Source organism: Aminobacter sp. BE322 (assembly GCF_050433525.1).
Lineage (GTDB): Bacteria > Pseudomonadota > Alphaproteobacteria > Rhizobiales > Rhizobiaceae > Aminobacter.
This window is the reverse complement of sequence record NZ_JBNPXB010000021.1, coordinates 1-56,255: the sequence shown is the minus strand read 5'-3', so window position 1 is coordinate 56,255 and position 56,255 is coordinate 1. Positions and strand designations below refer to the sequence as shown.

The window sequence follows — 56,255 nt, the reverse complement described above, 5'->3', positions numbered from 1 at the left end:
CTCGCGGCCGCCTCGATCACCATCGAGGAGGAGCCGGCCGACAGCGACGACGCGCGGCAGTGCCTCATGAGCTACTTCGAGGAGCTGGCAGCCCGCTTCGAGGAGGGGTTCGATCCCGGCAACGGCGGAACGGCAGGCGTGGAGGAGTACCGCGCGCCGAAGGGCAGCTTCGTCGTCGCCCGCCTCGACGGCGAGGCGGTCGGATGCGGGGCAGTCCGCATGCTCGACGAGAGCACCGCCGAGATCAAGCGCATGTGGGTGGCGCAGTCTGCCCGCGGCTTCGGCCTCGCCAGCCGCATGCTCCACCGTCTGGAAGCGGTCGCCGCCCGGCTCGGGGCGCGCTCGGTCCGTCTCGACACGAACCGGACGCTGAAGGAAGCGCAGGCGCTGTACAGGCGCGAGGGGTACACGGAGATCGCCCGCTTCAACGACAATCCCTATGCTGACCACTGGTTTTCGAAGCAGCTTTGAGCATTTTGCAGCCAGACGAAATCGTCTGGCGTCGCACAAATGCGGCCAAGAAAAACAACCGGAGCGGCGGAATTGCATTCGTCAGAATGCCCGCCGCCCTACCGCCGGGCTCGCCCGGCCGTCGCCGCCTCAGTCGGCGACCTTCCACTCGTCGCGCGAATCGCTCGCTGGATAGACGCCGAGAATGCGGACCTCGCGCGAGAAGAACCTGAGTTCCTCCAGCGCGTGCGCGACGCCCGGATCCTCCGGGTGGCCCTCGATGTCGGCATAGAACAGGGTCGCGGTGAAGGCGCCGAGCTGGTAGCTCTCGAGCTTGGTCATGTTGACGCCGTTGGTGGCGAAACCGCCCATCGCCTTGTAGAGGGCCGCCGGCACGTTGCGGACGCGGAAGATGAAGGTGGTCATCATCTTGGCGTCCGGGCTCGGCCGTTCGACCCATTGCTTGCTCTTGGTCAGCACCACGAAGCGGGTGACGTTGGTGTCGGTGTCCTCGACGTTCTCTTCGAGGATATCGAGGCCGTAGAGCGAGGCGGCGAGCCGCGGCGCAAGTGCCGCCATCGTCCTGTCCTTGACCTCGGACACCAGCTTGGCGGCACCGGCCGTGTCGCCGGCCACCATCGGCTTCCAGCCGTTCTTGCGGATGTATTTGCGGCACTGGCCGAGCGCGTGGATGTGGCTGTGCACGGTCTTGATCTCGGCGCGCTGCACGCCGGGCAGCACCATCAGCTGGAAATGGATCGGCAGGAAATATTCGCCGACGATGTGCAGCTTAGATTCGGGCAGCAGGTGATGGATGTCGGCGACGCGCCCGGCAATCGTGTTCTCGATCGGGATCATGGCGAGGTCCGCCTTGCCGGTCTCCACCGCATTGAAGGCGTCCTCGAAGGTCGCGCAGGGCAGCGGCTCCATGCTCGGGAACATGTTGCGGCAGGCGGTATCGGAATTGGCGCCCGGCTCGCCCTGGAAGGCAATCTTGTTGGTCGTCGTCGGCATGGTCGGCCTGTCTGCTCTATTGGGAAAGGATTTCGCGGGCGCGTTCGAGATCTTCGGGCGTGTCGACGCCGAGCGGCACGGACGAGACGATCTCGGCATCGATGCGCATGCCGGCCTCGAGCGCCCTCAGCTGCTCCAGCCGCTCGCGCTTCTCCAGCGGCGACGGGCCGAGCTTGACGAAGCGCTCGAGCGCTTCGCGCCGGTAGGCGTACAGCCCGATGTGATGGAAGAGCGGCCCGTCGCCCCAGGGCGCCGTCGCGCGGGTGAAATAGAGCGCCCTGAGCCGGCCCGGCGAAAGCGGCGAGCCGACGATCTTGACGACGTTCGGGTTGGTCTTTTCCTCGTCGCGGGTGATCTCGACGCCGAGGGTTGCGATGTCGACCGAGGCATCCTCGAACGGCCGGAAGGCGGCGCGGATAAGCTCGGGATCGATGGTCGGCAGGTCGCCCTGGACGTTGACCACCGTCTCCACCTCGCCCTTCGGGTCGAGCGCCTGCAGCGCCTCGAAGATACGGTCCGAGCCCGACTCATGGTCGGCGCGCGTCATCACCGCCTCGAAGCCGTTGGCCCTGACCGCCGCGGCCACCGCCTCGGTGTCGGTCGCCACCACGACGCGGCCGAGGCCGCTTTCGGCGGCGCGGGCGGCGACATGCACGATCATCGGCCGGCCGGCGATGTCGGCCAGAGGTTTGCCCGGAAGGCGCGTGGAAGCCATGCGGGCGGGGATCAGGACAAGGGTCTGCATGGCTCGGGCTGCTGTCTCAAAATGCTCTGGAAAGTGTCAAAACGTCTCACTGGAAGCGCCCTTATATGTGTTGCAACGGACAAGCAAAAGACCTAGTTTCCGCGCGATTTGACCCGGCCCCGGCCGGGCGCTAGACGATACCGACGAACGGCGACGGTCGCAGAGGACGGCGAACCGGCCGGATAAGGGAGCCAGGGGCGTATGGACTCATTCGAATTCAACAAGGTGCTCGGCGCCCTGCTCGGAACGGCCTTCGTGGCCTTCTCGATCTCGATCGTGTCGGACTCGATCTTCGCCTCTCCGGTCCCGGAGAAGCCGGGCTTCGCCATCGAGGCGGCCGAAGAGGGCGGCGCAGCTGAAGGCGGCGGCGCAGCCGCTCCGGCCGCAGTGCCGATCGCCCAGCTGCTCGCGGCAGCCAATGCCGAGGCGGGTGCGGCCGTGTTCAAGAAGTGCGCCGCCTGCCACTCCATCGAAAAGGGCGGCCCCAACAAGGTTGGCCCCGACCTCTGGGGCGTCGTTAACCGTCCGATCGCCTCGCACGAAGGCTTCGCCTATTCGGGCGGCATGAAGGAGTTCTCGCAGGGCGGCTCGGTGGTCTGGGACTTCGAGCACCTGAACAACTTCCTGACCTCGCCCAAGGCCTACGTCAAGGGCACCGCGATGGGCTTCGCCGGCGTCAAGAAGGACGACGAGCGCGCCAACCTGATCGCCTATCTGAACTCGCAGTCGGACAGCCCGGCGCCGCTGCCCGAGGCCGGCGCTGCCCCGGCCGCTACGCCTGCCGCCGCCCCGGCCGAAGGTGCCGCTCCCGCCGCCCCGGCCGAAGGCGCCGCTCCGGCTGCCCCGGCCGAAGGCGCAGCCCCTGCACCGGCCGCCAAGTAAGCAAATCGTCGCTTCGCATCTTGAAAAAGCCGGGTTTCGCCCGGCTTTTTTGTTGCCTGACAAAAACGTGCGATGACAATCGCACGGCGTGTGGTTTCCATGCGCCCAATTGAATTAGAGTGTTCCGAAACACCGAAGCCAGGGGATCGCAATGAAGGCATGCCTGAACCGGACGATTGCAGCGGCGGGGCTTGCGGTGCTGCTTGTCACGGGCGCACTCCTGCCGGCCTCCGCCGCCGACCCCGGCTGGCACACGAGCTCGTCGCTTAACGGCCCTTCCAAATATGGCGACGACTTCAAGCGCTACGACTACGTCAATCCCGATGCCCCCAAGGGCGGCACGCTGAACTCCACGGTCGGCGGCACATTCGACAGCTTCAATCCCTACATCGTCCAGGGCGCACCGGCTGCGGGCTTTACCGGGTTCGGCGGCGGCCTGCTGTATGAGACGCTGATGGAACAGTCACTCGATGAGCCCAGCATCAGCCACGCGATGGTCGCCGACGCCTACAAGTTTCCCGATGACTTTTCGTCGGCGACCTACCGCCTCGACCCGCGCGCCAAGTGGCACGATGGCAAGCCCATAACGGTCGAGGACGTCATCTGGTCCTTCAAGGTCCTGAAGGCCAACAGCCCGCAATACAGCCAGTATTATGTGAACGTGAAAGAAGCGGTGGCGATCTCCGACCGAGAGGTTGAATTCCGCTTCGATCAGAAAGGCAACCGCGAACTTCCCAAGATCATGGGCGACCTTGTGGTCCTGCCCAAGCATTGGTGGGAAGGCACGGACGCTTCGGGCAAGAAGCGCGACATCACCAGGCCGACGCTTGAAATCCCCTTGGGTTCTGGCTCCTACAAGGTCGAAAGTTTCAAGCCCGGAACCGAGATCGTCTGGCGGCGCGTCCCCGACGCCTGGGCCAGCGACGTCGGCGTCAATGTCGGCCGCAACAATTTCGACAGGCGCCGCTACACCTATTTCCTCGACGAAAACGCCGACTGGCAGGCGTTCACCAAGGGTGGGCTCGAAGACATCAAGGCCGAGAACAGCTCGCGGCGTTGGTCGACGCAGTACAACTTTCCGGCCTTCCAGGCCGGCGATGTCGTCAAGCAGGAGTTCAAGACCACTTCAGGCGAGCCGTTCCAGGGCTATGCGCTCAACCTGCGCCGGCCGCAGTTCCAGGATCGCCGCGTCAGGCAGGCTCTGACCCTTGCCTACAATTTCGAGTACATGAACCGTACGCTGTTCTTCGGCCTGAACACGCGCACAAGCAGCTACTTCCAGGGCCAAGACCTTGCATCGAGCGGAGTGCCCCAGGGCAAGGAACTGGAACTCCTGACGCCGTTCAAGGACAAGTTGCCGCCGGAACTCTTCACCCAGGAATTCAAGCTCCCCGTCTACGACACACCTCAGGCGGAACGGCAATATCTGCGCCAGGCGATCACGCTCTTCGGCGAAGCCGGATGGCGCGCCAGCGGCGGCAAGCTGTTGAACGAGAAGACGGGCGAGCAGTTCAAGATCGAATTCCTGGGCAAAGACGCCACTGACGAAGTCATCGCGACACCCTTCATCGACAGCCTCCGCAGGCTTGGCATCGATGCGACGCTGCGCATGGTCGACACCACCCAATACATAAATCGTATCAATAACTTCGACTTCGATGTCACGACCACGATCCTCAACCAGTCGTCGTCGCCTGGCAACGAGCAGCGCGACTTCTGGAGTTCCAAGGCCGCCGCCAAGCCCGGATCGCGCAACATCATGGGCATCAACGACCCGGTGGTCGACGCCCTGGTCGAGCGCGTCATCTTCGCGACCGATCGCGACGACCTCCTGGCTGCCACCCATGCGCTCGACCGGGTGCTGCTGTGGAACTACTACGTCGTGCCGCAGTACCATCGTGCGGTTCTGTGGCTTGCCTACTGGAACAAGTTCGGCATCCCCGAGAAACAGCCGGGATTCATCGGTGCAGATCTCGACTCCTGGTGGATCGACAAGGACAAGGAGGCCGCGCTCGCCGCCAAGTACAAGGGGGTCAATTGAGCACGCGCCTGCCACGCCGCGACTTCCTGGCGCTGGGCGCCGCGGCGGCCGGCCTGCCCTTCCTGCCGGGCCGATCCTTTGCCGCCAGCGCCACCGGCACCGGCCTGCACGGGCTCTCGGCATTCGGCGACCTGAAATACGGGCCCGACTTCCGCAACTTCGACTACGTCAAAGTCGATGCGCCCAAGGGCGGCACCTTCAACTTCTCGCCGCCCAGCTGGGTGTTCAACCAGAGCCCGCTGACCTTCAACACGCTCAACACCTTCGTCAGCCGGGGCGACAGCCCGCCGCGCATGGACATGTGCTACGATTCGCTGATGGTGCGGGCGCTGGACGAGCCGGACGCGATCTACGGCCTCCTGGCCAAGACCGTCACCATCTCGGACGACCACAACAGCTTCGACTTCGAGCTGCGCCCGGAGGCGCGCTTCCACGACGGCACGCCCGTCACCGCCGAGGACGCGGCCTACGCCTTCAACCTGTTCAAGCAGGACGGACATCCGAGCCTGCTCCTGCCGCTCAGCCGGCTGCAAGAGGCCAAGGCGGTCAACCCGGCAACGCTGCGGCTCACCTTCGACGGCAAGCAGTCGGACCTCAACATCCTGGACGTCGCGACCTACCCCATCCCGGCCAAGGCCTTCTTCGACGCCAATCCCTTCGACGCGTCGCAGCTCAAGGCGCCGCTCGGGTCGGGTCCCTACAAGGTCGGCCGCTTTTCCGCCGGGCAGGTGATCGAATTCGAACGCGTGCCGGACTATTGGGGGCGCGACCTGCCGGTCAACCGCGGCCTCTACAATTTCGACCGCATCCGCATCGAGTTCTACCAGGACAGGCAGGCGGCCTTCGAGGCCTTCAAGAAGGGCGACATCCATTATCGACAGGAGGCCACCTCGCGCATCTGGGCGACGGGCTACGATTTCCCCGCCTTCAAGGCAGGCAAGGTCGTCAAGCGGGAATTTCCGGGCGAGAAGCGGCCCATGATGCAGGCGACGGCGCTCAACCAGCGCCGCGAACGCTTCCGCGATCCGCGCGTGCGCCGGGCGATCGCGCTCTGCTTCGACTTCGAGTGGACCAACCGCAACCTGTTCTACGGCGCCTATCAGCGGTCGCAGTCGACATTCGAGACGTCCGACTACCGCGCCGAAGGCCTGCCCTCGCCCGCCGAACTGGCGCTGCTCGAACCCTTGCGCGGCAAGGTACCGGCGGAGGCCTTCGGCGAGGCGGTGCTGCAGCCGCCGTCCGACGGCTCGGGACGCGACCGCAAGCTGCTCGGGCAGGCGTCGCGGCTGCTTGCCGAGGCGGGCTGGTCGCGCAAGGGCGGAAGCGTAGTGAACGCCAAGGGCGAAAGGCTGACGCTCGAAGTTCTGGTCGACGACGACATCTTCGTCCGCGTCTACTCGCCCTGGATCGAGAACATGCGCGCCATCGGCATCGAAGCCTCGGTCCGCATGGTCGATTCGTCGCAATACCAGGCGCGCCAGACGAGCTTCGACTACGACGCCATATCGACCGCGGCTTCGTTTTCCGCCACGCCCAGCCGCGACGAGCTCGCTGGCCTGTTCCATTCGCGCTCGGCCGGGCTGCAGGGCTCGACCAACCTGCCGGGCACGGCCGACCCTGCCATAGACGCGCTGATCGACGCCGTGGGCGCGGCCAAGGATCGCGCAGCGCTGACGGTCGCCATGCGAGCGCTCGACCGGGTCTTGCGCGCCCGGCAAGACTGGATTCCAAATTGGTTTTCGGCGAATCACCGTGCCGCCTTCTGGGACATGTTCGGCTTCAAGGAGCCGAAGCCGGATTTCGGCTTCCCCGTCGAGGCGATGTGGTGGTTCGACAAGGACAAGGCTGCACGTATTGGCAAGACCTGACATTTCGGCGCGGTGCGCCACCCTCCACCCTGTTCGGAGGGCAATCGCATTCGAAACGACCCCCACCCCTGGCCCCTCCCCACAAGGGGGAGGGAGACCTTGCGGCATGGCGGCCTCGCGCCAATCTGCAACGATCTTGGCGGCAACGGCGGCGAAATCGTCCTCCTCCCCCTTGTGGGGAGGGGCCAGGGGTGGAGGTGCCTGCCTGCGCGACCTATCCGTGCCCCGCTCTCCACGGCGGGAGGATACGCACTGATGGGCGCCTATATCCTCCGCCGCCTGCTGCTGATGATCCCGACCCTGTTCGGCATCATGGCGATATCGTTCGCGGTCGTTCAGTTCGCGCCGGGCGGCCCGGTCGAGCAGGTGATCGCCAAGCTGACCGGCCAGGGCGGCGACGCCGGCGACAGGCTTTCGGGCGGCGGCGGCGACGTCGGCGCGACCAACTTCGACCCAACCGCCGGCGAGGCCACCTCGAAATACCGCGGGGCGCAGGGGCTGGACCCGGAATTCATCGCCAAGCTGGAAAAGCAGTTCGGCTTCGACAAGCCGCCGCTGGAGCGCTTCGGCCTGATGCTGTGGAACTACGCCCGCTTCGATTTCGGCGAGAGCTACTTCCGCGACATCTCGGTGCTGGACCTGATCCTGGAGAAGATGCCGGTGTCGATCTCGCTCGGCATCTGGATCACGCTCTTGTCCTACCTCATCTCGATCCCGCTCGGCATCCGCAAGGCGGTCAAGGACGGCTCGACCTTCGACATCTGGACCAGCGGCGTGGTCATCGTCGGCTACGCGATCCCGGCCTTCCTCTTCGCCATCCTGTTGATGGTGCTGTTTGCCGGCGGCTCGTTCTTCAACTGGTTTCCGCTGCGCGGCCTCACCTCCGAGAACTTCAGCGAGCTGTCGCTCGGCGGCAAGGTCGTCGACTATCTCTGGCACGTCACGCTGCCGCTGGCGGCCCTGGTGCTGTCGGCCTTCGCGACGACGACCTTGCTCACCAAGAACTCGTTCCTCGACGAGATCCGCAAGCAGTATGTCGTCACCGCCCGAGCCAAGGGCCTGTCGGAGCGGCAGGTGCTCTACGGGCATGTCTTCCGCAACGCGATGCTGATCGTCATCGCCGGCTTCCCCGGTGCCTTCATCTCGGCCTTCTTCACCGGCTCGCTGTTGATCGAGAACATCTTCTCCCTCGACGGGCTCGGCCTGCTCGGCTACCGGTCGGTGCTCGAGCGCGACTATCCGGTGGTCTTCGCCAACCTCTACATCTTCTCGCTCATGGGCCTGGTCGTCGGCCTGATCTCCGACCTCACCTACACCTGGATCGATCCCCGCATCGACTTCGAGCGGAGGGACGTCTGATGACGGCGGTCGAGAACGTCGCGGCGCAGACCAGGCGCCCCCGGCTGTCGCCGATCAACCGGCGGCGCTGGCAGAACTTCAGGGCCAACAGGCGCGGCTACTGGTCGCTCTGGATCTTCCTGGTCCTGTTCGTGCTTTCGTTGTTTTCCGAATTCATCGCCAACGACCGGCCATTGCTGATCCGCTTCAAGGGCGAGTTCTTCTCGCCGATCGTGAGCGACTATCCGGAGGAGACGTTCCTCGGCGCCGACGGCTTCCTGCCGATCACCGACTACCGCATGGCGGTGGTGCAGGACGCGATCGCGGCCAATGGATGGGCGATCTGGCCGCCGGTCCGCTATTCCTACCGCACCACCAACAACGAGATCCCCGAGGCGGCCCCGGCCAAGCCGTCGTGGATGTATGCCAAGGATGTCCGCTGCCAGCGCTACGCCCTAGGCGTCGACGACCCCAACTGCACCATGGGCAACTGGAACTGGCTCGGCACCGACGACCAGGCCCGCGACGTGCTCGCCCGCGTCATCTATGGCTTCCGCATCTCCGTCCTGTTCGGCCTGATCCTGACGGCCGGCTCGGCGCTGATCGGCGTGTCGGCAGGCGCGCTGCAGGGCTATTTCGGCGGCTGGACCGACCTTCTGTTCCAGCGCTTCATCGAGATCTGGTCGGCGATCCCGGTGCTCTACCTGCTCCTGATCGTGGCGGCAGTGCTGCCGCCGGGGTTCTTCATCCTGCTCGGGCTGATGCTGCTGTTTTCCTGGGTGTCGCTGGTCGGCGTGGTGCGGGCGGAATTCCTGCGCGCCCGCAACTTCGAATATGTGAACGCGGCGCGCGCGCTCGGCGTGCCCAACCGCACGATCATCTTCCGCCACCTCCTGCCCAACGCCATGGTGGCGACGCTGACCTTCATGCCCTTCATCCTGAACGGCTCGATCTCGACGCTGACCTCGCTCGACTTCCTCGGCTTCGGCCTGCCGCCGGGCTCGGCCTCGCTCGGCGAACTGCTCAAGCAGGGCCAGCGCAACCTCAACGCGCCCTGGCTCGGCCTGTCCGGCTTCGTGGTCATCTCGCTGATGCTGTCGCTGCTCATCTTCGTCGGCGAAGCCACGCGCGACGCCTTCGACCCGAGGAAGACGTTCAAGTGAGCGGGCGCCCATGGTATAATCTCTTGCGTTTTCTACCATGGAGCCGGGCATGGGCATGAACATCAAGAATGAGCGGGTGGAACGGCTGGCAAAGGAACTCGCCGCCGAAACAGGGCTGAGCATCACCGCCGCCATCGAACAGGCTTTGGAGGCAGAGCTGAAGAGGCTAAGGACCGATGACGATTACGCAGCCCGCAAGGCACGCATCAAGGAGATACTGCGGCGCTCCGGTCCGACCCCATCAGGTCTTACCAGTGATCATTCCGACCTCTATGGCGACGATGGCTTGCCCGCATGATCGTAGATGCCTCGGCCATCCTCGCCATTCTGCTTGAAGAACCTGACGGCGATCTTTTTGAAGACAGACTACTTGTACCCAGGCAGAGCCATGCGATGTCGCCAGTCAACTACCTTGAAGCGGCTGTGAAGGCAGACGGCCTCAGGGACACGAGAAAGGGAGAGGAACTTGACAATCTGATAGCCGGCTTCGGCATCGAGATTGTACCGGTTACCTCCGAACAGGCATTTCTCGCCCGCGAGGCCTACCAGAAATTCGGCAAGGGCAACCACGCAGCCAAGCTCAACCTGGGCGACTGCTTCGCCTATGCGCTCGCCAAGGCGCGGCGCGAGCCGCTGCTGTTCAAGGGCGAAGATTTCCGCATGACCGACATCGAGGCCGCCATTTGACCTCCCCCCTGCTTTCCGTCCAGGACCTCTCGGTCGCCTTTTCCAGCGGCGGCCTGGCCACGACGGCCGTCGACCGCATCTCCTTCGACATCGCCAAGGGCGAGACGCTGGCGCTGGTCGGCGAATCCGGCTCGGGCAAGTCGGTCTCGGCATTGTCGGTGCTGAAGCTGCTGCCCTATCCGCCGGCCAGCCATCCCACGGGCCGCATCCTGTTCGACGGCCAGGACCTGCTGTCCCTGGACGAGAAGGCGCTGCGCCAGGTGCGCGGCAACAAGATCACCATGATCTTCCAGGAGCCGATGACCTCGCTCAACCCGCTGCACACGATCGAACGGCAGATCGTCGAGGTGCTGTCGCTGCACCAGGGCATGGGCGACAGGCAGGCGCGGGAACGAACCCTCGAACTGCTCGAAGAGGTCGGCATCCGCGAGCCCCAAAAGCGGCTCGACGCCTATCCACACCAGCTGTCGGGCGGCCAGCGCCAGCGCGTGATGATCGCCATGGCGCTCGCCAACGAACCCGACCTGCTGATCGCCGACGAGCCCACCACGGCGCTCGACGTGACCGTGCAGGCGCAGATCCTCGAACTGCTCGCCAAGCTCAAGGCGCGCAAGGGCATGTCGATGCTGTTCATCACCCATGACCTCGGCATCGTCCGGCGCATCGCCGACCGGGTCTGCGTCATGACCAAGGGCCAGATCGTCGAAAGCGGGCCGACGAAGGAGATCTTCGCCAACCCGCAGCACGGCTACACCAGGCACCTCCTCGCGGCCGAGCCGAAGGGCAGGCCGCCGGCGGCGAACGCGGCGGCCAAGACGGTGATGTCGGGCTCTGAGATGAAGGTCTGGTTCCCGATCAAGCAGGGCTTCTTCCGCAAGACAGTCGACCATGTGAAGGCGGTGGACGGCATCGACGTCGCCGTGCGCGCCGGCCAGACGGTCGGCGTGGTCGGCGAATCGGGTTCCGGCAAGACCACGCTCGGCCTGGCGCTCACCCGCATGATCTCGTCGCAAGGCCGGATCGACTTCGACGGCCGCGAGATCGACAAGCTCAGCTTCAACGCCATGCGTCCGCTGCGGCGCGAATTGCAGATCGTCTTCCAGGACCCCTACGGTTCGCTCAGCCCGCGCATGTCGGTGGCCGACATCATCGAGGAAGGGCTCAAGATCCATGAGCCGCGGCTCACCACCGACGAGCGCGACCGCCGCGTGGTGGAGGTGCTGCGCGAGGTGGGCCTCGACCCGGAGACCCGCTTCCGCTACCCGCACGAATTCTCCGGCGGTCAGCGCCAGCGCATCGCGATCGCGCGCGCCATGGTGCTCAAGCCGCGCTTCGTCATGCTCGACGAGCCGACGTCGGCGCTCGACATGAGCGTGCAGGCGCAGGTGGTGGACCTGTTGCGCGACCTCCAGGCCAAGCACGACCTCGCCTATCTGTTCATCAGCCACGACCTCAAGGTGGTGCGGGCGCTGGCCAACCACGTCATCGTCATGCGCAACGGCAAGGTGGTCGAGGCCGGGCCGTCCGAGCAGATTTTCGAGCGGCCGCAAACCGACTACACTCGGGCGCTGATCTCGGCGGCGTTCAAGATCGAGACCGCGCCGACCGGCGTGGTCAGCGAATAGCAGGGCATGAAGCACATGGCGGGCAAGGGCAAAATCCTTCTTTCGATCACGGGTTTCAACCCGCAGCGCTGGTACGAGATGCTGTCCGAAGATCGCGAGGTGGTGCTCGAGCCGGACGGGCCGGCCGACCCCACGATCGAATATGCGGTGGTGTGGAAGCAGAAGCCCGGCGTGCTCGCCAAGCTGCCCAACCTCAAGGTCATCTTCTCGATCGGCGCCGGCGTCGACCACGTCTTCGCCGATCCGAACCTGCCCCAGGTGCCGATCGTGCGGGTGGTCGCCGACAACCTGACGCAGTACATGACCGAATACGTGCTCTGGCGCGTGCTCGACCATCACCGCCAGGGCCAGCTCTATCGCGCCCAGCAGACGAAGAAGATCTGGCACGAGCCGCCGCAGCGCCCGGCCGAGGACATATCCGTCGGCATCATGGGTCTGGGCAATCTCGGCCGCTCCGCCGCCCGGGCGCTCACCGCCGTCGGCTTCCACGTCAATGGCTGGAGCCGCCGGCCGCAGGAGCTGCCGGGCGTCGCCACCTTCAGCGGCGATGCCGGACTGGTCCCCTTCCTCAACGCCACGGACATCCTCGTCGTGCTGCTGCCGCTGACGGAGGCCACCAGGGGCATCGTCAATTACGGCCTGCTCAAGGAACTGCGGCGGCGCAACGGGCTGGGCGGGTCCGTGCTCATCAATGCCGGGCGCGGCAGGCTGCAGCGCGATGCCGACATCCTGCGGGCGCTCGACGACGGCACGCTCAAGGAAGCGAGCCTCGATGTCTTCGAGGTCGAGCCGCTGCCCAAGACCAGCCCGCTCTGGGCGCATCCGAAGGTGTTCGTGACGCCGCACGCGGCCGCGACCTCCGACCCGGCGCACCTGGTCGCGCCGATGCTCAAGCAGATGGACGCCTTCGAGCGCGGCGGCCCGCTCGAGCATGTCGTGGATCGCGAAGCGGGGTATTGAGGCGGATTTCCTCCTCCCCGTTCACGGGGAGAAGGTGGCCCGAAGGGCCGGTTGAGGGGCCAAGCCCACTTCTCAAGATGTTCGCGCTGCCCCTCACCTGCCTGCGGCTAAGGCCGCCGGAACCCGGTGGGGCCGCCATAGAGATAGCCGATGCGGGCAATCGCCTCGCGCAGGCCCTCGCGGGCGACCGTCATCGTGTGCCCGTTGGCATGGATCATGTTCGTCGCGTCGGTCATGATCGCGACATGGCCCTTCCAGAACACCAGGTCGCCGCGGCGCAGCGCGGCATGGTCAGGGCCCGGGCCGAGCGGCGCACCCAGCGTCCCGGCCTGCATGTCGGAATCGCGCAGCACGTCGCGTCCGGCCATGTGCATGGACAGTTGCACCAGTCCGGAGCAGTCGATGCCGAAGGCGCTGGAGCCGCCCCAGAGATAGGGCGTGTCGATCAGCCGCTCGGCCACCGAAACGAAATCGCCGGCCACCGTGCCGATGGGCGCCAGGTGCTGCAACACGATCGCCTCGCCGGACGGCAGCAGGCCGTAACGCGTGCCGCGCGTCTCGGCCTCGCCCGCAACAGTCACACGCGAGCCGATCGACAGGGCGCGGACGCGCGGCAGCTTCATGTCCGGGCCGGGATAGACGAAGCTGCGCGGCGCCGTCACCACATGGGTCGGATCGGCGGCACGCGGAGCGAGGTCGGCCGCAGCCACATAACCGACATAGCCGTCGCGCTCGGCCTGGAGCCAGGCAAAGCCCTCGGCCTCGTCGAACACCAGCACGTCGTCGCCGTAGAGCAGCTGGGTGTTGAGCCCAGCATCCGGCCGGGGCGCCTTGCGCACGTCGGCGACGGCTGCGCCGATGCGGGCCGGACGGCCGGCAACGAAGCGCTCGGCTGCAACCTCCCCTTCGAGGCGGGCATCCGCAAGGTCGGGGCGGAAGGCATGGAGGCGGTTGTCGCGGGCAGTCAAATCGGCAGCTCCTTGGCTTTGGCGATGATAGCATCGCCCAGACGCTCGACATAGAGAGCGCCCTCCACCGTGCGGCGGACGAGCACGTTGCGCTTGTCGAGTTCGTCGCGGTGGCGCGACACCAGCTTGAGCGCGCCCATGGTGTCGAGGGCGCGGGTGATGACCGGCTTGCTGACGCCGAGCCTGGCGGCCAGCCCGCGCACCGTGTGCGGCGGCGGGTCGAGATAGATGGTCAGCAGGATCGCCATCTGGCGCAGGGTGAGGTCGGGCGCGTCGTCACGCACCTCGGACAAGGCAAACTGCTGCAGCAGCCTCAGCGACTGGCTCGGACGCAACGCGATTGGCATGGCGCCAGCATCCACGGCAATTGTTTCGGTTCCGTTTCATTCAACGAGGGAATCTTGGCGAAGGCAAGGCGCTCAGCGTTCTGTCTCTGCAGGTGTGTCGCCCCTCATCCGCCTGCCGGCACCTTCTCCCCGTAAGGACGGGGAGAAGGGACAAGCGGGCACGTCGGCGCCCCCCTCTCCCCGTTCTTCACGGGGAGAGGGTAAGGGTGAGGGGCAGCCTCCAACTGTTATGCAAAGCGCGCCGCAATGACCCTTTCGAGCGCCCGGATCGCCTGGGCTTCGCCGCCGGCCGGGCCGTAGGCGCGGTCCGCCGGGTTCCAGGCGAAGATGTCGAAATGCGCCCAGCACGCCGTCTTCTCGACGAAGCGCTTCAGGAACAGCGCCGCGATGACGGAGCCGGCGAAGCCGTCGGTGGTGACGTTGTTCATGTCGGCGACCTTGGACGAAAGCTTGGTGTCGTAGGGCTTCCACAGGGGCATGCGCCAGATCGGGTCCTCGACCGCAGCGGAGGCAGCCGCCAGCTCGCCGGCGAGTGCGTCGTCGTCGGTGTAGAAGGGCGGCAAATCGGGGCCCAGCGCGACACGGGCGGCGCCCGTCAGCGTCGCCATGTCGACCAGGAGGTCGGGCTGCTCCTCGTCGGCGAGCGCCAGCGCGTCGGCCAGCACCAGGCGGCCCTCCGCGTCGGTATTGCCGATCTCGACGGTCAGGCCCTTGCGGCTCTGCAAAACGTCGCCGGGGCGGAAGGCGTTGGCCGAAATCGCGTTCTCCACCGCCGGGATCAGCACGCGCAGCCTGACGTCGAGCTTCGCCGCCATGATCATCGAGGCGAGGCCGAGGACATTGGCAGCCCCGCCCATGTCCTTCTTCATCAAGAGCATGCTGGACGCCGGCTTGATGTCGAGGCCGCCGGTATCGAAGCACACGCCCTTGCCGACAAGCGTGATCTTCGGCGCCGCTTCCCGTCCCCAGGTCAGGTCGATGAGCCGCGGCGCGTCGGCCGAGGCGCGGCCGACGGCATGGATCATCGGGAAGTTCTTGTCGAGCAGCTCATCGCCGAGGATCACGCCGACCTTGGCGCCATGCCTGGCCGCAAGCGTGCGCACGGCGGCTTCGAGGGCCGACGGCCCCATGTCGTTGGTCGGCGTGTTGACCAGGTCGCGGACGAGGAAGATCGCGTCCGCCAGGCGGCTCAGGCGGGCGGCATCGGCGCCCTCGGGCAGGGCAAGGCCCACATCCTTGCCCGGCTTCTTGCCGTAGCGGGTGAAGACATAGCCGCCGAGCGCCACGCCGAGCGCCGCAAGCTCGGGATGTGCCGGCCGGGTGGCGAAATGCCAGCTGCCCTGCGGCAGGCCGCGGGCGAGCGCGCCGAAGCCGAGGCCATTCTCCTGCTGGCCCGTACCGAACAGGACGCCGGCCAGCTTGCCTTCGGCTCCCGGGACCGCGAGCAGCTTGCCGGCATCGCCGGCAAAGCCGTTGGCTTCCGCCCAGGCAAGGAGCGACGGCGCCAGGCCGGCACGCTCCAGGCCATCCTTGGCGACGAGGTGGATCGGCAGGGAATCGGCTGTTTTCTCGTCGAGCAGTTCGACCGGCATTTCGGCTTCCTTCGATATCGGACGGCATGGGCCGCTAGGCGCTCTTAACCATCCGTTAGGGTTAACAGATTATTTCTCCAAGGCGGGGAAATGGCCGGCGAACGGCCACGCGGACCAATGGAGACCCGTCGCCGATGTTGACCAATCGCTCGATGAACGCAACGGGAAAACGCCTCGCCAGAACGGCTTTCCTCGCCCTGCTGGCCGCCGGCGTGGCCGGCTGCGGAACCAGCAAGATGACCACGGGCTCGATCTCGCGCCAGGCCAACACGGCGGAGGCGGCGTCGCCGGGCGACCTCCAGGGCACGGCCGACCAGCTCGGCCGCACCTATGTCAGCGCGCCCGACAACAAGCCCGTGGCGATGCAATACGCCTCCGTGCTGCAGATGAAGGGGCAGACCGACCAGTCGCTGGCGGTGATGCGCAAGCTTGCCATCGGCTATCCCAAGGACCGCGACGTACTCGCCGCCTATGGCAAGGCGCTGGCCGCCTCGGGCGAGCTGCAGCCCGCGCTCGACGCGGTGCGGCGCGCCCAGACGCCGGAATATCCGGACTGGAAGCTCGTGTCGGCGGAAGCCGCCATCCTCGACCAGCTGGGCCAGACCCAGGAGGCGCGCGGCCTCTACCGCAAGGCGCTGGACCTCAAGCCCAACGACCCCAGCGTGCTTTCCAATCTCGGCATGTCCTATGTCCTCGAAGGCGACCTCAAGTCGGCCGAGACCTACCTGCGGTCGGCCGCCGAGCAGCCCGGCGCCGACGGCCGCGTGCGCCAGAACCTCGCCCTGGCGGTGGGGCTGCAGGGCCGCTTCGACGAAGCCGAGAAGATCGCCAGCCAGGAGCTTTCGCCCGAACAGGCGCAGGCCAATGTCAGCTATCTGCGCACCATGCTGGCGCAGCAGAACGCCTGGAACCAGATCAAGGCCGAAGACAAGCCGACCACCAACTGAATCGGCATCGCCCGATACGAGCAAGGCCGCGCCCGACGACGCGGCCTTTTGCGTTTCCAAATCCGCGTGCCTACTCGCTGCTCGACTGCTGGTCGCCGAAGATGCCGCGCTGGCTGACCTGGATGCCGGCCGGGCCGAGGATGACGGCGAAAAGCACCGGCAGGAAGAACAGGATCATCGGGACGGTGAGCTTCGGCGGCAGCGCGGCCGCCTTCTTCTCGGCGGCGTTCATGCGCATGTCGCGGCTTTCGCTGGCAAGAACGCGCAGCGCATGGGCCACGGGGGTGCCGTAGCGCTCGGCCTGGGTCAGCGCCTGCGTCACCGACTTGACGGTATCCAGGCCGGTACGGGAAGCGAGGTTCTCGTAGGCGACACGGCGCTCGGACAGGTAGGAGAGCTCCGCATTGGTGAGCACGAACTCCTCGGCGAGGTCGACCGACTGCGAACCGATCTCGTCGGCGACACGCCGCAGTGCGGCCTCGACCGACATGCCCGACTCGACGCAGATCAGCATGAGGTCGAGCGCGTCGGGCCAGGCCAGCTGGATCGACTGCTTGCGCTTGGTGGCGCGGTTGTTGACGTAGAGCACCGGCGCATAGAAGCCGCCATAGGCGGCCAGGATGCAGACGAAGAGCTTGACGAAGAGCGGCTTCTCGGCGAAGCCGCCGAGCAGGAAGACGTAGACCGCCGCCAAGGCGAAGCCGACGAAGGGAAGCACCAGGCGGAAGAACAGGAACCGCGTCAGCGGGTTCTGGCCACGGAAGCCGGCGACCTTGAGCTTGTTGAGCGTGCCCTCGTCGACGAGCGCGCGGCGCAGGTCGAGCCGTTCGACGATGTTGCGCATGCCCACCGACTGCTCTTCGCGCAGCCCGGCGCGGCGCCGGCCCGTCTCCGCCGCCAGGCGCGCACGCTGCCTGGCGCGCAGTTCATCGCGCTCCAGCGCCACCGCCTTCATGCGTCCCTTCAGGGGATTGCCGGTCAGTGACGGCATGATCGTGAAGACGGTCGCGAACACCGCCACGCCGACCAAGAGGGCGATCAGGAACGAGGCGTCGGTGAATGCCTTGACGACTTGGTCGATCATGCCCGTCTAGACCTCGAAATTCATCATCTTGCGCATCACGAAGATGCCGATCGACATCCAAACGCCCGAGACGCCGAGGATCAGGTTGCCGGTGCTGGTGACGAACAGCGGCATGATGTAGTTCGGGCTCGACAGGTAGACGAGGAAGGCGACGATGATCGGCAGCGCGCCGATGATCGCGGCGGAAGCCTTGGCCTCCATCGACAGGGCCTGCACCTTGGCCTTCATCTTCTTGCGGTCGCGCAGGACGCGCGACAGGTTGCCGAGCGCCTCGGAAAGGTTGCCGCCGGCCTGGCTCTGGATCTGGATGACGATGCCGAAGAAGCCGGCTTCCGGACAGGGCATGGTCTCGGTCATACGAAGGGCGGCCTCGGGGATGGCCATGCCGAGCTGCTGCCCCTCGACGATGCGGCGGAATTCGCTGCGCACGGGTTCGGGCGACTCGCTGGCGATGAGGCGGATGCCGTCGTTGAGCGGCAGACCCGACTTGACCGCGCGCACGATGATGTCGAGCGCGTTGGGAAACTCCTCGAGGAACTGCTTGACCCGGCGCGCGCGCCGGAAGGCGACGAACCAGCGCGGCAGGCCCAGGGTCCCCGCTAGCAGGGCGCCGGGCAACAGGATGAGCGGCGCGCCGGCGAGATAGACGAGCACGGTGACGGCGAGGCCGCAGACGACCGAATAGACATAGAAGCGCTCGACCGTCACCTGCATGCCGGCCTGGCGGATCTGCACCCTGAGCGGCGGCTTCTTGATGTTGCGGTCCTTGGCCTTCTGCTTTTCCTCGAGCTCCTTGAGCGAGTCCTGGACGGACTTGCGCCGCTTGGCGACCTCGGCCGTCCGGTCGCGCGCAGCCTTGACCAGAGTGCGGTCCTGTTCGGTCTGCCGGACCGTGGACAGGCGGCGCTGAGTGTTGCTCTCGGCCTCGATGCGCTTGAACAGCAGTGCATAGGCCACCAGGCCGGCGCTGAGGCCGGCCAAGAGCACGAAGAGCAGGGTCGTGGGATCGAGGCCGAACATGGCGGCTAGCTCCTCGCCTCTCGCATGTCAGTCGGCACCCTTTTCCATGGCCTCCAGCGCGGCGGCGAGCCGCGCCTCCTCGCCATAATAGCGGGCGCGCTCCCAGAAATGCGGCCGTCCGATGCCGGTCGACACGTGCTGGCCGAGCAGCCGGCCGTTCTGGTCCTCGCCCTTGATGTTGTAGAGCACCAGGTCCTGGGTGATGACGACGTCGCCCTCCATGCCGATCACCTCGGTGATGTGGGTGATGCGGCGCGAGCCGTCGCGCAGGCGGGCGGCCTGGATGATGACGTCGACGGAGCCGACGACGATCTCGCGCACGGTCTTCTGCGGCAGCGAGTAGCCGCCCATGGCGATCATCGATTCCATGCGGCTGAGGCACTCGCGCGGGCTGTTGGAGTGGATCGTGCCCATGGAGCCGTCATGGCCGGTGTTCATCGCCTGGAGCAGGTCGAACACCTCGGGTCCGCGCACCTCGCCGACGATGATGCGCTCGGGCCGCATGCGCAGGCAGTTCTTGACCAGGTCGCGCATGGTCACCTCACCCTCGCCTTCCAGGTTGGGCGGGCGTGTTTCGAGGCGCACGACATGCGGCTGCTGCAGCTGCAGTTCGGCCGAGTCCTCGCAGGTGATGATGCGCTCGTCGCGGTCGATGTAGTTGGTCAGGCAGTTGAGCAGCGTCGTCTTGCCCGAACCGGTGCCGCCGGAGATGACGACGTTGCAGCGGACGCGGCCGATGATCTTCAGCACCTCGGCGCCCTGCGGCGAAATGGCACCGAACTTCACCAGCTGGTCGAGCGTCAGCTTGTCCTTCTTGAACTTGCGGATGGTGAGCGCGGTGCCATCGATGGACAGCGGCGGGGCGATGACGTTGACGCGCGAACCGTCGGGCAGGCGCGCATCGCAGATCGGCGACGATTCGTCGACGCGGCGGCCGACCTGGCTGACGATGCGCTGGCAGATGTTGAGCAGCTGCTGGTTGTCGCGGAAACGGATCGAGGTCTGCTCGACCTTGCCGTTGACCTCGATGTAGACCTGCTTGGAGCCGTTGACCATGATGTCGGCGATGTCGTCGCGCGCCAGGAGCGGCTCCAGCGGCCCATAGCCCAAAACGTCGTTGCAGATGTCCTCGAGCAGTTCCTCCTGCTCGGCGATCGACATCGCGAAGTTCTTGATCGCGATGATGTCGTTGACGATGTCGCGGATTTCCTCGCGCGCGCTGTCGGGATCGAGCTTGGCGAGCTGCGACAGGTCGATCGTGTCGATCAGCGCGGAAAACACCTGGCTCTTGGTGTCGTAGTAGCTTTCGCTGCGTTCGCGATGCGCCCGGCGCGGTTCGTGCACCGGGGGCATTTCCGCGCGCCGCACAGGTGCGGCGGGCACCGGCATCGGTGCCGGCGCCGCTGGACGCGGGGCCGTCAGCGTGTCGGCAGGCGCCGCGGCGGACGCAGGCTCCGGCGCCAGCGGGCGAAATGCCGGCGTCTGGCGGCTGCCGTCGTCGGAACCCCTTCTACCAAACATGGTCGACCAACGCCTCCGCTGCGCGCTCTATTTCTTGCGTGACTTGAGCCGGCCGAGGATCGCCCCGAGCCCGGACTGCTTCCGCATCTTCGCCTCGGACCGGCCGGTCAGGACGTGGGCGATCTCGTTGATCGACTGGACGACCGGGCTCTTGGCGTCCATCTCGCCCAGCATGCGGCCGTTGTTGGCAGCGTTGCCGAACAGCAGCGGCTCGAACGGGATCACCGACATCGGCTGAATGCCCAGCGGCTCGGCAAAATCGGCCGGCGATATCTCCGGCCGCTTCGGCACGCCGGCCTGGTTGAGGATGAGCCGCGGGGCCGGGTCGTTGGGACGCAGCCGCTTCAGCATGTCGATCAGGTTCTTGGTGTTGCGCAGGTTGGCCAGTTCCGGGGTCGCGGTGATCACGACCTCGTCGGCGCGCGTCAGCGTGGTCTTGCTCCAGCCGCTCCAGACATGCGGCACGTCGAGGACGATCAGCGGGGCGCTGCGCTGGGCGGTGTCGATGATCTGCGCGAACGCCTCGGAATCGAAGTCGTAGACGCGCTCGAGCGTGGAGGGTGCTGCCAGCAGCGACAGATGCTCGGCGCATTGCGCGAGCAGGCGGTCGAGATAGACCTCGTCGACGCGCTCCGGCGCGAACACCGCTTCCGCGATGCCCTGCGCGGGGTCCTGGTCGAAATTGATGTTGGCGGTGCCGAAGGCGAGATCGAGATCGGCGACGACGACGTCCGACTTGAACAGCGTCGACATGCTCCATGCGACGTTGTGCGCCATGGTCGAGGAGCCGACGCCGCCCTTGGCGCCGACAAACGCGATCGAGCGTCCGATCGGCTCGGCCTCGGGATCGACGAAGATCGAGGAGACGACGCTGACGATGTCGGCCGTCGTCACCGGTGCCACGACATATTCGGAAATGCCGGAGCGGATCAGCTCGCGATAGAGCGCCACGTCGTTGTAGTGGCCGATTACAACCACCTTGGAGCTCGGGTCGCAGAACTCGGCCAGTTCGTGCAGCCCTTCGAGCAGGCCTTTCGGCTCGCGGCGCGATTCCAGGATGATGAGATTGGGAGTCGGAGCGCCACGATAGACGTCGATCGCCGTCTCGATGCCGCCCGCGTGCACCTTGAGGTGGGCCTTGGCCATGCGCCGGTCTTCGCCGGCCCGCGCGATCGGTCCGGCGACGCTGTCGGACTCGCAGAAGGCCTGGATCGAAATGCGCGGCACCGGCCGCAGCACCTGCATCAGGGCCATGTCCTGCTGCGAGGGTTCTGTGCCGTCGGGCTGGGGATCGTAGGCCAGGTTGCTCATCTTGCCGCTCTTCCCATGCTCAGTAGCTGACTTCCGAGTTCTCGATGAACTCGCCAGGTATCTTGCGCGCGCGGTAAGCGTCGATCACCGCGCTGCGGTTCTCGGCATCGATCTCGCTCGGCTTGCGCGGCCCGAGCAGGTCGGCCGGATTGGCGATCTGGGCCGCCAGGTTGTTCTGATAGGAACAGCCGAAATTGGCATAGTGCTTGTTTTCGGCCGTGTTCAGGACATCTTCGGGCCAGCTGCCGCAGCGGCCGGTCTGGGCCCGCATGGCCACATAGGAGACGCGGACCGGCGACGGGGCGTCGGCATAGCTCGCCTGGTAGCTCGAGATCGCGATCCGGTTCTTCGGCACGCCGTTGACGATCGCCACGCGCGTCAGCGCCTTGGCGGCGGCGTTCGCAGCGCCGTCGTTCGCAGCGCCCGCCGGCACCAGGATCCTCAGCGGCGGCGCCGTGCGGCGGTCATAGCCGTTGAGGAAACCTTCGAAGGTGAGCTTCTGCCCCTGCGATATGCCGCGATCGTAGATTCCGACCGGAACGTCGAGCGTCTGGTTCTTCTCGGCGATCACGATCGGATGGTTGGTGCGATAGTCGTCCGGGATCGAGCCGACGGTGACGCTGTCGCGGCTGGCGCAGCCGGCGACGAGCGCCACGGCCGCAACCGCCAGCAGGGGACGAAGGATACGCACCCGGCCCTGCCCGGCACGCGTGGCGACGAATACTGCCTGAGACATGCGCCTATCCCCACTCACTTGTAGATGAAGCCGACGACGCCGTGGTAGCGCCCCATCGGCTTGTCCGTTTTCATGGTGCCGTAGACACGGTTGACGCGGCCGAGGAACATGCCGGCGCCGTCGCTCGCGGCGTTGAAGTTGTCGTCCGGCTTGGCCAGGTCGTTGCGCGCCACCGGCCGGGCCAGATAGGGCGTCACGATGATGACCAGCTCGCTCTCGTTGCGGACGAAGTCGCGGCTGCGGAAGAGCGTGCCGAGCACCGGGATCTTCGACAGGCCGGGCAACCCGTTGACCGCCTGGCGGACGTCGTCGCGCACCAGGCCCGCGATCATCATCGACCCGCCGGACGGCAGCTCGACCGTGGTGTCGGCCAGGCGCTTGCGGATCGACAGCGCCGTCATGCCCGGCGTGTTGAAGCGTGATCCTTTGGAGAAGCCACCCGAGAGCGACACGGATCCTTCCGTCGTCGGCTCCGAAACCTGCGTCCTGATCTTGAGGCTGATGCGCCCGGGCGAAAGCACGACCGGCTGGAATTCGAGGCCGATGCCGTAGTCGATCTTCTCGATCGAGTAGGTCCGGCCGCCGCTGCCGCTGGCTTCCTGGTTGCTGACGATATTGAACTCGCCGCCAACCTTGAAGGTGGCCTTCTCCCCGGAAATGGCGGTGAGCGTCGGTTCGGCCAGGGTCTTCATGACGCCGGCCTGCTCCATGGCATTGACGTAGGCGTCGAGCATCGAGGTCCCGAGCGATATCTGCGAGGCCCCCAGCGGCTTGCCCAGGCCGGGGATGCTGTCGCTGATCGCGCTCCAGGTGATGCCGTTGCCGTCGCCGCCGCCGATCATGTTGACGCCGAGCTGCTTCATCACCGTGCGGCTGACTTCGGCCACGGTGACCTTCAGCATCACCTGGTCCTCGCCGATGATCTGCAGCAGGTTGACGATCTTGCTCTTCTGGCGCGTCTGGTCGGGGTTGTCGATGTCGACACCGCCGTTCTCGGAACCACCGGTCGCGGTCTGCGAATACTGGCCCGTCGTCGCCTCACCGCCGGTGACGAAGATGGTCGCGAGATCCGCCGCCCGCTTGGCATCGAGCGGCGTCTCCACCGTTCCGGTGAGCACGACGTTGTCGTTCAACAGTTCGACGGTGATGTCGGAGTTCGGGATGAAGCGCTTGAGGTAGTCCTCGAGGCCGGCGACGTCGCGCTCGACCGCCAGGTCGAGGCTGACGATCTGCTCGCCATTGGGGCCGAAGACGAAGATATTGGTCTCGCCGACCGACTTGCCGAAGAGATAGATCCGGCGCGCCGTGCGGGTGACGGCATCGGCGACCGCCGGATTGGCGACGAGGATGTCGTAGGCATCGCTCGGCAGGTCGACGACCACCGACTTGTTGAGCCCGAGCTTGACCCGCTGGCTCGCGGTGTTCGCCCCCACCTTGGCGTCGGGCGCTGCCGATGCCGGCGCCAGGCCGAGGGAAAGCGAGGGGACGGCGAACGCGGCGAATGCGGCGACGGTTGCCAGAAGCCTGACGCTGGACCTCATTTCCTCGCTCCCGTTTCGGAAATCTCGCCGGACTTGATGAGGCGCACGGTGCCGCGCTTGCCGCTGCCGGAGATCAGGTAGTCGGCCTCGGCGAGGTCCTTTTCCTGGGTGTCGGCCACGGAGCGCAGCGCGAGCGTCAGCCGGTCGGCCATCTGCTGCGCCACCGTGATGATCTCCGCCTGCTGCGGCGTGAGCTCAAGGGTGGCGGTCTCGCCGACCTTGACCTTCTTGCCTTCCTCGTCCTCCTGGATCGCCTGGTCGATCGCCAGCACGCGGATGTTCTTGAGGATCGTCTCGGTGGTGAAGCCCGTGCCGGACTGGGCCGCGTCGGAGCGGCGGGTCATGATCACGTCGACATAGTCGTTGGGCAGGATGAAGCCGCCGGCCGACGTATCGGCAGAAATCGTCGTGGCGACGGCTCGCATGCCCGAAGGCAGGACCGCCGACATGAAGCTCTGCCCTTCGCCGATGAGCTTGGACTTGCGCAGCGGCTCGCCGCCGTACATGGCAAGGCGGGCGAGCGAATTCTTGTATTTTTCGAGCGCGTCCGGCTCGGTGCTGCGCGTGATGAAGTTGGGGTTAACCGCATCGCTGGGCCAGGGCTGCCAGGCGATGTTGCCTTCGGTCGAGCCGCCGATCGGGACGTCGCCGGTCAGGACCAGCACGTCGGTCATGGCGATCTGCGGCTGCTGCGGACCGGACTCGACGATCACCTGCGGGGGCGGCGCGGCCGACATGTTCTTGGCGACATAGCCCGCCCCCCCTGCCGCGGCAACAGCCACGCCAAGAATCATGAGTCGCGATGCTGCCATTGTCCGAACCTCGCCCCGGCATACCCAACCAGCCGAGGCGACTTTGCATAGGCAATCGTCAAATTATGGTTAATGCGATCCTTATATACATGATTAATGATCCCTTACGCCGAGCGTGCGGAGATCACTGTCCCGTCAGGCGCGCCATCGCCCAGACCATCAGGGGTGAGCTGGGGTACGTGACCAGGCCACCTATGCCCAGTGCAATGCCGTAGGGTACGCCGCCGGCGTCCTTGGAAAAGTTCCTGAGGAACATGTTCTGGCTGGCGATGTGGGAAAGTGCGGAACTGCGGAAGGACAGGATCGCAAGCGTCAGCAGCCCGCCAAATACCGCCGATGTGAGCAGATACTGCATCAGCGGCATCCCGAACCCCATCCAGACGGCGGTCGCGGCGATCAGTTTGGCGTCACCGCCGCCCATGCCGCCGAGCGCGAACATGGCGAAGGTGATGCTGAGCATCAGGGCACCCGCGGCCAGATGCATGCCGATGTCGGCCCAGGCCATGCCGGTGAGCGGCGCGACGACGAGGAAGACGCCGAGCAGCAGCAGCGGCACCCGGTTGGCGATGGTCATCGACAAGACATCGGAGACCGCCGAATAGACCATGCAGAAGGGAAAGACGACAAAGATCAGTGCTTCGAGCATCGTCAATTTTCCGACTTCATTGTATCGAACCAGCTTAACTCGACGCCGTTAAACCGAGATGAAGGAGAGGCAAGCACGTCATGGCAGCGCCAGAAGCGAGAAAGGCTGCCCGAAGACAGCCTTTTCGATGCCAGTGGCGGCGTCCGCAGATCGTTAGTTGGCGGGCGCTGCCGCTGGGCCAGCTTCGTCGATCGCAGTGGAGATTTCCCTGAACTTGGTGTCAAGCGAGGTACCGACAAAGCCAGCGCCAACGATGATGGCGACTGCGATGAGGGCGGCGATCAGACCGTATTCGATGGCGGTCGCGCCGGATTCGTCCTTCACAAAACGTGCGATAAGGTTAGACATCGTAAGCTCCTAGCTCCGTGTTACAGCACTTCCGTCAACATTTCTCTTGCCGTCGATCGGATGACTGCAACCTAGCGGGGAGCCCTTGCAATCGGCTTAAGAAACACCCTTACCAATTCCTTTCGGCCGCGGAAGCCTTGATGTGGTTAACCATGGGCTAAGCGCGGAACGGACTTTGCCGATGGCGGGGAACGGCGGCGAACCGCCAGTTGCAACGGTTTTGCACTCCCCCCGGCCGCTTGCCGGCGAAGGCGGGCCGGCACATTCCGCGGCGACCTGGCCATCTCACTTAACCCTTGCTTCACCAAAATCGTTCATCTTCCATTGAACAGTCGACACCGAGCCGTCCGAGAGGCGCCGCAATGGCACAGCCGACATATCTTTTCCTGGGGTCAGCCCTGATCGCGGCAGCCATCGTCGCTCCACAGCAGGCGCATGCCGGCTCGGGCATCGAGGTGACGATGAACCAGGCCAAGATCGTGCGGCTCGCCCGCCCGGCCGACACCATCGTCGTCGGCAATTCGGCCATAGCCGACGCCTCGGTCCAGGATGCCTCGACCATCGTGCTGACCGGCAAGGGCTTCGGAGTGACCAACCTGGTCGTGCTCGACGCCGACGGCAGTCCCATCGTCGATGAACAGGTGACGGTCGTCCGCCAGGCGGCCTCTTCGGTACGTATCTACAGGCGCTCGGAAATCCAGACGCTGTCGTGCACGCCCTATTGCGAAAGCTCGTACAAGAGCGACGCCGAGCGGATGTCCGAGAGCGAGATGAACGCCAGCCAGTAGCGCCGCGGCCCGAATTCCGGGCCTGCAAGGTTAGCGCCGGGTAAAGTCGCGGCTTAAGAATTTCAGCACCATCCAAACCGCGCCTCAACGGCTTTCGTCTATCTTGAGTTCCGGATCATTCGAGACGGTCGGGTACATGGGCAAAGAGCCAGTGGTAGGACAGGATTGCGCGGGGCACGGCAAGCGGGGCCTCTTCGCCCGCTTCCTGCATGAGCGCAGCGGCAGCACGGCGATCGAATTCGTCATGCTGGCGATCCCCTTCTCCATGCTGGTCTTCGCCATCCTCGAAAGCAGCATCGCCTTTGCCGGGCAGCAGGTGCTGGCCAATGCGGCCGACGATGTCGCGCGCCAGCTCCGCACCGGCCAGATCAAGGCCGCGGACGCCACCGAAATCGCTGTCAAGAAGATGATCTGCGACAGGCTCGAGGTCCTCGTCGCCAAGGATTGCCCGGGACTCCTGGTCGACCTGCGCAGCTACAGCACCTTCGCCGACGCGGCGAAGGTCAAGATCAAGCTCACCTCCGACAGGGACATCGACACCACCGGCTTCACCGTCAAGCCGGGGCCGTCGATGTCGAAGAACATGCTGCGCGTGTTCTACAAGTGGCCTGTCATCACCGACTTCATGCGTGCCTCGATGTCCAACCTGAAGGGCGGCAACACGCTGCAGTTCGCGACGGTCACCTGGCAGAACGAACCGTTCAACGACTGAATTCAACCCGTTCGGAACCGGCAGGAGAAGACGCAAGACATGTCTATCAGGGCCGTGGTGCTCTCGATGCTGAAGCGATGGGGCGCCGCTGCGCGGGCGCTGGCCTCCGACAGGCGCGGCATCGCGGCGGTCGAATTCGCCTTCGTCGTGCCGCTGCTCCTGGCGCTCTATTTCGTCACCATGGAAGTCTCCCAGGCGATCGAGACGAACAAGAAGGTGAGCCGCATCGGCTCCATGGTCGCCGACCTCATCACCCAGCAGCAGTCGATCACCAAGTCGGAGATCGACGCCATCATGCAGATCGGCGAGTCGACCCTCCAGCCCTATAACCGCAGCGTCGGCACGATCGTGGTGACGGCAATCGACATCACCACCGACGCCACGCCCAAGGTCCAGGTGGCCTGGTCGCGCAAACTCGTCGACGGCACGGCGGGCGTGGGAGCGCCCAAGGGCACGCCCACCACCGTCCCGGACGCGCTCAAGGTCGCGGGCACCTTCCTCATCCGCGTCGAAAGCGATCTCGCCTACAAGCCGGTGATCACCTGGGCGGCCGAGGACAAGCCGGTGCTCGGCCTTGCAGCCGCCTTCGACGGCATATCCATGAACGAGAGCTACTACCTGCGCCCGCGCATGAGCCAGAGCATCGGCTGCGGCGACTGCTGACGCCTTTCGCCAGTTGCCGCTGACCGGTCGCCGTGCCGGATAATTGCCAAGTTGCGGCCCGCAACTTATGTCTGTCGGGAACATCCCAACCGAGAGCCCGACCGCGATGGCGCGTGCATTTGTCTTCGTCCTGGATTCCTTCGGCATCGGCGGCGCTGCCGACGCGGAGCGTTTCGGCGACGTGGGCGCAGACACGTTCGGGCATATCGCTGCAGCCTGCGCTGTCGGCCGCGGCGACCGCGACGGCCTGCGCGGCGGCCCGCTCGCCCTGCCGCACATGACCGCGCTCGGGCTCGGCCGCGCCGCCGGGCTGGCCACGGGCTTCGAATTCGACGCCTCCGCCGCGCTCAGGCCCGGCGCCTTCTTCGGCGCCGCGCAGGAGGTTTCGAGCGGCAAGGACACGCCTTCGGGCCACTGGGAGATCGCCGGCGTGCCGGCCACTTTCGACTGGGGCTATTTTCCGCAGACCGTGCCCGCCTTCCCCACGGCACTGACCGAGGCGATCGTCCGCGAGGGCAAGGTGCCGGGCATCCTCGGCGATTGCCACGCCTCGGGCACGGAGATCATCGAGCGCTTCGGCGAGGAGCACATCCTGACCGGCAAGCCGATCTGCTACACCTCGGTCGATTCGGTACTGCAGATCGCCGCCCACGAAACCCATTTCGGCCTCGAGCGGCTCTACGCACTCTGCAAGGTGGTGCGCCGCCTCGTCGATCCGCTCAACATCGGCCGCGTCATCGCCCGCCCCTTCGTCGGCGAGACCGTTGCCACATTCGAGCGCACGCCCAACCGCAAGGACTATGCGACACCGCCGCCGGAGCCGACCCTGCTCGACCGGCTGACCGAGCGCGGCAGCAGGGTCATCGCCATCGGCAAGATCGGCGACATCTTCGCCCATCGCGGCATTTCCGAGGTGCGCAAGGGGGTCGGCAACATGGCCATGTTCGACAAGGCGCTCGGCGCGATGGACGACGCCGCGGACGGCGACTTCGTGTTCGCCAACTTCGTCGACTTCGACACCGAGTTCGGCCATCGCCGCGACGTGCCGGGCTATGCCGCAGCCCTCGAGGCCTTCGACAGGCGCGTGCCCGAAGCCCTGGCCAGGCTCGGGCCCGGCGACCTGATGCTCTTCACCGCCGACCATGGCAACGACCCGACCTGGCGTGGCACCGACCACACGCGCGAGCGCATCCCGATCATCGGCATGGCGCCGGGCCTCGCCGGCGGCGATGTCGGGCTGAGGCCCACCTTCGCCGACATCGGCGCCACCGTCGCCGAGCATCTCGGCCTTGCGCCGGGACGCCACGGTACCCCCTTCCTGAGGACGATCGCCGCCCATGCCTGAACTGCCCGAGGTGGAAACCGTCCGGCGCGGCCTGCAGCCGGTGATGGAGGGCGCGCGCATCGAGCGCGTCGAGACGCGGCGCCCCGACTTGCGCTTTCCCTTCCCCGAGCGCTTTTCCGAACGCCTCGCCGGCCGTCGTATCGCCTCGCTCGGCCGACGCGCCAAGTATCTCACGGCCGACATAGACGACGGCCCCACGCTCATCTGCCACCTCGGCATGTCAGGCTCCTTCCGTATCGAAACCGACACGGACGGCTCGACGCCGGGTGCCTTCCATCACGAGCGGCCGAAGGCTGCAGCGCACGACCACGTCGTCTTCCACGTCGCCGACGCCAAGGGTGCACCGGCCCGCGTCATCTTCAACGACCCGCGGCGCTTCGGCTTCATGCTGTTTGCCGAGCGGGACGCAGGCGTCCACCCGATGCTCGCCGGCCTCGGGGTCGAGCCCACCGGCAACAGCCTGGACGGCGACCTCCTGGCGGAACTGTTCCGCGACAAGAAGGCGCCGCTCAAGGCAGCCCTGCTCGACCAGCGCCTGATCGCCGGCCTCGGCAACATCTATGTGTGCGAGGCGCTGTGGCGCGCGGGGCTTGCGCCCACGCGCGCGGCCGGCACCATCGCCGCCACCGGCAAGGTCGCCCGTGAACGCGCCGGCCTGCTCGCCACCTCGATCCGCGAGGTGATCGCCGAAGCGATCGCCGCCGGCGGCTCGTCGCTGCGCGACTATGTCCACACCGACGGCTCGCTCGGCTACTTCCAGCATTCCTTCTCCGTCTACGACCGCGAGGGCGAGGCTTGCGCGCACAGCGGCTGTGCCGGCCATGTCGAGCGGATCGTTCAGAGCGGGCGCTCGACCTTCTATTGCCGTCACTGCCAGCGGTAAGCTAGAGCGGGTATCGAACCCGGTGGCTTCGCAAAGGGAGAGCGGCATGGCCTATGAAACGATCCTCGTGGAAAAGCGCGGCAAGGTCGGGCTGATCACGCTCAACCGGCCCAAGGCGCTCAACGCGCTGAACTCGCAGGTGCTCGGCGAACTTCTCGCCGCGACCGGCGAATTCGAGGCTGACAACGGTGTCGGCGCCGTCGTCATCACCGGCTCGGAAAAGGCCTTCGCCGCCGGCGCCGACATCAAGGAGATGCAGGCCAAGACCTACGTCGACGCCTACATGGAAGACTTCTTCTCCGGCTGGGAGGCCTTCACCCGCAACCGCAAGCCGATGATCGCCGCCGTCGCCGGCTACGCGCTCGGCGGCGGCTGCGAACTGGCCATGATGTGCGACTTCATCATCGCCGCAGACACCGCCAGGTTCGGCCAGCCCGAGATCACGCTCGGCGTCATGCCGGGCATGGGCGGCTCGCAGCGCCTCACCCGCTTCGTCGGCAAGTCGAAGGCGATGGACATGTGCCTGACCGGGCGGATGATGGATGCCGCCGAAGCCGAGCGCTCCGGCCTGGTGTCGCGCGTCGTGCCGGCGGCCGATCTGATCGAGGAGGCGATGAAGGCCGCGACCAAGATCGCCGACTTCTCGCTGCCGGCGGTGATGATGTGCAAGGAAGCGGTCAACCGCTCCTACGAGCTCACGCTCGCCGAAGGGCTGCGTTTCGAGCGCCGCGTCTTCCATTCGATGTTCGCGCTCGAAGACCAGAAGGAAGGCATGGCGGCCTTCGCCGAGAAAAGGTCTGCGAATTTCCGCAACCGCTGATCTGAATCGCGTTGACGCGCCGGGCAAGCTGAACTATAAGCCGCACCAACCGAGGCGGCCTCAGGGACGCCCGAGCAGTTTTTGCGCTCCGCGGGAACCCGCTCGCGCCACCATAGAGATCAACAGAGAGGCACAATGGCCAACACCTCCTCGGCCAAGAAGGCTACCCGCAAGATTGCCGCCCGCACCGCGGTCAACAAGAACCGCCGTTCGCGTGTCCGCACCTACCTTCGCAAGGTCGAGGAAGCCCTGGCTTCCGGCGACAAGGCCGCAGCGCAGGCCGCCTTCATCGCCGCGCAGCCGGAACTGATGCGCGCCGCCACCAAGGGCGTGCTGCACAAGAACACTGCCTCGCGCAAGGTTTCGCGACTGGCACAGCGGGTCAAGGCGCTCTCCGCCTAAGCCCCGCAAGCAATTGGATTTCTGAAGAACCCGGCCTAACCAGCCGGGTTTTTCTATTGCCGAAACGGGCCTGGAAAAGGGGGCCGGAAGAGGCAACTAGATGTGCCGCAATGATACATGAAACTTTGCCGGCATATGCGGTTATTCTTATAAGTACAACCGCCACAGGTGGCTTCGGGCCGGACTCACCGTGACAGAAATTTTCCTTTAAATTCATATACTTGCTAACAGTCATCCACAGGTTGTTCAACCTCGCGCCGGGCTGTGGGGGACAAGTTGGTGTCAAGCGGATTCTTTTAAAAATTTTTCCTGCCGGGCGCGTTTTTTTTCGCTTCCCGCAAAAGGGTTTGAATCACAAGGGCTTTGCTTGCGAAGAGGGTCGGAACGGCCTCTGAATCCGGGCCGGAGCTAACCAGATTCATTAAAAATGGGTTAGACCCGCCCTTGCCGTGTCCACAGCGATTTTTGTAAGGTCTGTCCATCGAAGAGACGGGCACGAAGCCCTCTGCCAAGCCTTAAAAATCGGCGGCGTTCTCGGCGTGGGTAGAATCCGCGATCGGGGGAGGTGTGCCTGCTTCGTAATACTTGGGGTGTGGGGATAAGACATTATGGCGACGAGTAGCGCGCCGGCGTCTTCGCCGGTCGTTAATGTATTTGCCTGTAGCTGCCGCCCCCGCAGCGACAGTCTCCCTGCGCGGCCATAGGCCCTGGGGAGGCACGATTGGGGCTCGGCCGATAGCGGCCTGCTTCCCAGAAGAACTTTCCGGTGGAGGTGCGAGCGGCGCACCCCCGCATGGGCAACGAGGACCGAAGGTTAGGGATCGTAAATATGCAAAGCGGCATCGAAAGCGAAGCAAAAGCGGGCTTTCTTTTTACCGGCGAGCTGATCGAGGGCAATGGAGTGACAGCCGTCAGCGCCGCGGAGAAGATCTTTGACAGGGTCAAGACGCAGCTCCAGGCTCGCCTGGGCAGCGAAGTCTTCTCGAGCTGGTTCGGCCGCATGAAGCTGGCGGAAGCCTCCAAGGGCGTCGTGCGCCTTTCGGTGCCGACCGCCTTTCTGCGCTCCTGGATCAACAGCCACTATCTCGATCTGATTTCCGAGCTCTGGCGCCAGGAAGAGCCCGAGTTGTTGAAGCTCGAGGTCATCATCCGCACCGCGACGACGCGTGCGGCGCGTCCCGCCACCGAAGGCGATGCGGCCGCCCTGCGCAACAAGCCGGTGCGCCAGGCCCAGAGCGCGCTTGCCACCAGTACCGTGGCCGCCGGCCGCGTCGAGCGCCCCGCCCCTGTCCGCAGCGGCGCGGCGGAGCCTGAGTTCAAGCAGAGCGTGCTGGGCTCGCCGCTCGACCCACGCTACACCTTCCAGTCCTTCGTCGAGGGCCCGTCGAACCGGGTGGCGCTCGCTGCGGCCCGCGCGGTGGCGGAATCGAACTCGCGCTTCAACCCGCTGTTCCTCCACGCCACCGTCGGCCTCGGCAAGACCCACCTCCTGCAGGCGATCGCGGCCGAGTCGCTGCGCCAGAATCCGAAGTCGCGCGTCGTCTACCTGACCGCCGAATACTTCATGTGGCGCTTCGCCACCGCCATCCGCGACAACAACGCGCTGACGCTGAAGGAGCAGCTGCGCGACATCGACCTCCTGATCATCGACGACATGCAGTTCCTGCAGGGCAAGTCGATCCAGCACGAGTTCTGCCATCTCATCAACATGCTGCTCGACAGCGCCAAGCAGGTGGTGGTCGCGGCCGACCGTCCGCCGGCGGAGCTGGAATCGCTCGAGCCGCGCGTCCGCTCGCGCCTCAACGGCGGCGTGGCGCTGGAGATGTCGGCACCCGATCTGGCCATGCGCCTGGGCATGATCCAGCTGCGCTATGCCGGCGCGAAGGCCGAGGATCCGAACCTCAACATCGGCGAGGACGTGCTGGCGCATGTCGCGCGCACCGTGACCGGCAGCGGCCGCGAGCTCGAGGGCGCCTTCAACCAGCTGGTCTTCCGCCAGTCCTTCGAGCCGCAGCTGTCGATCGAGCGCATCGACGAGATCCTCGGCCACATCTACCGCACCGGCGAGCCCAAGCGCGTCCGCATCGAAGACATCCAGCGCATCGTCGCCCGCCACTACAACGTGTCGAAGACGGAACTTCTGTCGAACCGCCGCACCCGCACCATCGTCAAGCCGCGCCAGGTCGCCATGTACCTCTCCAAGGTCATGACGCCGCGCTCGCTGCCCGAGATCGGCCGGCGTTTCGGCGGCCGCGACCACACCACGGTGCTGCACGCCGTGCGCAAGATCGAGGACCTGTCGGGCGGCGACAACACGCTGGCGCAGGAGCTCGAGCTGCTGAGGCGGCTGATCAACGACCAGGCCTGATCCCTTGCCGGGGCGGCGCGGCCGCCCCTGCCCGGGACTTATCCCCAACAGCGCCCGCGCCACCGCCCCAAAAGGCTGCGCGGGCTTGCCTTTCCGGGGATTTTACTGTCAGACTCGGCAGAATTCCGATCGTGTTGCGGGCTTTCCCCGGGCGCAGTTCGAGCCCGCGAGCCCGCACCTTCAAATAAGCGAGCCTGTTTCGTCATGCGTGTTATCCTGGAACGCTCCAACCTCTTGAAGTCGCTGAACCACGTGCACCGCGTGGTCGAACGGCGGAACACGATCCCGATCCTGTCCAACGTGCTGTTGCAGGCGGACGGCGCGAGCCTCGAGATGAAGGCGACCGACCTCGACCTCGAGGTCTCGGAAGCCACCCCAGCCAATGTCGAGCGTGCGGGTGCCACCACCGTGCCCGCGCATCTGCTCTACGACATCGTGCGCAAGCTGCCCGACGGCGCCGAGGTGATGCTCAAGACCGACGAGGACGGCAACGCCATGTCGGTGATCTCGGGCCGCTCGAGCTTCCGGCTGCAGTGCCTGCCGCAGTCCGACTTCCCCGAGCTTTCGGCCGGCTCCTTCTCGCACATATTCCGGCTCGACGCCCAGGCGCTCAAGGGCCTGATCGACAAGACCCAGTTCGCCATCTCGACCGAGGAGACGCGCTACTATCTCAACGGCATCTTCCTGCACACGCTGGAAAGCGCCGGCAAGCTGATGCTGCGCGCGGTCGCCACCGACGGCCACCGCCTCGCCCGCGCCGAGGTCGAGGCGCCGGCGGGCTCCGAGGGCATGCCGGGCATCATCATGCCGCGCAAGACGGTCAGCGAGATTCAGAAGCTGCTCGACGCCCCCGACGTGGCGGTGACCACCGAGCTGTCCGACACCAAGATCCGCCTGACCATCGGCAGCGTGATCCTGACCTCGAAGCTGATCGACGGCACCTTCCCGGACTACCAGCGCGTCATCCCGAGCGGCAACGACAAGAAGCTGACCATCGACCGCCAGAGCTTCGCTGCCGCCGTCGACCGCGTCTCCACCATCTCGTCCGAGCGTGGCCGGGCAGTGAAGCTCTCCATCGCCGACGGCCAGGTGACGCTCGCGGTCAACAACCCCGATTCGGGCAGTGCGACGGAAGAACTCGCCGCCGACTACTCCTCGGATCCCATCGAGATCGGCTTCAACGCCAAGTACCTGCTCGACGTCGCCGCCCAGCTTTCAGGCAGCGAGGCGCGCTTCATGCTGGCGGATGCCGGGTCGCCCACGCTCATCCACGACACAGCCGACGAGAACGCTCTCTACGTGCTGATGCCGATGCGCGTGTAGCGCGCAAACGCCCGTGCAGGACCTCGAAACGGGGGAGACGCGGAAACGCATCCCCTCGACGCATATCCGCAAGCTTGTGCTGACGGACTTCCGCAACTACGGCTCGCTCTCGCTCGACCTCAGGCCGGGCGCGGTGGTGTTCACCGGCGAGAACGGCGCGGGCAAGACCAACCTGCTCGAGGCGATATCCTTCCTGACCCCGGGGCGCGGCCTGCGCCGCGCGCCCTACACCGACGTCGCCCGCGAGGGCAGTTCCGGCGCCTTTGCCGTGCATGCGGCGATCGAGAGTCCGCTGGGCGACGTCGAGATCGGCACCGGCACCGCGCCCGAGACCGCGGGTGAAGCCGGCCGGCGCGTGCGCATCAATGGCGCCACCGCCAAGTCCGCCGACGAGATGCTCGAATGGCTGCGCATCGTCTGGCTGACGCCATCGATGGACTCCCTGTTCACCGGCCCCGCCGGTGATCGGCGCCGCTTCCTCGACCGGCTGGTGCTGGCGATCGACCCGGCGCACGGCCAGCGCGCGCTCGACTACGAGAAGGCGATGCGCAGCCGCAACCGCCTGCTCGCCGAGGACCGCCGCGACCGCAGCTGGTTCGAGGCGATCGAGACCCAGATGGCCGAGACAGGGGCAGCGATCGCCGCTGCCCGCGTCGAGATGGTGCGGCTGTTGACGGCCATGATCGGCAAGCTGCCGGAGACCGGCCCCTTCCCGCAGGCAGACCTCGCGCTTTCCGGCACGCTGGAACAGAACATCGGCCAGATGCCGGCGGTGGAACTGGAGGAGCGCTTCCGCCAGGCGCTCGCCGACGGCCGCGAGCGCGACCGGGCCGCCGGCCGCACGCTGGAGGGCCCGCACCGCTCCGACCTCGTGGTCCGCCACCGGCCGAAGGCGATGCCGGCCGAGCTCTGCTCGACCGGCGAGCAGAAGGCGCTGCTGGTCGGCATCGTCGTCTCGCACGCGCGCCTGACCGGTGAGATGGCCGGCGCCTCCCCCATCCTGCTGCTCGACGAGATCGCCGCCCATCTCGACGCCGGCCGGCGGGCAGCACTTTTCGCCATCCTCGAAGACCTCAACTGCCAGGCCTTCATGACCGGCACCGAACCGGCACTGTTTTCGAGCCTCGCCGGCAAGGCTCAGTTCCTGACCGTCGACCACGGCAGCGTGCGGCCTACCGATCTCTGAGGCTGCAGTGCAGCGCCGCAAGACAGCCTGACAAGCCCGGTCCGCGCCTATATGCTCCCGGCCATGAACCAGGCCGCCCCCCTCTCCCCCGAAGAACTCGAACGCTACGCGCGCCACATCGTGCTGCCGGAGATCGGCGGCCCGGGCCAGCAGAAGCTGAAGCGCGCCCGCGTGCTGGTGATCGGCGCCGGCGGGCTCGGCGCGCCGGTGCTCGAATATCTGGCCGCCGCCGGCGTCGGCACGCTCGGCATCGTCGACGACGACCACGTCTCGCTCTCCAACCTGCAGCGGCAGGTGATCCACGACACCCAGTCTGTGGGCCTCTCCAAGGCCGAGAGCGCCGCCGCCGCCGTCGCGCGCATCAATCCGCATGTGGCGGTCGAACTGCACCAGCTGCGCCTGACCGAGGCCAATGCCGGCGAACTCGTTTCCGCCTATGACCTCGTCATCGACGGCTCCGACAATTTCGAGACGCGCTATGCGGTGGCGGATGCCTGTGCCGCCCGCGAGCGGCCGCTGGTGCATGCCGCGGTCGGCCGCTTCGACGGCTCGATCACCGTGCTGAAGCCGTTCGAGACCGCCCCCGACGGCCGCCGCAACCCTTCCTATCGCGACCTTTTCCCCGAGCCGCCGCCGCCGGGCCTGGTGCCCTCCTGCGCGGTGGCCGGCGTGCTCGGCGCGCTGACCGGCGTGATGGGCACGCTGCAGGCGATGGAGGCGATCAAGCTCATCACCGGCATCGGCGAGCCGCTGGTCGGCCGCCTGCTGCTCTACGATGCGCTCGGCGCCCGCTTCGACACGGTGCGCTACAAGGCGTCCTGAGCATGGCCGACGTGACCATTTCCCGCCTCCCCGAGGACTTTTCGGCCTGGGACGAGTTGCTCGGCCTCATCAGGCGCTGCTTCGCCTACATGGACGGGGTCATCGACCCGCCGTCCTCGGCGCACAAGCTCACGCCCGAGGGCCTGCGCCGGAAGGCGGGGCAAGAAACCTGCTTCATCGCCACTGCCGACGGCCGCCTCGCCGGCTGCATCTTCGTCGCCGAACGGACCGACGCCTTCTATGTCGGCAAGCTCGCCGTCGACGAGCGCGCGCGCGGCGCGGGCCTCGGCCGGGGGCTGATGCAGGCGGCCGAGCGCCACGCCATCGAGCACGGCAAGCCGGTGCTCGAACTTCAGGCGCGAATCGAACTCGTGGCCAACCACGCCACCTTCGCCCGGCTCGGCTTCGTCGAGGTCGAGCGCACGGCGCATGAAGGCTACGACCGGCCGACCTCGCTCACGCTGCGCAAGCGTCTCGCCTGAGCCTCGGCCTCGCAGCGAGATAGCAGCCTATACCCTGACGAAGGTCAGGTAGGCCGGCACGCGGTTCTCGCGGATGGCCTTGGCCTCGTAGCGGGTGCGGGTCCAGCCGTCATAGGGCCTGTGCCAGTCCTGGGCGTCGGCCGCCTGCCAACCGAAGCCCGGATGGGCGCGGCAGTGCAACAGCGTCCAGTTGACATAGGTGTCGATGTCGGAGGCGAAGCGGAATTTTCCGCCGCGCTTCAGCACGCGGGCGAAGCGGTCGAGATTGGCCGGGCTGACGAAGCGCCGCTTCCAGTGCTTCTTCTTCGGCCAGGGATCGGGGTAGAACAGGTCGATGCCGTCGAGCGACGCCTCCGGCAGCCAGTCGAGCAGCTGCGTGGCGTCTTCGTCGTAGAGGCGGATGTTGAGCTGGAGGTGCTCGTCGAGCGCCGCCGTCATCTTGGCCATGCCATTGACGAAGGGCTCGACGCCGATGAAGCCGGCGTCGGGCGTGCTGGCGGCGATGTGGCGAAGGTGCTCGCCGGCGCCGAAACCGATCTCGAGCCGGACCTTGGTGACCGGCGCCTCGAACAGCGTGGTCAGGTCGGCGGGGGCCGGCGTTGCGAGGTCGAGGCCGAAGCGGGCGAGCCCCTTTTCAAGGGCGGCCGCCTGGTGCGGGCGGACAGGTTTCCCGCGCCGCCGGCCGAAGAAGGCTTCGCTCGTGCGGCTGCGGCGCGGTTCCTGTTCCATCGACAAACGCCGGTCGCCTCAGGCGGCGACAGCTTCCTTGCTTGCGACGGCGTCCTTGATCGCCTTGACCAGATCGGTCTTCTCCCAGGAGAAGGATCCGTCGCGGCCGGCCTTGCGGCCGAAATGGCCGTAGGACGATGTCTTGGCGTAGATCGGCTTGTTGAGGTCGAGGTGGCGGCGGATGCCCGACGGCGACAGGTCCATGACCTCGCGCAGGGCTTCCTCGATCGCTGCCTCCGACACCTTGCCGGTGCCGTGCAGGTCGACATAGACCGACAGCGGCTGGGCCACGCCGATGGCGTAGGAGAGCTGGATGGTGCAGCGGTCGGCGAGCCTGGCGGCAACCACGTTCTTGGCGAGGTAGCGCGCCGCATAGGCGGCCGAGCGGTCGACCTTGGTGGTGTCCTTGCCCGAGAAAGCGCCGCCGCCGTGCGGAGCCGCACCGCCGTAGGTGTCGACGATGATCTTGCGGCCGGTGAGGCCTGCGTCGCCGTCGGGGCCGCCGATCACGAACTTGCCGGTCGGGTTGATGTACCAGTTGCAGTCCTTGGCGATCTCGAGGTCGCCGAGTGCCTCGCGGATGTAGGGCTCGACCACCTTGCGCACCTTGGCCGAATCCCAGCTGTCGTCGAGATGCTGTGTCGACAGCACGATCTGGGTGACGTCATGGGCCTTGCCGTCGCGGTAGCGCACGGTGACCTGGCTCTTGGCGTCCGGGCCGAGCTTGCCGGCGTCGCCCTTGCCCTCATGACGGGCGGCGGCGAGCAGCTCGAGGATCTTGTGGCTGTAGTAGATCGGCGCCGGCATCAGGTCCGGCGTCTCGCGGCAAGCATAGCCGAACATGATGCCCTGGTCGCCCGCGCCTTCTTCGCCCTGGCGGTCGGCGGCGTTATCGACGCCCTGGCCGATGTCGGGCGACTGGCCGTGCAGCAGCACGTCGATCTTGGCGGTCTTCCAGTGGAAGCCGGCCTGCTCGTAGCCGATGGCGCGGATGGCCTTGCGGGCCACGGCCTTGAACTTGGACGGATTGACGACCGGGTGGCCGGCGGCGTCCTTGACGATCTCGCCGTTCTTGTCCTTCTTGAGCAGCGTGTCGGGCACGCGAACCTCGCCGGCGATCACGACGCGGTTGGTCGTCGCGAGCGTTTCGCAGGCGACGCGGACCTTCCACGGATCCATGCCAGTCTTCTTGGCTTCTCGGTAAACGAGATCGACGATCTCGTCGGAAATGCGGTCGCACACCTTGTCGGGGTGACCTTCGGATACGGATTCGGACGTGAAGAGATAGTTCTGCCGCGACACGGGATGTCCCCTCTTGGAAAGCGGCCGGCGCGATGCCGACCTTTTGGCGCGGCCATGTGTTAGCGAAGCCTGCCGGAACTCGTCAAGCAGGCTTTTCGCCACGTAAGGCAGGTTGTTGCAAATGCGTTGCGACGGCGCATCGCCGCCGCACGGTGTCACTGCTCGTCGTCGTCGGCCAGGACCTTGGCCAGTTCGATGACCTTGCGCCGGACTTTCGGGTTGGAAATGCGGGCAAAGGCACGGTTGAGCTGGAGGCCCTCGGCGCTCGAAAGGAAATCGACCACGAAGCTGGTGGATGCATCCTCGGCCAGCCCCCTGTGCTCGGTGCCTTCCTGGCCAGGGGCATCCTCGAAGAAGAATGCGACCGGCACGCCGAGGATCGAAGCTATGGCCTGGAGGCGGCTTGCTCCTACTCGATTCGTGCCTTTTTCATACTTCTGGATCTGCTGGAAGGTAATTCCCAGGCTTTCGCCCAGCTTCTCTTGGCTCATTCCTAACATATTGCGTCGCAGGCGAATTCGTCCACCGACGTGAACGTCGGTAGGGTTTGGTTTTTTCTTGTTTTCTTTTTCCACTGTCTTTCCTCGCCGGATTATTCCAGCATTATTATTGGGCAGATGCCCGTTTCAGGGCCGGTTGATCTTTCGGATACCGATGCCGACCGGAACGGCCTGAAGCCGCGCGACAGCATATGAGTTTCTAACAACCACAGTGTCAATTCGCCCTGAGCCTCTGCCTCAGCTTCAGGCCGCCTGCCGCAACGGCAAACCCCAACATGATCAGGAAACCGTTAACACGCCACGGTTGCGACGGCGCGGCGCTCGACGCGTCCACCGGAAGCGAGAAATCGATGATGCCGCGAGTATTCATCGCAAGTGCATCCACAGCTCGCCCGAACGGATCGACAATGCCGGAAATCCCTGTGTTGGCCGCGCGCAGGACCGGCATTCCATTTTCCACGGCACGGATCTGCGACTGCCGGAAATGCTGGTATGGGCCGGGCGTGTCGCCAAACCATGCGTCGTTTGTAACATTTACAATAATCTGCGTTGACGCTGCGTCAACAGCGACGAGCTCGGGAAAGATTATTTCGTAACAAATGTAGGCCGCCGCCTTGAGGCCACCGGGCAGATCGAACGGGCGACGGCTCGTGCCGGCTTCGAAATTCATCGGTCCGGCAACCAGTTGCGTCAGCCCGACACGCGCCATCAGATCGGCGAAGGGTATGTATTCGCCGAACGGCACGAGATGCACCTTGTCGACGGCGCCGACGATCTCGCCCTTGTCGTTGATGTTGGCGACCGAATTGTAATAGAGCGTCTCCCCGCCCGGGCCGTCCTCGGCGCGCACGGTGCCCGCCATCAGCATCTGGCCCTCGCCCAGCATCTCGCCGATGGCGACCAGTCCGTCGGGGCGTTCGGAGAACAGGAACGGCACCGAGGTCTCCGGCCAGACGATCAGCTGCGGCTTGTTGGCGCCGGCCTTCGGCGCCTCGCTCGAAAGCTTGAGCAGATCGGAGAAGATGCGCTCGCGGACGCGGCCGTCCCATTTTTCCGACAGGTCGATGTTGGGCTGGACGATGCGGACGTCGAGCGTACGGCCGGCTGGCGCTGCCGGAGCCGACAGTCGCAGATAGCCGTAGCCGGCATGCGCGGCTGCCAGCAGCACCGCAAGCGCCGCGCCGAGCTTCAGGTTGCGGCCGTCGGCCAGCAGCGCCGGCATGGCGAAGACGAAGACGGCCAGCACGTTCATGCCCGTCGTGCCCACCACCGACACGCTCTGCATCAGCAGCGGAATGGGCATGGCGCCGAAGCCTACGGGAATCCACGGGAAGCCGGTGAAGACGAAGGTCCGCAGCCACTCCATCAGGCCGAAGGCGAAGGCAAGCGCCACGACCCGGCCGATGCCGGCACTCCAGAACAGCCGCGCGATGGCCGTGGCAAAGCCATAGAAGAACGACAGGATCAGCGGAATGCCGACGACGGCGAAGGGCAGCGCCCAGGCAAAGCTCTCGGCTTCCACCAGAAGGGCGCCGCCGATCCACCACAGCCCGGCGAGGAAATAGCCGAAGCCGAACCACCAGCCCGTCGCGAATGCCGGCCTGAGACGGCGCAAGGCACCTGCCGGCGTGTCGGCGACCGCGCCGTCGATCAGCCACACCAGGATGGGAAAGGAGAGGAACCCGGCGAAGAAAAAGTCGTACGGCGCCTGCGCCAGCACCGCGACGGCGCCCGCCAGGAACGCCGTCAGGTTTCTCCTCCAACCAGAAAGCAGAATTATCCGTCCCGCAAAGCGCACCATTCGTCCCCCCTCAGCAGCAATTGGAACGAAGATGTAGCAGCAGGAAAATGCGGCGCCATAGGGGACGCGGCGCCGCAGGGGGCACTACGCCTGCTCGACCTTGGCGCGGCGGCGGCGCTCGCCCTTCTGGACATGGACGATACGGACGCGCTTGACCCGGCGCGGGTCGGCGTCGAGCACGTGGAACTCGAAGCCGGGGATCGCCTGCACCACCTCGCCGCGGGCGGGCACCCGCCCGAGCGCATTGAAGATCAGTCCGCCGATCGTGTCGACATATTCGGCGTGCTCGCCGGGCGAGAATTCCTCGCCGAGCACCTTGGCCACTTCCTCGATCTCGGCCTTGCCGTCGACCACATAGACGCCGTCGCCGGCCTGGGTGATCATAGGCTCGTCGTCGTCGTGTTCGTCCTCGATGTCGCCGACCACCATCTCGACGATGTCCTCGAGCGAGACCAGGCCGTCGGTGCCGCCATATTCGTCGATGACCAGCGCCATCTGCGTGCGCGTCGCCTGCATGCGTTGCATGAGGTCGGAGGCGAGCATCGACGGCGGCACGAACAGCACCGTGCGGATGAGGTTGAGCTCGCCGATGCTGCGGTTGAGGTCGACCTGGGCGAGATCGAGCTGCGCATCGGCGGCCTGGGCCTTGCGCGACCTGCCCTTCTTGACGCGGGCGCCGCGAGTGATGTGGGCGAGGATGTCGCGGATGTGGACCATGCCGCGCGGGTCGTCGAGGGTCTCGACATAGACCGGCATGCGCGAATGGCCCGACTGCTCGAAGACGCCGAGCACTTCGCCAAGCTTGGTGTTGAGTTCGATCGCCTCGATGTCGGCCCTGGGCACCATCACATCCTCGACCCGCACCTCGCGGAGCCTCAGGATGTTGTTGAGCATGGCGCGCTCGCCGGGCGAGAAGGATTCGGCGCCGCTCGCCGTGTCGGCCAGCGCGTCGGCGATCTCCTCGCGGATGTTGCTGCCGTTGCGGTGCCGGAACAGCCTTGTCAGCCGCTCGATGAAGGACGGCCGCTCGGCCTGCGGTTCATGCGCCGAATGCGGCGCGGTGCTCGTACTAGGCCCGTCTTCGGCCTGTTCGGAGGCTCTTGCCGCGGGCCCCGGCTCGGGAGAGGCGGCAATCTCAGGTTTCTCGTTCATCGTCTTCCGGTCGATTGTTCGTCCCTGTTACGCGTAGGGATCGGGAATGGCAAGCCTGGCGAGCGCCCGGCGCTCCAGCGCTTCCATCTCCTCGGCTTCCTCGTCGGTCTCGTGATCATACCCCAAAAGATGCAGGAGTCCGTGGATTATGAGGTGGGTGATGTGGTTTTCGAGCGGCTTGTCCTCTTCCGCCGCTTCGCGCGCCACGGTCTCACTGGCGAGCACGATATCGCCGAGCATCGGCGGCAGCGGGTCGCCCGGCGCGACCGGAAACGCCGGAAACGACAGCACGTTGGTCGGCTTGTCCTTGCCGCGCCACTCGGCGTTGAGCCTCTGGATCGCCGCGTCGTCGGTGAAGACGAGGCTGAGCTCGACGCCTTCCGCCGCTTCTGCCTCCGCTTCGGTGAGTGCTGCGGGCACGGCGCGCTCGACCAGCGCGCGGAGCGCGCGCTCATCAGGCCACGCCCCCGCCTCGACCATCAGGTCGATGTCGAGTTCGACGCCCGCGGCGGCGGGCAGTTGAATGCTGGACATCCCGATGGTTCCGATCAGTCTTCGCCGGCGAGGCCGCGCGCCATCTTGCCGTCGCGGTCGTAGGCCCTGACGATCTCGGCGACCAGCGGGTGGCGGACCACGTCGGTGTCGTTGAAGCGCACCGTCACGGCCCCCGGCACGCCGTCGAGGATGCGCAGCGCCTCGACCAGGCCCGACTTGGTGTTGGGCGGCAGGTCGATCTGCGACGGGTCGCCGGTGACGATCATGCGCGAGTTCTCGCCCAGGCGGGTGAGGAACATCTTCATCTGCATCGAGGTGGTGTTCTGCGCCTCGTCGAGGATGACGGCGGAATGCGCCAGCGTGCGGCCGCGCATAAAGGCCAGCGGCGCGATCTCGATCACCTCGGCGGCAATCGCGCGTTCGACCTTGTCGGCCGGCATCATGTCGTAGAGCGCGTCGTAGAGCGGCCTGAGATAGGGGTCGACCTTCTCCTTCATGTCGCCGGGCAGGAAGCCGAGGCGCTCGCCCGCTTCCACCGCGGGCCGCGACAGGATGATGCGCTCGACCATGCCGCGCTCGAGCAGCATGGCGGCATGCGCCACCGCCAGATAGGTCTTGCCGGTGCCGGCCGGGCCGATGCCGAAGACGAGCTCGGAACGTTCCAGGGCACGCATGTAGGCGTCCTGGTTGAGCGAGCGGGCATAGATGGTGCGCTTGCGCGTCGAGATCTGGGCGGCGGCCATCTTGCCCTTGCGCTCGAGCGTCGGCAGGGTGAGCTGGTCGTCGGGCGCCACGGCCATGCGGACGGCCCCGTCGACATCGGATTGCGCCACCTCGCCGCCCTTCTGCAGGATCCCATAGAGGTGATCGAGCGCCCGCCGCGCCTGTTCGGCGGCGGTGGCGCTGCCCTTGATGGTCAGCTGGTTGCCACGCGAGCGGATGTCGACGCCGAGCTTCTGCTCGAGCCGCGCTAGGTTCTCGTCGAACTGGCCGTAAAGCGCACTGGCAAGCTTGTTGTTGTCGAAGGTCAGTACGATGTGCGCCATGTCAGACGCCCCGGAGGGCAGGTTCTTGAGTTCAGCAGCGCTCAACCGTCTCTCCTCATCTGCCGGGCACCTCAGGCCACCTCGGCGAACAGGCTGTTGGTGCCCGTCTTCGTGATTCGCACTTCAACAATGTCACCGATTTCGCCGGCCTTTTCATCAACAATCACCGGCTGCAGCCAGGGCGAACGGCCGACGACCTGGCCGGGCTCGCGGCCGGGCTTCTCGATCAGCGTCGACATGGTCCTGCCGACCAGCCCGGCGGCAAAGGCGTGCTGCTGCTCGGTGATCAGCGCCTGCAGGCGCTGCAGCCGCTCGTCCTTGACCTTTTCCTCGACGTGGCCGCCCATCTCGGCGCCCGGCGTACCGGGACGCGGCGAATATTTGAACGAGTAGGCCGAGGCGTAGTTGGTGGCGCGGATGATCGCAAGCGTCGCCTCGAAGTCCGCGTCGGTCTCTCCGGGGAAGCCGACGATGAAGTCGCCGGACATGGCGATATCCGGGCGCGCCGCGCGGATGCGGTCGATCAGCCTGAGATAATCGGCCGCCGTATGCTTGCGGTTCATCGCCTTGAGGATGCGGTCGGAACCCGACTGCACCGGCAGGTGCAGATAGGGCATCAGTGCTGCGAGGTCGCGGTGCGCCGAGATCAACTCGTCGTCCATGTCGCGCGGATGGCTGGTGGTGTAGCGCAGCCGCGCGAGGCCCGGGATTTCGGCCAGCCGATAGAGCAGCCGGCCGAGCCCCCATTCGCTGCCGTCGGGGCCTTCGCCGTGCCAGGCATTGACGTTCTGGCCGAGCAGCGTCACCTCGCGCACGCCGGCCTCGGCCAGGCGCTCGGCCTCGGTGACGATCTGGGCGACCGAACGCGACACTTCCGAGCCGCGCGTGTAGGGCACCACGCAGAAGGTGCAGAACTTGTCGCAGCCCTCCTGGACGGTCAGGAAGGCGGTGACGCCACGCCTGGCGACTTCGGCCTTGCGGGGCTGCGGCAGGTGCTCGAACTTGTCCTCGAGCGCATATTCGGTCTCGACCACCTTCTGGCCGCCGCGCGCCTTCTTCACCACCTCGGGCAAGCGGTGATAGGTCTGCGGGCCGACCACGAGGTCGACCGCCGAAGCCCGGCGCAGGATTTCGCGCCCCTCCGCCTGGGCGACACAGCCGGTCACGCCGACGATCAGCTCGCGCCCGTTTTCGGCGCGCTCGGCCTTCAGCTTGCCCAGCCGGCCGAGCTGCGAATAGACCTTCTCGGCCGCCTTTTCCCTGATGTGGCAGGTGTTGAGCAGCACGAGATCGGCATCCTCGATGGTCTCGGTCGCCGCATAGCCTTCCGCGGCGAGCGCATCGTTCATGCGCTGCGAGTCGTAGACGTTCATCTGGCAGCCATAGGTCTTGATGAAGACCTTCCTGGCCGCACCGGTGCCTGCCGCGGCGGCATCGCCCGCCGGCATGATTTCAGAGATATCGTCGAGTTCCATTTGGCGGCTATTAGACCATTTCAGCGGCAAAAAACAGACGATGATGGCCCGCGCGTCCGGCCGGCCTGGCTAGCGCGCCGGATGCGGCTCGGCGAGCGACTGCAGCATCATCGTGCGCACCCGCTCCTCCATCAGCCGCGTCGCCTCCTTGCGGCTCGACCTGGCCGAAAAATCGATCGGCTCGCCGAAGCGGATCTCGACGTCGAGCCCACCTTCGGCCAAGAGCTGGCCGACATGCGGCACCAGGTCCATGTCGCCGATCCAGCTGGCGATCGGGCGGTGCTGGCGGCCCAGCGGCAGGCCGTGGATACGGGTGTAGGCGATCGACACCGGCTGGATGACGACATGCTCGGCAGCCCCCTCGGCGATCGCCATCGAGGCCGCGCCGAACAGCGTGCTCTTGAACGGCAGGAGCAGGTTGCCGTCGCCGGTGCTGCCCTCGGCGAACAGCACCATGGCGTCGCCGGCCGCCAGTCGCCGGGCGATCTCGCTCGCCTGGTCGCCCGACTTGCGCTTGCGCTCGCGCTCGATGAACACGGTGCGCTGCAGCCGCGACAGGAAGCCGAAAACCGGCCAGCCATTCAGCTCCGACTTGGCGATGAAGGTCACGTCGAACCGCGACCCGAGCGCCATGATGTCGGTCCACGAGATATGGTTGGAGGCGATCATCAGCGGCCGGGTCTTGACCATCTCGCCGACGACGCGAACGCGCATGCCGAGCGCCCATAGCATGGCGCGGTGCCAGATCTTGAGGATGACGGTTTCCGGCCACAAGCCGGTCTTCATCGAGATGACCTGCAGCGGCACCAGAACCAGCGAGGCCGCGACCATCCATGCCAGCGCCAGCCCTGTGCGGATCTTTCCGATCATGTAGCGCCTGACACCCTCGATTGACCGGGCATCTGGCTAGCGAAGATCGAGCCGCATGACAAGCGCGCCGGTCGCGCCTTGCGCCGACTGGTAATAGTTCGGGCGCTTGCCGACCTCGTGGAAGCCGAACTTGCGGTAGAGGCCGATCGCCGCGGCATTGGTCTCGTCGACCTCGAGGAACAGCGCCTCGGCGCGCTGGCCGTGCAGTTCGCGCAGCACGGCGTCCATCAGCCGCCAGCCGAGCCCGTGCCGGCGGTGGCTGCGGGATACGGCGATGGTCAGGATCTCCGCCTCGCCGGCTGCGAGCCGGGCCAGCACGAAGCCGGCCGGTGCTTCCGCGCCATGGCCGATCTCGCGGACGGCAAAACCGAACACCGTGTCCTGTTCGAGCAGCGCCGAAAACTCCTCGCCCGACCAGGGGCGCACGAAGTCCTCGCGGTGCAGGGGGGCGATGGCGGCACTGTCCTCGATCGTCAGGGCCTCGAGCGCATAGTCGCGCCGCCGCGGCCAGAAAGGCAATTTCATTTCTGTTCCCTCGGCAGCACGAAGCCGGCCTGCGGCTTGGCGTCCGGTGCTCTCAGATAGACGGGTTTCGGGCGATCGGCGGGGGTCTTGGCGGCGGCAAGGCGCGCATAGGTCCCGATATCGGCAGTGGCAAGCATCGGTCCGAACTCGAATGGCTTGTCGGTCGCCGCTGCGTCGGCAACCATGCGCGCTGCGGTGCCTACGAGCGCGATTGGCCCGGAAGCAGCGATGGCAGCGGCGTCCGTCAGGCTCAGCACCACGGGCTCGCGCAGCACAGCCCCCGTCTCGTCATAGAGGCCGGCATGGATTTCCTCGCGCCCAGCGTCGAGCACCGCAAACACCCTGCGCGGCCCAAGCGCATCGCGCGTCTCCCGGGCCAGCGCTTCGAGCGTGGTGACGCCGACCGCCGGCACCTTCAGCGCCAGCGAGAAGCCGCGCGCGGCCGAAACGGCGACCCGCACGCCGGTGAAGGAGCCCGGACCGGTCGAGACCGCGATCCTGCCGAGATCGGCATATGCCTTGCCGGCCTGACCAAGCGCCTCGTCAATCACGGCCATCAGGTGCTCGGCATGGCCCTTGCCGAGATCGCGGACGGAGCGGCCCAGCTCGCGATCGGCGTCAGCGTCGTAGACACTGGCGGCACACAGGCTCGCGGCGCAATCGATGACGAGCAGGATCATGCCGTGCTCCGGGAAGAATGTCGGAGGGCTGCGCGTTGCACACCCCCCTCTGGCCCTGAGCGCGTCGAAGGGCCGGGCATCTCCCCCACAAGGGGGGAGATCAGGCCTGCGCGAGCGTCTCGGCAGACACTCTTGCTGAAATGAACCCGCCCCCCTTTGGTCACGGCTGGCGGCTGCAGCTGCCAATCTCCCCCCTTGTGGGGGAGATGGCCGGCAGGCCAGAGGGGGGCGTGAAGAAACGCTGTCATGCGGAATAGGTTACCACGGACTGCCTAGCATTCCGTTGGCAATGCTCAGCCTTTCGCCTTCGCCTTCAGCTCCAGCCTGCGCTTGTGCAGGACCGGCTCGGTGTAGCCGTTGGGCTGGGCGCGGCCTTCGAAGACGAGGTCGCAGGCGGCGCGGAAGGCGGTGGACTGGTCGAAGTCGGGCGCCATCGGCCTGTAGAGCGGATCGCCGACATTCTGGCGGTCGACGATCGCCGCCATGCGCTGAAGCGAATCCATCACCTGGATGTGCGAGCAGACGTCGTGGCGCAGCCAGTTGGCGATGTGCTGGGAGGAGATGCGCAGCGTGGCGCGGTCTTCCATCAGCCCGACGTCGTTGATGTCGGGCACCTTCGAGCAGCCGACGCCCTGGTCGATCCAGCGCACGACGTAGCCTAGGATGCCTTGCGCGTTGTTGTCGAGCTCGCGCTGGATCTCGTCGGGCGTCCAGTTGGGACGGACAACGACAGGCACCGACAGGATGTCGTCGAGACGCGCCTTGGGACGGCTCTTCAGCTCAGCCTGCACCTGGTGCACGTCGACCTTGTGGTAGTGGGTGGCATGCAGCGTCGCCGCCGTCGGCGACGGCACCCAGGCGGTGTTGGCGCCGGCCTTCGGATGGGCGATCTTCTGCTCCAGCATCGCCGCCATCAGATCCGGCATCGCCCACATGCCCTTGCCGATCTGGGCATGGCCCGACAGGCCGCATTCGAGCCCGGTGTCGACGTTCCAGGCCTCGTAGGCATTGATCCACGGCGCCTGCTTCATGTCGCCCTTGCGCACCATCGGACCCGCCTCCATCGAGGTGTGGATCTCGTCGCCGGTGCGGTCGAGGAAGCCGGTGTTGATGAACACCACGCGTTCCTTGGCGGCGCGAATGCACTCCCTGAGGTTGACGGTGGTGCGCCGCTCCTCGTCCATGATGCCCATCTTGATGGTTTTCCGAGGCATGCCGACCAGGCGCTCGACGCGGTCGAAGATCTCCACCGCGAAGGCCACTTCCTCGGGGCCATGCATCTTCGGCTTGACCACATACATCGATCCGGCGCGGGAGTTGGCGCGGCGGCCATTCTTGCCGACGTCGTGCAGCGAGATCAGCGCGGTGATCGCCGCATCCATGATGCCCTCCGGCACCTCGTGGCCGTCGCGGTCATGGATCGCGGGATTGGTCATCAGGTGGCCGACATTGCGCACCAGCATCAGCGAGCGGCCGGGCAGCGAGACAGCCTTGCCGTCGGGGCCGGTGTAGGAACGGTCGGCATTGAGCTTGCGGGTGACCGGCTTGCCGCCCTTGTCGAAGGTTTCCGACAGGTCGCCCTTCATCAGGCCGAGCCAGTTGCGGTAGACTAGAACCTTGTCCTCGGCGTCGACGGCTGCGACCGAATCTTCGCAGTCCTGGATGGTGGTCAAAGCCGATTCCACGATCATGTCGGCGATGCCGGCAGGATCGGTCCTGCCGATGGCGCTGTCGCGGTTCACCACCACCTCGACATGCAGGCCGTTCTTGACCAGCAGCACCGCGTCGGGGTTCTTGGCCTCGCCACGATAGCCCGCGAACTGTTTTGCATCGCGCAGCGACACCGAGCCGGAAGCGGTGGCAAGCTTCAGCGCCCCGCCCTCGACCGAAAGCCCGGTCACGTCGCTCCAGCCGCCCTTTTCCAGAGGCGAAGACTCGTCCAGGAACGCCTTGGCCCAGGCGATGACCTTTGCGCCGCGCTTGGGGTTGTAGCCCTTGCCTTTCTCGGCACCGTCGGCGTCGGAGATCGCATCGGTGCCGTAGAGGGCATCGTAGAGCGAACCCCAGCGGGCGTTGGCCGCGTTCAGCGCGTAACGCGCGTTCATGACCGGCACCACCAGCTGCGGGCCGGCGACGGTGGCGATCTCGGGATCGACGTTCTCGGTCGTCACCGCAAAGGCAGGGCCTTCCGGCACGATATAACCGATGTCGGCCAGGAACGCCCTATAGGCGGCCATGTCATGCGGCGCGCCATGCTTGCGGTACCAGGCATCGAGCTTGAGCTGGAAGTCGTCGCGCTTTTCCAAGAGCGCCCGGTTCTTCGGCGCAAGATCATGCACGATCGCGGCAAAACCTTCCCAGAATTTCTCCGCATCCACTCCGGTCCCGGGCATGGCCTCGTCAACGACGAAATCGCGCAGCTCGCGCGATATCGAAAGGCCAAACAGCTCGACGGTCTCGGTCATAACATGCGCTCCAGAAGTCCAGTCCCGCGAGAGCGGTGAAAACAGCTTTTCAGGGGCGTTTGACATGCAAAGCGCGCAGGGTCAATTCGCCCAATGTTGCATGGCAGAATCTGATCGCCGCCTCGTGCAGAGAAAATCAATTCAGCCCTCAAACGGCAATGCGCGGCCGGCCGCTGGCGGTGGCGACGACATGCGCCTCGATGAACATGCGCTGGCCTTCCACGGTCGAGACCTTGAGGTCCGTCGCGACCTCGATCTCGGCGGCGTCGGTACCGGCGTCGCGCGCCTTGGCCGCAACGATCTCGCGCACTTCGGCCTCGGCCAGCGCCATCGCCGCGTCCTCATCGGCGAAGTCGCGCAGCAGCTCGCCGACGGCCAACCGGAACAGCCCTTCCTTGGGCTGGCTGACGCGGGCTTCCGCCGTGACCCGGACCTGGCCGACCACCGCGCCCAGCGCGTTGGCGACGTCGGTATCCTCGGGCACGACGCATTCGTTGCCGATAAGCTGCGGCAGGCCGGCATAGTGCAGCGGCGCCGAGGCGCCGAGCCCGATCACCGGCCTGTCGAGCGCGACCGTGAAGCGGGCGATGCCGGGATGGGCGTCGACCGCGCGCTGCACCAGCGCGTGCGCCACGGTGGCCGCGCCGTCGAGCCCGTCCTCGGCAAAGGCGGTTTCGAGGATCACTTCCGCCGACAGGCGGGTGAGCGCCGCCAGCACGCGCTCGCAGAGCGCCTCGGGCGTCGCCGCGATCGGCTGGCCGCGGCCGTCGCGCTTGCGGGCGAACAGCTCGGCGCCGAGCCGTGCCGCAGCCTCGTCCCAGTTGGCCTGGCGGCCGAGCGTGTGCGCCGCGTCCGACGGGGTGAAGCCTATGACATGGACCAGCCCGCGCGACACCAGCCGGTTGAGCGTGGCGTTCTGGGCATTTGAAGTCAGCAGCCGGTCGAGCGGCAGCGGCGTTGTTGCGATCGCCTCGTAGAGCTTGGCTTCCGGCGGCGTCAGGCCGGCCGCGAGCCGCTCCGGCACGCCGGTGCGGACGGCGAAGCGGCCGTCCATGCGACCGGGATTGGGCGCGCGCAGCTGGCGCTCCAGCTCGCCCGTCACCGCCTCGCCATGGACCATGCCGGCGAGCGCCAGCGGCACCACGCGGCGCGGCCCGAGTTTTATCCGCGGCCTCAGCCCGCCGTCCTCCAAAGTCACTTCCGAATCGCCGCCGAGCCCGAAGGTGCGCATGGCGACCGCCTCGACCATGGTGCGGAAGCCGCCGACGGTGGCGCCCTCGGGGTCGAGCCGCGGGCGGCCGTGGTCGAGGACCGCGACATCCGTGGTGGTGCCGCCGATGTCGGAGACGACCGCATTGTCGAGCCCGGTCATGTGGCGGGCGCCGACGAGGCTGGCGGCGGGGCCGGAGAGGATGGTCTCGATCGGCCGCTGGCGGGCGAACTCGGCCGACACCAGCGCGCCGTCGCCGCGCACCACCATCAGCGGGGCGTTGATCTTGCGTTTCTCCAGGAAGCCTTCTGTCGCGGCGACCAGGCGGTCGATCATCGCGATCAGGCGGGCGTTGAGCAGCGTCGTCAGCGCCCGGCGCGGGCCGCCCAGTTTGGCCGACAGCTCGTGGCTTGTCGTGACGGGCAGGCCGGTGCGCTCGCGGATCAGGTCGCGCGCGGCGATCTCGTGGGCGGGGTTGCGGGTGGCGAAATAGGCGCAGACGGCGAAACCCGACACGGACTTCGCCAGTTCCGGCAGCGCGGCTTCGAGCGGCGCGAGGTCGAGGGGCCGCGCGTTGCCGTGGACGTCGTGGCCGCCCTCGCACAGCACCAGCGGGTCGGTGCCGAGCGCGGTCTTCAAGCCGTCGCGGGCGAGATCGGCCTCGGAGAAGCCGATCATCGCCAGCGCCACGCGGCCGCCCTGGCCCTCGACCAGCGCGTTGGTGGCGAGCGTGGTCGACATCGACACCAGCTTGATGGCGGCGGGGTCGACATGGGCCTTGCCGAGCACCGCGTCGACCGCGCCCGAAATGCCCTCGGCGAGGTCGTGGCGGGTGGTCAGCGACTTGGCCTTGGCGGCCACCCCGTGTTGCTCGCTCCACAGCACCGCGTCGGTGTAGGTGCCTCCGGTGTCGATGCCGAGGAAAAGCGGGTGCGGGCGGTGGCTGGAAGTCATTCGGGGCGGTCCGGGCTTTGCTAATCCCGCCCGCCTTAGCCGATATGGCCGGCAAAGGGAAACCGGCCAGCGGCGGCAATCGACGAGGTCAGCCGCCGCCGCGCGCCTTGGCGGCGGCGTTGATGCGGCTGACCTCGGCGCGGATCTCGGCCCGCATCGCCTCGACCACCTTGGGATCGAGCGGCACGCAGGGCGGGATCATCGGCTTGAAGGCGAAGGACCAGTCGTTTTCGGCGCGGCGGCCGACGCATTTCCGCAGCCGCCGGCAGCCCGGCAGCGGGCATTTGCGGTGGAAGCCGAGATGGCCGGCGAGCAGCTGGAACAGGCCGAGATAGAGGCCCTTGACCTTGGCGTCGTGCTCCTGGTCGGCCAGCACGGCGGCCCATTGCGCGTCGGTGTATTTTCGATCGCGCGGAAAGGTGTTGACCTTGAAGAGAGGGTGCCAGGGTCTTTCCGTCGGGTGTTCGCTCATGAGGGGCTCCATTGGATTGGGTGGGTTGAGGGGGGAAGGGCCTTTTCGCGCGGCTTCGGGCGACCCCACCCCGATCCGCTATGCGGATCGACCCTCCCCTCGAGGGGGAGGGAAGGCGTCGCGCACTTCCCCCGCGCCACGCCCCGTTGCCGGTCTGGCCATTGAAAGGTGGGAAGACGGGCGGTCGCGGGGCCGCTCGGGTAGTTCTATGTGCGGTCTCGCGACCGCCCGTCCGGCGATTTCCGTTCCCGTCCGTTCCGCTTCCGGGGCGCGGGCTTTCGCCCCTGCCCCACTAGCGCATCGTCCAGCGCATCCGGGCCGTAGTGCCCAGAGGGGAACCCTTGGACGGAACCTCCCCGGGCGGCGGGCTACGTTGGCCCGTCGCCGGAGGCGCCGGCCCCTCCCCGCACAACCACCGTCATGATCGGCGTTCCCGCGGGAGGGACGGGATGGATTCTATGGGATGTTTTCAGGGGGTGGAGAAAGGCGGCGGGATTTCCACGGGGTGCGGGGCGTGCGGAGGCCGATCCGGAGGGCTCGCGATCCTTCGCACCCCCCTCTGCCCTGCCGGGCATCTCCCCCGCAAGGGGGGAGATCAGGCCTTCATGGCCCCCTCGCTTAACCGGATATGTCGAAAGCGAAATTCCCGCCCAAGCCTCAGGAAATAGCACGGCGATGACGCGACTGATCTCCCCCCTTGTGGGGGAGATGGCCGGCAGGCCAGAGGGGGGTGGGAAGGATCGCGACATCAAAAGAAAAATTTGCAGGCGTGGAAAGGCCGTCCCACGCTCAGCCTCGCGAAATCTGCTCGTCCTGCTCGACGGTGAGCGGCTTGACCCCGTCCGGCACCGGCTCGACCACCGGCTGCGGTGCGGCGACGGGGGCCGGCGGCACCGGCGCGTGGGCAGCGCAGGCGGGCAGGATGGCCAGGGCAAGGAAAATGGCTGCGGACTTCATGGAGCGGGCGTTAGGCGGAAGGTGTGGCACAATCGCGGCGGCAGGTGACCCCGAGGCCCTGCCAAGGTCAAGCAGTTCCTGACAGCTGCTGACGGAAGCCTGTCAACAGCCATCGCCTATCCTCCCGGAAACTTCTCGGAGAGGACGGCATGAGCGGCTTTGACGATTTCGATTTCCTGATCGGCGCGGTGACCAATGAACGCCTGCGCGGGCGGCTGGTGGGGTCGCGGAGACGTTTTCCGCCTTCTCCCGCGTGGAAAAGGTGATGCGGGCGCCCGGCGGCACCTTTGGCGGCAATCTCGACCAAGTGCCCGAGCGCGGCTTCACCGGCATGGCGCTGCGCCTCTACGACCCCAGGACAGGACTGTGGTCGATCTACTGGAGCGACACCAGGAGCTTTCAGCTGTTCCCGCCAATGGTCGGGCGGTTTAGGGACGGTCGCGGCGAGCTTTATGGCGACGATGTCGAGGGTGGTGTGCCAGTGCGCGTGCGGATTCTCTGGACGGGCGGGGAAAACCCGCGCTGGGGACAGGCGATGTCGGTGGATGGTGGGCAGGCGTGGGAGGTGAATTGGGTGAAGCGGTTTGGGACAGCGAGCACCGTACTCCGAGTTTCGCACAGGCTCAATCGAGTGACCTTGTATCCCTACTCTACGAAGAGGGAAATATTGCGAGTGAGTGCTTGCCTTGACGTTGCGGTCATGTCCTCGATTCTGGATAGCCTCAGCCTTCATTCCTTCCTTTCTTTAGAGTACGGATATCGAAGCGCTTTCGACTTGCTTTTGACTTTGCCGCAATGAGATTATTCATCCCGATTCGACAGCAATGGGGCAGACAATGACGGAACTTAAATTTCCAGCATTGTACAATGACGCGGACGTCGCTTCGGGAAACGCGCAGCGCGAATACCTACGCCTGGTAATTCTTGAATATTTATTGCTATTTATAGCTGCCGTCTTAACAATTCAAACATTCGATGAAACGCCATTTATTATCTTATATGCCCTTGTATTTATTGTATCCATGATCACGATGCTTATCAGAACTCTGCAGAAGCCAGATCAAGACTGGTACAAGTGCCGCGCACTTGCTGAGTCCATTAAGACGTCAACATGGCGCTATGCGATGAGAGCAGAGCCCTTTGATGACGCGAAGGCTCAAGACGCACGGACCGATTTTCGAAATATGCTCAAGGCGATATTCAATTCAAACCAACATATTGGGAATCGCATTTCCGGACTTCGCGCTGATGGAAAGCAAATCACTGAGGAAATGGACGAGTTACGGAATAAGAACCTAGATGAACGGAAAAATATATATCTTGAGGATCGTATTAGAGATCAGCGGGAATGGTACAAAAAGAAAGCAAAATTTAACAAGAAGGCAATGAACATATGGATCTTTGTTTGCATTTTTGTTTATGTATCGGCAACATCCCTTGTCTTGCTAAGAATAAAATTTCCTGACAACTTTGTGCCGACTGAACCAATTATTGTCATTGCATCATCTATTGTCGGATGGATGCAAATAAAGAAGTTTTCAGAACTATCTTCCTCGTACTCACTAACTGCGCACGAGATCGGTATAATTGAAGATCGCGCCAATGATGCGGACACAAACGAAGAATTCTCTGTCTTTGTCAATGAAGCCGAACTCGCATTTTCGCGTGAACACACACAATGGGTTGCGCGTCAACTTCAGGCATAGGATTCCGTTATGAGTTACAAGTCCCCAACTTACGTAATATTCGATGGCGACAATGACAAATGGGCCTACGGATACATGAAGGGCTGGAAGGCGAATGACAGGGTTGAATTTGACTTTAGAGACGCTCACGACCTCGATTCGATGACCGGAGCGGCCCAGAACGAGGCATACGTTAAGAGCAATCTTAAGAAGCGGATGCAGGCCGCATCGAGCGTCCTCGTATTGATTGGCGACAAAACCAGATGGCTTTACAAGTATGTTCGCTGGGAGCTTGAGCTCGCTATCGAGCTTGACCTACCAATCATTGCCGTCAATCTTGGCGGCAGCAGAGACATAGACGAGAAGCTCTGCCCGCCGATTATTCGCAGGCACTGCATTGTTAGAGTCCGTTTGGAAAGTCAGGGATGGGCATTCCGGCGTAGGAGGTTGCCGCCCATGGCGACGAGGATCATGGCCTGGGAGACGTCAATCCGCTT

The 56,255-nt window shown here is 65.8% G+C and carries 55 protein-coding genes (1 of these 55 running past the window's edge); 26 read left to right on the top strand and 29 right to left on the bottom strand.

Annotated elements, in window-relative coordinates; translation table 11 throughout:
• Positions 1–471, top strand: partial view of a bifunctional helix-turn-helix transcriptional regulator/GNAT family N-acetyltransferase gene (locus J2X50_RS21970; RefSeq protein WP_429098047.1) — the 3' portion only. Its footprint begins 411 nt before the window's first position; only the last 471 of its 882 coding nucleotides appear in the window; the start codon falls outside the window, past its left edge; its stop codon occupies positions 469–471.
• 129 nt (positions 472–600) lie between these two features.
• Here J2X50_RS21970 and J2X50_RS21965 read toward each other — a convergent pair whose 3' ends face one another.
• Positions 601–1,464, bottom strand: coding sequence for a prephenate dehydratase (locus J2X50_RS21965; RefSeq protein WP_429098045.1), 864 nt, complete (start codon positions 1,462–1,464; stop codon positions 601–603).
• 16 nt (positions 1,465–1,480) lie between these two features.
• Positions 1,481–2,209, bottom strand: coding sequence for a 3-deoxy-manno-octulosonate cytidylyltransferase (locus J2X50_RS21960; RefSeq protein WP_429098044.1), 729 nt, complete (start codon positions 2,207–2,209; stop codon positions 1,481–1,483).
• Between the two features lie 201 nt (positions 2,210–2,410).
• Between J2X50_RS21960 and J2X50_RS21955 the strand changes: the two genes are divergently transcribed.
• The 9 genes from J2X50_RS21955 (at position 2,411) to J2X50_RS21915 (ending at position 12,773) form a co-directional block, all read left to right on the top strand.
• On the top strand, positions 2,411–3,091 hold the full coding sequence (locus J2X50_RS21955) for a c-type cytochrome (protein WP_429098042.1): 681 nt from the start codon (positions 2,411–2,413) through the stop codon (positions 3,089–3,091).
• Positions 3,092–3,242: 151 nt separating this feature from the next.
• A complete protein-coding gene (locus tag J2X50_RS21950; protein WP_429098040.1) occupies positions 3,243–5,132 on the top strand; it encodes an extracellular solute-binding protein in 1,890 nt (629 codons plus the stop codon).
• On the top strand, positions 5,129–7,000 hold the full coding sequence (locus J2X50_RS21945; protein ID WP_429098038.1) for an extracellular solute-binding protein: 1,872 nt from the start codon (positions 5,129–5,131) through the stop codon (positions 6,998–7,000). Before J2X50_RS21950 ends, J2X50_RS21945 begins: the two co-directional genes overlap by 4 nt.
• Before the next feature lie 255 nt (positions 7,001–7,255).
• Complete coding sequence (locus tag J2X50_RS21940) at positions 7,256–8,359, top strand: microcin C ABC transporter permease YejB (protein WP_429098037.1); 1,104 nt, start codon at positions 7,256–7,258, stop codon at positions 8,357–8,359.
• Entirely contained in the window at positions 8,359–9,501 is a 1,143-nt protein-coding gene (locus tag J2X50_RS21935) for an ABC transporter permease (RefSeq protein ID WP_429098035.1), read from the top strand. Before J2X50_RS21940 ends, J2X50_RS21935 begins: the two co-directional genes overlap by 1 nt.
• Positions 9,502–9,550: 49 nt before the next feature.
• The gene (locus tag J2X50_RS21930; RefSeq protein WP_429098033.1) at positions 9,551–9,799 is read left to right on the top strand and encodes a type II toxin-antitoxin system VapB family antitoxin; all 249 of its coding nucleotides are present in this window, start codon (positions 9,551–9,553) and stop codon (positions 9,797–9,799) included.
• Positions 9,796–10,188, top strand: a complete 393-nt coding sequence (locus J2X50_RS21925; RefSeq protein WP_429098032.1) for a type II toxin-antitoxin system VapC family toxin — start codon at positions 9,796–9,798, stop codon at positions 10,186–10,188. Before J2X50_RS21930 ends, J2X50_RS21925 begins: the two co-directional genes overlap by 4 nt.
• Positions 10,185–11,813 (top strand): ABC transporter ATP-binding protein, encoded by a 1,629-nt coding sequence (locus J2X50_RS21920; protein ID WP_429098030.1) that lies wholly within the window; start codon positions 10,185–10,187, stop codon positions 11,811–11,813. Before J2X50_RS21925 ends, J2X50_RS21920 begins: the two co-directional genes overlap by 4 nt.
• A 15-nt stretch (positions 11,814–11,828) precedes the next feature.
• Complete coding sequence (locus J2X50_RS21915) at positions 11,829–12,773, top strand: 2-hydroxyacid dehydrogenase (protein ID WP_429098058.1); 945 nt, start codon at positions 11,829–11,831, stop codon at positions 12,771–12,773.
• Positions 12,774–12,880: 107 nt separating this feature from the next.
• On the opposite strand, the gene J2X50_RS21910 is transcribed toward J2X50_RS21915, so the two are convergent.
• The 3 genes from J2X50_RS21910 to J2X50_RS21900 all read right to left on the bottom strand — a co-directional run bounded on the left by J2X50_RS21910 (position 12,881) and on the right by J2X50_RS21900 (position 15,680).
• Positions 12,881–13,741, bottom strand: coding sequence for an NlpC/P60 family protein (locus J2X50_RS21910; RefSeq protein WP_429098029.1), 861 nt, complete (start codon positions 13,739–13,741; stop codon positions 12,881–12,883).
• Positions 13,738–14,088 carry a MarR family winged helix-turn-helix transcriptional regulator gene (locus J2X50_RS21905; RefSeq protein WP_340036117.1) on the bottom strand — a complete coding sequence of 117 codons (351 nt, stop codon included), beginning with the start codon at positions 14,086–14,088 and terminating at the stop codon, positions 13,738–13,740. Before J2X50_RS21905 ends, J2X50_RS21910 begins: the two co-directional genes overlap by 4 nt.
• A 227-nt stretch (positions 14,089–14,315) precedes the next feature.
• Positions 14,316–15,680 (bottom strand): leucyl aminopeptidase family protein, encoded by a 1,365-nt coding sequence (locus J2X50_RS21900; protein ID WP_429098027.1) that lies wholly within the window; start codon positions 15,678–15,680, stop codon positions 14,316–14,318.
• A gap of 134 nt (positions 15,681–15,814) precedes the next feature.
• Between J2X50_RS21900 and J2X50_RS21895 the strand changes: the two genes are divergently transcribed.
• Positions 15,815–16,627, top strand: coding sequence for a tetratricopeptide repeat protein (locus tag J2X50_RS21895; protein WP_429098026.1), 813 nt, complete (start codon positions 15,815–15,817; stop codon positions 16,625–16,627).
• Between the two features lie 70 nt (positions 16,628–16,697).
• Here J2X50_RS21895 and J2X50_RS21890 read toward each other — a convergent pair whose 3' ends face one another.
• From J2X50_RS21890 to J2X50_RS21850, 9 genes are all read right to left on the bottom strand, one after another.
• Positions 16,698–17,711 (bottom strand): type II secretion system F family protein, encoded by a 1,014-nt coding sequence (locus J2X50_RS21890; RefSeq protein WP_429098024.1) that lies wholly within the window; start codon positions 17,709–17,711, stop codon positions 16,698–16,700.
• A gap of 6 nt (positions 17,712–17,717) precedes the next feature.
• Positions 17,718–18,731, bottom strand: a complete 1,014-nt coding sequence (locus tag J2X50_RS21885) for a type II secretion system F family protein (RefSeq protein WP_429098022.1) — start codon at positions 18,729–18,731, stop codon at positions 17,718–17,720.
• 27 nt (positions 18,732–18,758) lie between these two features.
• Entirely contained in the window at positions 18,759–20,252 is a 1,494-nt protein-coding gene (locus J2X50_RS21880; protein ID WP_429098020.1) for a CpaF family protein, read from the bottom strand.
• Positions 20,253–20,279: 27 nt separating this feature from the next.
• The gene (locus J2X50_RS21875) at positions 20,280–21,563 is read right to left on the bottom strand and encodes an AAA family ATPase (protein ID WP_429098018.1); all 1,284 of its coding nucleotides are present in this window, start codon (positions 21,561–21,563) and stop codon (positions 20,280–20,282) included.
• 19 nt (positions 21,564–21,582) lie between these two features.
• Positions 21,583–22,299 carry a CpaD family pilus assembly protein gene (locus tag J2X50_RS21870; RefSeq protein ID WP_429098016.1) on the bottom strand — a complete coding sequence of 239 codons (717 nt, stop codon included), beginning with the start codon at positions 22,297–22,299 and terminating at the stop codon, positions 21,583–21,585.
• A gap of 14 nt (positions 22,300–22,313) precedes the next feature.
• A complete protein-coding gene (locus J2X50_RS21865) occupies positions 22,314–23,840 on the bottom strand; it encodes a type II and III secretion system protein family protein (RefSeq protein ID WP_429098014.1) in 1,527 nt (508 codons plus the stop codon).
• Positions 23,837–24,652, bottom strand: coding sequence for a Flp pilus assembly protein CpaB (cpaB, locus tag J2X50_RS21860; RefSeq protein ID WP_429098012.1), 816 nt, complete (start codon positions 24,650–24,652; stop codon positions 23,837–23,839). The genes J2X50_RS21865 and cpaB overlap by 4 nt, the downstream gene beginning before the upstream one ends.
• Positions 24,653–24,776: 124 nt before the next feature.
• The gene (locus J2X50_RS21855; protein ID WP_429098010.1) at positions 24,777–25,298 is read right to left on the bottom strand and encodes an A24 family peptidase; all 522 of its coding nucleotides are present in this window, start codon (positions 25,296–25,298) and stop codon (positions 24,777–24,779) included.
• A gap of 153 nt (positions 25,299–25,451) precedes the next feature.
• Positions 25,452–25,646 (bottom strand): Flp family type IVb pilin, encoded by a 195-nt coding sequence (locus J2X50_RS21850; RefSeq protein WP_429098008.1) that lies wholly within the window; start codon positions 25,644–25,646, stop codon positions 25,452–25,454.
• A gap of 362 nt (positions 25,647–26,008) precedes the next feature.
• On the opposite strand from J2X50_RS21850, the gene J2X50_RS21845 reads away from it, so the two are divergent.
• The 12 genes from J2X50_RS21845 (at position 26,009) to J2X50_RS21790 (ending at position 37,440) form a co-directional block, all read left to right on the top strand.
• Positions 26,009–26,434 (top strand): pilus assembly protein N-terminal domain-containing protein, encoded by a 426-nt coding sequence (locus tag J2X50_RS21845; RefSeq protein WP_429098006.1) that lies wholly within the window; start codon positions 26,009–26,011, stop codon positions 26,432–26,434.
• Between the two features lie 136 nt (positions 26,435–26,570).
• Positions 26,571–27,146 (top strand): TadE/TadG family type IV pilus assembly protein, encoded by a 576-nt coding sequence (locus tag J2X50_RS21840; protein WP_429098005.1) that lies wholly within the window; start codon positions 26,571–26,573, stop codon positions 27,144–27,146.
• Positions 27,147–27,185: 39 nt separating this feature from the next.
• Entirely contained in the window at positions 27,186–27,809 is a 624-nt protein-coding gene (locus J2X50_RS21835) for a TadE/TadG family type IV pilus assembly protein (RefSeq protein WP_429098003.1), read from the top strand.
• Between the two features lie 106 nt (positions 27,810–27,915).
• Positions 27,916–29,154 carry a phosphopentomutase gene (locus J2X50_RS21830; protein ID WP_429098001.1) on the top strand — a complete coding sequence of 413 codons (1,239 nt, stop codon included), beginning with the start codon at positions 27,916–27,918 and terminating at the stop codon, positions 29,152–29,154.
• Positions 29,147–30,037, top strand: a complete 891-nt coding sequence (mutM, locus tag J2X50_RS21825; RefSeq protein ID WP_429098000.1) for a bifunctional DNA-formamidopyrimidine glycosylase/DNA-(apurinic or apyrimidinic site) lyase — start codon at positions 29,147–29,149, stop codon at positions 30,035–30,037. Before J2X50_RS21830 ends, mutM begins: the two co-directional genes overlap by 8 nt.
• 46 nt (positions 30,038–30,083) lie before the next feature.
• Positions 30,084–30,857 (top strand): enoyl-CoA hydratase, encoded by a 774-nt coding sequence (locus J2X50_RS21820; RefSeq protein WP_429097999.1) that lies wholly within the window; start codon positions 30,084–30,086, stop codon positions 30,855–30,857.
• Between the two features lie 135 nt (positions 30,858–30,992).
• The gene (rpsT, locus tag J2X50_RS21815) at positions 30,993–31,259 is read left to right on the top strand and encodes a 30S ribosomal protein S20 (protein WP_340036100.1); all 267 of its coding nucleotides are present in this window, start codon (positions 30,993–30,995) and stop codon (positions 31,257–31,259) included.
• 829 nt (positions 31,260–32,088) lie between these two features.
• A complete protein-coding gene (gene dnaA, locus J2X50_RS21810; RefSeq protein WP_429097998.1) occupies positions 32,089–33,627 on the top strand; it encodes a chromosomal replication initiator protein DnaA in 1,539 nt (512 codons plus the stop codon).
• Positions 33,628–33,831: 204 nt separating this feature from the next.
• A complete protein-coding gene (dnaN, locus tag J2X50_RS21805) occupies positions 33,832–34,950 on the top strand; it encodes a DNA polymerase III subunit beta (RefSeq protein ID WP_429097997.1) in 1,119 nt (372 codons plus the stop codon).
• Positions 34,951–34,999: 49 nt separating this feature from the next.
• Entirely contained in the window at positions 35,000–36,136 is a 1,137-nt protein-coding gene (recF, locus tag J2X50_RS21800; protein WP_429098057.1) for a DNA replication/repair protein RecF, read from the top strand.
• Between the two features lie 63 nt (positions 36,137–36,199).
• The gene (locus J2X50_RS21795) at positions 36,200–36,958 is read left to right on the top strand and encodes a molybdopterin-synthase adenylyltransferase MoeB (protein WP_429097996.1); all 759 of its coding nucleotides are present in this window, start codon (positions 36,200–36,202) and stop codon (positions 36,956–36,958) included.
• Between the two features lie 2 nt (positions 36,959–36,960).
• Positions 36,961–37,440: a GNAT family N-acetyltransferase gene (locus J2X50_RS21790; RefSeq protein ID WP_429097995.1), complete on the top strand. Its 480-nt coding sequence runs from the start codon at positions 36,961–36,963 to the stop codon at positions 37,438–37,440.
• 27 nt (positions 37,441–37,467) lie between these two features.
• Here J2X50_RS21790 and trmB read toward each other — a convergent pair whose 3' ends face one another.
• The 15 genes from trmB to J2X50_RS21715 form a co-directional block, all read right to left on the bottom strand.
• The gene (gene trmB, locus J2X50_RS21785; protein WP_429097994.1) at positions 37,468–38,169 is read right to left on the bottom strand and encodes a tRNA (guanine(46)-N(7))-methyltransferase TrmB; all 702 of its coding nucleotides are present in this window, start codon (positions 38,167–38,169) and stop codon (positions 37,468–37,470) included.
• Positions 38,170–38,187: 18 nt separating this feature from the next.
• A complete protein-coding gene (gene metK, locus J2X50_RS21780) occupies positions 38,188–39,471 on the bottom strand; it encodes a methionine adenosyltransferase (RefSeq protein WP_429097993.1) in 1,284 nt (427 codons plus the stop codon).
• Positions 39,472–39,626: 155 nt separating this feature from the next.
• Positions 39,627–40,046: a helix-turn-helix domain-containing protein gene (locus tag J2X50_RS21775; protein WP_347967358.1), complete on the bottom strand. Its 420-nt coding sequence runs from the start codon at positions 40,044–40,046 to the stop codon at positions 39,627–39,629.
• A gap of 139 nt (positions 40,047–40,185) precedes the next feature.
• Positions 40,186–41,772 (bottom strand): apolipoprotein N-acyltransferase, encoded by a 1,587-nt coding sequence (lnt, locus tag J2X50_RS21770; protein ID WP_429097992.1) that lies wholly within the window; start codon positions 41,770–41,772, stop codon positions 40,186–40,188.
• A gap of 84 nt (positions 41,773–41,856) precedes the next feature.
• Positions 41,857–42,924, bottom strand: coding sequence for a hemolysin family protein (locus tag J2X50_RS21765; protein ID WP_429097991.1), 1,068 nt, complete (start codon positions 42,922–42,924; stop codon positions 41,857–41,859).
• A 27-nt stretch (positions 42,925–42,951) separates the two neighbouring features.
• On the bottom strand, positions 42,952–43,458 hold the full coding sequence (gene ybeY, locus J2X50_RS21760; RefSeq protein ID WP_429097990.1) for an rRNA maturation RNase YbeY: 507 nt from the start codon (positions 43,456–43,458) through the stop codon (positions 42,952–42,954).
• Positions 43,459–43,472: 14 nt separating this feature from the next.
• Complete coding sequence (locus J2X50_RS21755) at positions 43,473–44,465, bottom strand: PhoH family protein (RefSeq protein ID WP_429098056.1); 993 nt, start codon at positions 44,463–44,465, stop codon at positions 43,473–43,475.
• A gap of 71 nt (positions 44,466–44,536) precedes the next feature.
• Positions 44,537–45,940: a tRNA (N6-isopentenyl adenosine(37)-C2)-methylthiotransferase MiaB gene (miaB, locus tag J2X50_RS21750; RefSeq protein WP_429097989.1), complete on the bottom strand. Its 1,404-nt coding sequence runs from the start codon at positions 45,938–45,940 to the stop codon at positions 44,537–44,539.
• A gap of 69 nt (positions 45,941–46,009) precedes the next feature.
• On the bottom strand, positions 46,010–46,810 hold the full coding sequence (locus tag J2X50_RS21745; protein WP_429097988.1) for a lysophospholipid acyltransferase family protein: 801 nt from the start codon (positions 46,808–46,810) through the stop codon (positions 46,010–46,012).
• Between the two features lie 36 nt (positions 46,811–46,846).
• Positions 46,847–47,335: a ribosomal protein S18-alanine N-acetyltransferase gene (rimI, locus tag J2X50_RS21740; RefSeq protein ID WP_429097987.1), complete on the bottom strand. Its 489-nt coding sequence runs from the start codon at positions 47,333–47,335 to the stop codon at positions 46,847–46,849.
• Complete coding sequence (gene tsaB, locus J2X50_RS21735) at positions 47,332–48,015, bottom strand: tRNA (adenosine(37)-N6)-threonylcarbamoyltransferase complex dimerization subunit type 1 TsaB (RefSeq protein ID WP_429097986.1); 684 nt, start codon at positions 48,013–48,015, stop codon at positions 47,332–47,334. Before tsaB ends, rimI begins: the two co-directional genes overlap by 4 nt.
• Before the next feature lie 293 nt (positions 48,016–48,308).
• Positions 48,309–50,480: a malate synthase G gene (locus tag J2X50_RS21730; protein ID WP_429097985.1), complete on the bottom strand. Its 2,172-nt coding sequence runs from the start codon at positions 50,478–50,480 to the stop codon at positions 48,309–48,311.
• A gap of 148 nt (positions 50,481–50,628) precedes the next feature.
• Positions 50,629–52,644 carry a hydantoinase/oxoprolinase N-terminal domain-containing protein gene (locus J2X50_RS21725; protein WP_429097984.1) on the bottom strand — a complete coding sequence of 672 codons (2,016 nt, stop codon included), beginning with the start codon at positions 52,642–52,644 and terminating at the stop codon, positions 50,629–50,631.
• Between the two features lie 88 nt (positions 52,645–52,732).
• Positions 52,733–53,116, bottom strand: coding sequence for a hypothetical protein (locus J2X50_RS21720; protein WP_429097983.1), 384 nt, complete (start codon positions 53,114–53,116; stop codon positions 52,733–52,735).
• Positions 53,117–53,905: 789 nt separating this feature from the next.
• Positions 53,906–54,073, bottom strand: a complete 168-nt coding sequence (locus J2X50_RS21715) for a hypothetical protein (protein ID WP_429097982.1) — start codon at positions 54,071–54,073, stop codon at positions 53,906–53,908.
• Positions 54,074–54,338: 265 nt separating this feature from the next.
• On the opposite strand from J2X50_RS21715, the gene J2X50_RS21710 reads away from it, so the two are divergent.
• From J2X50_RS21710 to J2X50_RS21700, 3 genes are all read left to right on the top strand, one after another.
• Positions 54,339–54,872 carry a hypothetical protein gene (locus tag J2X50_RS21710; protein ID WP_429097981.1) on the top strand — a complete coding sequence of 178 codons (534 nt, stop codon included), beginning with the start codon at positions 54,339–54,341 and terminating at the stop codon, positions 54,870–54,872.
• 37 nt (positions 54,873–54,909) lie between these two features.
• Positions 54,910–55,779 carry a DUF4231 domain-containing protein gene (locus J2X50_RS21705; RefSeq protein WP_429097980.1) on the top strand — a complete coding sequence of 290 codons (870 nt, stop codon included), beginning with the start codon at positions 54,910–54,912 and terminating at the stop codon, positions 55,777–55,779.
• 9 nt (positions 55,780–55,788) lie between these two features.
• A partial coding sequence (locus J2X50_RS21700) for a TIR domain-containing protein (RefSeq protein ID WP_429097979.1) occupies positions 55,789–56,255 on the top strand: 467 nt, incomplete at its 3' end.

Coding starts and splice junctions, on each gene's coding strand:
- J2X50_RS21965 (WP_429098045.1), bottom strand. CDS start 1,464: ATGCCGACGACGACCAACAAGATTGCCTTCCAGGGCGAGCCGGGCGCC.
- J2X50_RS21960 (WP_429098044.1), bottom strand. CDS start 2,209: ATGCAGACCCTTGTCCTGATCCCCGCCCGCATGGCTTCCACGCGCCTT.
- J2X50_RS21955 (WP_429098042.1), top strand. CDS start 2,411: ATGGACTCATTCGAATTCAACAAGGTGCTCGGCGCCCTGCTCGGAACG.
- J2X50_RS21950 (WP_429098040.1), top strand. CDS start 3,243: ATGAAGGCATGCCTGAACCGGACGATTGCAGCGGCGGGGCTTGCGGTG.
- J2X50_RS21940 (WP_429098037.1), top strand. CDS start 7,256: ATGGGCGCCTATATCCTCCGCCGCCTGCTGCTGATGATCCCGACCCTG.
- J2X50_RS21935 (WP_429098035.1), top strand. CDS start 8,359: ATGACGGCGGTCGAGAACGTCGCGGCGCAGACCAGGCGCCCCCGGCTG.
- J2X50_RS21930 (WP_429098033.1), top strand. CDS start 9,551: ATGGGCATGAACATCAAGAATGAGCGGGTGGAACGGCTGGCAAAGGAA.
- J2X50_RS21925 (WP_429098032.1), top strand. CDS start 9,796: ATGATCGTAGATGCCTCGGCCATCCTCGCCATTCTGCTTGAAGAACCT.
- J2X50_RS21915 (WP_429098058.1), top strand. CDS start 11,829: ATGGCGGGCAAGGGCAAAATCCTTCTTTCGATCACGGGTTTCAACCCG.
- J2X50_RS21905 (WP_340036117.1), bottom strand. CDS start 14,088: ATGCCAATCGCGTTGCGTCCGAGCCAGTCGCTGAGGCTGCTGCAGCAG.
- J2X50_RS21900 (WP_429098027.1), bottom strand. CDS start 15,680: ATGCCGGTCGAACTGCTCGACGAGAAAACAGCCGATTCCCTGCCGATC.
- J2X50_RS21895 (WP_429098026.1), top strand. CDS start 15,815: ATGTTGACCAATCGCTCGATGAACGCAACGGGAAAACGCCTCGCCAGA.
- J2X50_RS21890 (WP_429098024.1), bottom strand. CDS start 17,711: ATGATCGACCAAGTCGTCAAGGCATTCACCGACGCCTCGTTCCTGATC.
- J2X50_RS21885 (WP_429098022.1), bottom strand. CDS start 18,731: ATGTTCGGCCTCGATCCCACGACCCTGCTCTTCGTGCTCTTGGCCGGC.
- J2X50_RS21880 (WP_429098020.1), bottom strand. CDS start 20,252: ATGTTTGGTAGAAGGGGTTCCGACGACGGCAGCCGCCAGACGCCGGCA.
- J2X50_RS21875 (WP_429098018.1), bottom strand. CDS start 21,563: ATGAGCAACCTGGCCTACGATCCCCAGCCCGACGGCACAGAACCCTCG.
- J2X50_RS21870 (WP_429098016.1), bottom strand. CDS start 22,299: ATGTCTCAGGCAGTATTCGTCGCCACGCGTGCCGGGCAGGGCCGGGTG.
- J2X50_RS21865 (WP_429098014.1), bottom strand. CDS start 23,840: ATGAGGTCCAGCGTCAGGCTTCTGGCAACCGTCGCCGCATTCGCCGCG.
- cpaB (WP_429098012.1), bottom strand. CDS start 24,652: ATGGCAGCATCGCGACTCATGATTCTTGGCGTGGCTGTTGCCGCGGCA.
- J2X50_RS21855 (WP_429098010.1), bottom strand. CDS start 25,298: ATGCTCGAAGCACTGATCTTTGTCGTCTTTCCCTTCTGCATGGTCTAT.
- J2X50_RS21850 (WP_429098008.1), bottom strand. CDS start 25,646: ATGTCTAACCTTATCGCACGTTTTGTGAAGGACGAATCCGGCGCGACC.
- J2X50_RS21845 (WP_429098006.1), top strand. CDS start 26,009: ATGGCACAGCCGACATATCTTTTCCTGGGGTCAGCCCTGATCGCGGCA.
- J2X50_RS21840 (WP_429098005.1), top strand. CDS start 26,571: ATGGGCAAAGAGCCAGTGGTAGGACAGGATTGCGCGGGGCACGGCAAG.
- J2X50_RS21835 (WP_429098003.1), top strand. CDS start 27,186: ATGTCTATCAGGGCCGTGGTGCTCTCGATGCTGAAGCGATGGGGCGCC.
- J2X50_RS21830 (WP_429098001.1), top strand. CDS start 27,916: ATGGCGCGTGCATTTGTCTTCGTCCTGGATTCCTTCGGCATCGGCGGC.
- mutM (WP_429098000.1), top strand. CDS start 29,147: ATGCCTGAACTGCCCGAGGTGGAAACCGTCCGGCGCGGCCTGCAGCCG.
- J2X50_RS21820 (WP_429097999.1), top strand. CDS start 30,084: ATGGCCTATGAAACGATCCTCGTGGAAAAGCGCGGCAAGGTCGGGCTG.
- rpsT (WP_340036100.1), top strand. CDS start 30,993: ATGGCCAACACCTCCTCGGCCAAGAAGGCTACCCGCAAGATTGCCGCC.
- dnaA (WP_429097998.1), top strand. CDS start 32,089: ATGCAAAGCGGCATCGAAAGCGAAGCAAAAGCGGGCTTTCTTTTTACC.
- dnaN (WP_429097997.1), top strand. CDS start 33,832: ATGCGTGTTATCCTGGAACGCTCCAACCTCTTGAAGTCGCTGAACCAC.
- J2X50_RS21795 (WP_429097996.1), top strand. CDS start 36,200: ATGAACCAGGCCGCCCCCCTCTCCCCCGAAGAACTCGAACGCTACGCG.
- J2X50_RS21790 (WP_429097995.1), top strand. CDS start 36,961: ATGGCCGACGTGACCATTTCCCGCCTCCCCGAGGACTTTTCGGCCTGG.
- trmB (WP_429097994.1), bottom strand. CDS start 38,169: ATGGAACAGGAACCGCGCCGCAGCCGCACGAGCGAAGCCTTCTTCGGC.
- lnt (WP_429097992.1), bottom strand. CDS start 41,772: ATGGTGCGCTTTGCGGGACGGATAATTCTGCTTTCTGGTTGGAGGAGA.
- J2X50_RS21765 (WP_429097991.1), bottom strand. CDS start 42,924: ATGAACGAGAAACCTGAGATTGCCGCCTCTCCCGAGCCGGGGCCCGCG.
- ybeY (WP_429097990.1), bottom strand. CDS start 43,458: ATGTCCAGCATTCAACTGCCCGCCGCCGCGGGCGTCGAACTCGACATC.
- J2X50_RS21755 (WP_429098056.1), bottom strand. CDS start 44,465: ATGGCGCACATCGTACTGACCTTCGACAACAACAAGCTTGCCAGTGCG.
- miaB (WP_429097989.1), bottom strand. CDS start 45,940: ATGGAACTCGACGATATCTCTGAAATCATGCCGGCGGGCGATGCCGCC.
- J2X50_RS21745 (WP_429097988.1), bottom strand. CDS start 46,810: ATGATCGGAAAGATCCGCACAGGGCTGGCGCTGGCATGGATGGTCGCG.
- rimI (WP_429097987.1), bottom strand. CDS start 47,335: ATGAAATTGCCTTTCTGGCCGCGGCGGCGCGACTATGCGCTCGAGGCC.
- tsaB (WP_429097986.1), bottom strand. CDS start 48,015: ATGATCCTGCTCGTCATCGATTGCGCCGCGAGCCTGTGTGCCGCCAGT.
- J2X50_RS21730 (WP_429097985.1), bottom strand. CDS start 50,480: ATGACCGAGACCGTCGAGCTGTTTGGCCTTTCGATATCGCGCGAGCTG.
- J2X50_RS21725 (WP_429097984.1), bottom strand. CDS start 52,644: ATGACTTCCAGCCACCGCCCGCACCCGCTTTTCCTCGGCATCGACACC.
- J2X50_RS21720 (WP_429097983.1), bottom strand. CDS start 53,116: ATGAGCGAACACCCGACGGAAAGACCCTGGCACCCTCTCTTCAAGGTC.
- J2X50_RS21715 (WP_429097982.1), bottom strand. CDS start 54,073: ATGAAGTCCGCAGCCATTTTCCTTGCCCTGGCCATCCTGCCCGCCTGC.
- J2X50_RS21710 (WP_429097981.1), top strand. CDS start 54,339: ATGCGGGCGCCCGGCGGCACCTTTGGCGGCAATCTCGACCAAGTGCCC.
- J2X50_RS21705 (WP_429097980.1), top strand. CDS start 54,910: ATGACGGAACTTAAATTTCCAGCATTGTACAATGACGCGGACGTCGCT.